Origin of the sequence: Xanthomonas sp., from assembly GCF_017163755.1 — a bacterium.
Lineage (GTDB): Bacteria > Pseudomonadota > Gammaproteobacteria > Xanthomonadales > Xanthomonadaceae > Xanthomonas_A.
Map to the genome: position 1 here is coordinate 1 of NZ_JAFIWC010000022.1, position 56,726 is coordinate 56,726.

47 protein-coding genes and 1 pseudogene (1 of these 48 running past the window's edge) are annotated in these 56,726 nt (G+C 71.3%); 28 read left to right on the plus strand and 20 right to left on the minus strand.

The genetic code is table 11. The annotated features are described in order from the left end of the window. The first annotated feature begins 170 nt into the window (after window positions 1–170). The 6 genes from JR065_RS14955 to leuB all read left to right on the plus strand — a co-directional run bounded on the left by JR065_RS14955 (window position 171) and on the right by leuB (window position 6,147). The gene (locus JR065_RS14955) at window positions 171–1,277 is read left to right on the plus strand and encodes a threonine dehydratase (RefSeq protein WP_206235085.1); all 1,107 of its coding nucleotides are present in this window, start codon (window positions 171–173) and stop codon (window positions 1,275–1,277) included. Then, a complete protein-coding gene (locus JR065_RS14960) occupies window positions 1,274–2,833 on the plus strand; it encodes a 2-isopropylmalate synthase (RefSeq protein WP_206235087.1) in 1,560 nt (519 codons plus the stop codon). Before JR065_RS14955 ends, JR065_RS14960 begins: the two co-directional genes overlap by 4 nt. Before the next feature lie 78 nt (window positions 2,834–2,911). Beyond that, window positions 2,912–4,336, plus strand: coding sequence for a 3-isopropylmalate dehydratase large subunit (gene leuC / locus JR065_RS14965; RefSeq protein WP_206235088.1), 1,425 nt, complete (start codon window positions 2,912–2,914; stop codon window positions 4,334–4,336). Further along, window positions 4,336–4,491, plus strand: coding sequence for a hypothetical protein (locus JR065_RS14970; protein ID WP_206235089.1), 156 nt, complete (start codon window positions 4,336–4,338; stop codon window positions 4,489–4,491). Before leuC ends, JR065_RS14970 begins: the two co-directional genes overlap by 1 nt. Then, complete coding sequence (leuD, locus tag JR065_RS14975) at window positions 4,491–5,069, plus strand: 3-isopropylmalate dehydratase small subunit (protein WP_206235091.1); 579 nt, start codon at window positions 4,491–4,493, stop codon at window positions 5,067–5,069. Before JR065_RS14970 ends, leuD begins: the two co-directional genes overlap by 1 nt. Beyond that, on the plus strand, window positions 5,059–6,147 hold the full coding sequence (leuB, locus tag JR065_RS14980; protein ID WP_206235092.1) for a 3-isopropylmalate dehydrogenase: 1,089 nt from the start codon (window positions 5,059–5,061) through the stop codon (window positions 6,145–6,147). Before leuD ends, leuB begins: the two co-directional genes overlap by 11 nt. Window positions 6,148–6,344: 197 nt before the next feature. Here the strand turns inward: leuB and JR065_RS14985 are convergent, their stop codons facing one another. Further along, on the minus strand, window positions 6,345–9,371 hold the full coding sequence (locus JR065_RS14985; RefSeq protein ID WP_206235094.1) for a ligand-binding sensor domain-containing diguanylate cyclase: 3,027 nt from the start codon (window positions 9,369–9,371) through the stop codon (window positions 6,345–6,347). Between the two features lie 522 nt (window positions 9,372–9,893). On the opposite strand from JR065_RS14985, the gene JR065_RS14990 reads away from it, so the two are divergent. The 3 genes from JR065_RS14990 to JR065_RS15000 all read left to right on the plus strand — a co-directional run bounded on the left by JR065_RS14990 (window position 9,894) and on the right by JR065_RS15000 (window position 12,735). Continuing rightward, on the plus strand, window positions 9,894–10,559 hold the full coding sequence (locus tag JR065_RS14990; RefSeq protein ID WP_206235095.1) for a TetR/AcrR family transcriptional regulator: 666 nt from the start codon (window positions 9,894–9,896) through the stop codon (window positions 10,557–10,559). Window positions 10,560–10,688: 129 nt separating this feature from the next. Next, complete coding sequence (locus JR065_RS14995) at window positions 10,689–11,348, plus strand: protein-L-isoaspartate O-methyltransferase family protein (protein ID WP_206235096.1); 660 nt, start codon at window positions 10,689–10,691, stop codon at window positions 11,346–11,348. A 19-nt stretch (window positions 11,349–11,367) separates the two neighbouring features. Continuing rightward, the gene (locus JR065_RS15000; protein ID WP_206235097.1) at window positions 11,368–12,735 is read left to right on the plus strand and encodes a TolC family outer membrane protein; all 1,368 of its coding nucleotides are present in this window, start codon (window positions 11,368–11,370) and stop codon (window positions 12,733–12,735) included. A 166-nt stretch (window positions 12,736–12,901) separates the two neighbouring features. On the opposite strand, the gene waaA is transcribed toward JR065_RS15000, so the two are convergent. Further along, window positions 12,902–14,230 carry a lipid IV(A) 3-deoxy-D-manno-octulosonic acid transferase gene (waaA, locus tag JR065_RS15005; protein ID WP_206235099.1) on the minus strand — a complete coding sequence of 443 codons (1,329 nt, stop codon included), beginning with the start codon at window positions 14,228–14,230 and terminating at the stop codon, window positions 12,902–12,904. A 152-nt stretch (window positions 14,231–14,382) separates the two neighbouring features. On the opposite strand from waaA, the gene JR065_RS15010 reads away from it, so the two are divergent. Next, window positions 14,383–15,333 (plus strand): LpxL/LpxP family Kdo(2)-lipid IV(A) lauroyl/palmitoleoyl acyltransferase, encoded by a 951-nt coding sequence (locus JR065_RS15010; protein WP_206235100.1) that lies wholly within the window; start codon window positions 14,383–14,385, stop codon window positions 15,331–15,333. A gap of 43 nt (window positions 15,334–15,376) precedes the next feature. Here JR065_RS15010 and JR065_RS15015 read toward each other — a convergent pair whose 3' ends face one another. From JR065_RS15015 to JR065_RS15025, 3 genes are read right to left on the minus strand one after another with little or no spacing between them, the layout of a single operon-like run. Next, complete coding sequence (locus JR065_RS15015) at window positions 15,377–16,699, minus strand: O-antigen ligase family protein (protein ID WP_206235101.1); 1,323 nt, start codon at window positions 16,697–16,699, stop codon at window positions 15,377–15,379. Further along, window positions 16,680–17,792: a glycosyltransferase gene (locus tag JR065_RS15020; RefSeq protein WP_206235102.1), complete on the minus strand. Its 1,113-nt coding sequence runs from the start codon at window positions 17,790–17,792 to the stop codon at window positions 16,680–16,682. Before JR065_RS15020 ends, JR065_RS15015 begins: the two co-directional genes overlap by 20 nt. Window positions 17,793–17,803: 11 nt before the next feature. Further along, window positions 17,804–18,001 carry a zinc-finger domain-containing protein gene (locus JR065_RS15025; protein WP_206235103.1) on the minus strand — a complete coding sequence of 66 codons (198 nt, stop codon included), beginning with the start codon at window positions 17,999–18,001 and terminating at the stop codon, window positions 17,804–17,806. A gap of 204 nt (window positions 18,002–18,205) precedes the next feature. On the opposite strand from JR065_RS15025, the gene JR065_RS15030 reads away from it, so the two are divergent. Next, complete coding sequence (locus JR065_RS15030; protein ID WP_343237278.1) at window positions 18,206–18,457, plus strand: helix-turn-helix domain-containing protein; 252 nt, start codon at window positions 18,206–18,208, stop codon at window positions 18,455–18,457. Between the two features lie 250 nt (window positions 18,458–18,707). Here the strand turns inward: JR065_RS15030 and JR065_RS15035 are convergent, their stop codons facing one another. Both JR065_RS15035 and JR065_RS15040 read right to left on the minus strand, forming a co-directional pair. Further along, complete coding sequence (locus JR065_RS15035; RefSeq protein WP_206235105.1) at window positions 18,708–20,999, minus strand: NADP-dependent malic enzyme; 2,292 nt, start codon at window positions 20,997–20,999, stop codon at window positions 18,708–18,710. Window positions 21,000–21,146: 147 nt separating this feature from the next. After that, on the minus strand, window positions 21,147–22,478 hold the full coding sequence (locus JR065_RS15040) for a dicarboxylate/amino acid:cation symporter (RefSeq protein ID WP_206235106.1): 1,332 nt from the start codon (window positions 22,476–22,478) through the stop codon (window positions 21,147–21,149). A gap of 453 nt (window positions 22,479–22,931) precedes the next feature. Here JR065_RS15040 and JR065_RS15045 point away from each other — a divergent pair, with 453 nt between their 5' ends. Beyond that, a complete protein-coding gene (locus JR065_RS15045) occupies window positions 22,932–24,095 on the plus strand; it encodes an OprO/OprP family phosphate-selective porin (RefSeq protein ID WP_206235107.1) in 1,164 nt (387 codons plus the stop codon). Window positions 24,096–24,265: 170 nt separating this feature from the next. Further along, window positions 24,266–26,914 carry a hybrid sensor histidine kinase/response regulator gene (locus JR065_RS15050; protein ID WP_206235111.1) on the plus strand — a complete coding sequence of 883 codons (2,649 nt, stop codon included), beginning with the start codon at window positions 24,266–24,268 and terminating at the stop codon, window positions 26,912–26,914. Between the two features lie 440 nt (window positions 26,915–27,354). Here JR065_RS15050 and JR065_RS15055 read toward each other — a convergent pair whose 3' ends face one another. Both JR065_RS15055 and JR065_RS15060 read right to left on the minus strand, forming a co-directional pair. Further along, complete coding sequence (locus JR065_RS15055) at window positions 27,355–27,696, minus strand: DUF5713 family protein (RefSeq protein WP_206235112.1); 342 nt, start codon at window positions 27,694–27,696, stop codon at window positions 27,355–27,357. An 88-nt stretch (window positions 27,697–27,784) separates the two neighbouring features. Continuing rightward, complete coding sequence (locus JR065_RS15060; RefSeq protein WP_206235114.1) at window positions 27,785–28,423, minus strand: LuxR C-terminal-related transcriptional regulator; 639 nt, start codon at window positions 28,421–28,423, stop codon at window positions 27,785–27,787. 116 nt (window positions 28,424–28,539) lie between these two features. Between JR065_RS15060 and JR065_RS15065 the strand changes: the two genes are divergently transcribed. Next, window positions 28,540–31,680 (plus strand): diguanylate cyclase domain-containing protein, encoded by a 3,141-nt coding sequence (locus JR065_RS15065; RefSeq protein WP_343237279.1) that lies wholly within the window; start codon window positions 28,540–28,542, stop codon window positions 31,678–31,680. Window positions 31,681–31,963: 283 nt separating this feature from the next. Here the strand turns inward: JR065_RS15065 and JR065_RS15070 are convergent, their stop codons facing one another. From JR065_RS15070 to JR065_RS15080, 3 genes are read right to left on the minus strand one after another with little or no spacing between them, the layout of a single operon-like run. Next, window positions 31,964–33,031 carry an ABC transporter substrate-binding protein gene (locus tag JR065_RS15070; protein WP_206235115.1) on the minus strand — a complete coding sequence of 356 codons (1,068 nt, stop codon included), beginning with the start codon at window positions 33,029–33,031 and terminating at the stop codon, window positions 31,964–31,966. Next, window positions 33,028–34,416 (minus strand): sensor histidine kinase, encoded by a 1,389-nt coding sequence (locus JR065_RS15075; protein ID WP_206235116.1) that lies wholly within the window; start codon window positions 34,414–34,416, stop codon window positions 33,028–33,030. Before JR065_RS15075 ends, JR065_RS15070 begins: the two co-directional genes overlap by 4 nt. Then, a complete protein-coding gene (locus tag JR065_RS15080) occupies window positions 34,409–35,107 on the minus strand; it encodes a response regulator transcription factor (protein ID WP_206235117.1) in 699 nt (232 codons plus the stop codon). Before JR065_RS15080 ends, JR065_RS15075 begins: the two co-directional genes overlap by 8 nt. Window positions 35,108–35,375: 268 nt before the next feature. Here JR065_RS15080 and JR065_RS15085 point away from each other — a divergent pair, with 268 nt between their 5' ends. The 3 genes from JR065_RS15085 (at window position 35,376) to phbB (ending at window position 38,877) form a co-directional block, all read left to right on the plus strand. Further along, window positions 35,376–36,530, plus strand: a complete 1,155-nt coding sequence (locus tag JR065_RS15085) for an OprO/OprP family phosphate-selective porin (RefSeq protein ID WP_241093659.1) — start codon at window positions 35,376–35,378, stop codon at window positions 36,528–36,530. 142 nt (window positions 36,531–36,672) lie between these two features. Beyond that, window positions 36,673–37,998: a CitMHS family transporter gene (locus JR065_RS15090; protein WP_206235120.1), complete on the plus strand. Its 1,326-nt coding sequence runs from the start codon at window positions 36,673–36,675 to the stop codon at window positions 37,996–37,998. A 138-nt stretch (window positions 37,999–38,136) separates the two neighbouring features. After that, the gene (phbB, locus tag JR065_RS15095; protein ID WP_206235121.1) at window positions 38,137–38,877 is read left to right on the plus strand and encodes an acetoacetyl-CoA reductase; all 741 of its coding nucleotides are present in this window, start codon (window positions 38,137–38,139) and stop codon (window positions 38,875–38,877) included. A 176-nt stretch (window positions 38,878–39,053) separates the two neighbouring features. Here phbB and JR065_RS15100 read toward each other — a convergent pair whose 3' ends face one another. Together JR065_RS15100 and rsgA are read right to left on the minus strand one after the other, a co-directional pair. Next, complete coding sequence (locus JR065_RS15100; protein ID WP_206235122.1) at window positions 39,054–40,319, minus strand: flavohemoglobin expression-modulating QEGLA motif protein; 1,266 nt, start codon at window positions 40,317–40,319, stop codon at window positions 39,054–39,056. A 7-nt stretch (window positions 40,320–40,326) separates the two neighbouring features. Then, window positions 40,327–41,436: a ribosome small subunit-dependent GTPase A gene (gene rsgA / locus JR065_RS15105; protein ID WP_206235123.1), complete on the minus strand. Its 1,110-nt coding sequence runs from the start codon at window positions 41,434–41,436 to the stop codon at window positions 40,327–40,329. Between the two features lie 90 nt (window positions 41,437–41,526). On the opposite strand from rsgA, the gene JR065_RS15110 reads away from it, so the two are divergent. The 4 genes from JR065_RS15110 (at window position 41,527) to JR065_RS15125 (ending at window position 44,717) form a co-directional block, all read left to right on the plus strand. After that, window positions 41,527–42,801: a pyridoxal phosphate-dependent aminotransferase gene (locus tag JR065_RS15110; RefSeq protein WP_206235124.1), complete on the plus strand. Its 1,275-nt coding sequence runs from the start codon at window positions 41,527–41,529 to the stop codon at window positions 42,799–42,801. A 96-nt stretch (window positions 42,802–42,897) separates the two neighbouring features. Then, on the plus strand, window positions 42,898–43,539 hold the full coding sequence (locus JR065_RS15115) for an SGNH/GDSL hydrolase family protein (RefSeq protein WP_206235125.1): 642 nt from the start codon (window positions 42,898–42,900) through the stop codon (window positions 43,537–43,539). A 64-nt stretch (window positions 43,540–43,603) separates the two neighbouring features. Beyond that, window positions 43,604–44,275 (plus strand): class I SAM-dependent methyltransferase, encoded by a 672-nt coding sequence (locus JR065_RS15120; RefSeq protein WP_206235126.1) that lies wholly within the window; start codon window positions 43,604–43,606, stop codon window positions 44,273–44,275. Window positions 44,276–44,375: 100 nt separating this feature from the next. Continuing rightward, window positions 44,376–44,717 (plus strand): hypothetical protein, encoded by a 342-nt coding sequence (locus JR065_RS15125; RefSeq protein WP_206235127.1) that lies wholly within the window; start codon window positions 44,376–44,378, stop codon window positions 44,715–44,717. Window positions 44,718–44,730: 13 nt separating this feature from the next. Here JR065_RS15125 and JR065_RS15130 read toward each other — a convergent pair whose 3' ends face one another. Beyond that, window positions 44,731–45,522 (minus strand): polysaccharide deacetylase family protein, encoded by a 792-nt coding sequence (locus JR065_RS15130; protein ID WP_206235128.1) that lies wholly within the window; start codon window positions 45,520–45,522, stop codon window positions 44,731–44,733. 45 nt (window positions 45,523–45,567) lie between these two features. On the opposite strand from JR065_RS15130, the gene grxD reads away from it, so the two are divergent. Beyond that, window positions 45,568–46,494, plus strand: coding sequence for a Grx4 family monothiol glutaredoxin (gene grxD, locus JR065_RS15135; protein ID WP_206235129.1), 927 nt, complete (start codon window positions 45,568–45,570; stop codon window positions 46,492–46,494). Window positions 46,495–46,585: 91 nt separating this feature from the next. Next, window positions 46,586–47,482 (plus strand): hypothetical protein, encoded by an 897-nt coding sequence (locus tag JR065_RS15140; protein ID WP_206235130.1) that lies wholly within the window; start codon window positions 46,586–46,588, stop codon window positions 47,480–47,482. 75 nt (window positions 47,483–47,557) lie between these two features. Here JR065_RS15140 and JR065_RS15145 read toward each other — a convergent pair whose 3' ends face one another. After that, window positions 47,558–48,103: a DUF924 family protein gene (locus JR065_RS15145; RefSeq protein WP_206235131.1), complete on the minus strand. Its 546-nt coding sequence runs from the start codon at window positions 48,101–48,103 to the stop codon at window positions 47,558–47,560. A gap of 162 nt (window positions 48,104–48,265) precedes the next feature. Here JR065_RS15145 and JR065_RS15150 point away from each other — a divergent pair, with 162 nt between their 5' ends. After that, window positions 48,266–49,660: an amidohydrolase gene (locus JR065_RS15150; RefSeq protein WP_206235133.1), complete on the plus strand. Its 1,395-nt coding sequence runs from the start codon at window positions 48,266–48,268 to the stop codon at window positions 49,658–49,660. Next, window positions 49,657–50,970, plus strand: coding sequence for an amidohydrolase family protein (locus JR065_RS15155; protein ID WP_206235134.1), 1,314 nt, complete (start codon window positions 49,657–49,659; stop codon window positions 50,968–50,970). The genes JR065_RS15150 and JR065_RS15155 overlap by 4 nt, the downstream gene beginning before the upstream one ends. Before the next feature lie 464 nt (window positions 50,971–51,434). On the opposite strand, the gene JR065_RS15160 is transcribed toward JR065_RS15155, so the two are convergent. Beyond that, on the minus strand, window positions 51,435–52,364 hold the full coding sequence (locus JR065_RS15160) for a hypothetical protein (protein ID WP_206235135.1): 930 nt from the start codon (window positions 52,362–52,364) through the stop codon (window positions 51,435–51,437). A gap of 125 nt (window positions 52,365–52,489) precedes the next feature. Next, window positions 52,490–52,914 (minus strand): annotated as a pseudogene (locus tag JR065_RS21890) (DUF2169 domain-containing protein). 183 nt (window positions 52,915–53,097) lie between these two features. Here JR065_RS21890 and JR065_RS15170 point away from each other — a divergent pair. The 3 genes from JR065_RS15170 to JR065_RS15180 all read left to right on the plus strand — a co-directional run bounded on the left by JR065_RS15170 (window position 53,098) and on the right by JR065_RS15180 (window position 55,197). Continuing rightward, window positions 53,098–53,724, plus strand: a complete 627-nt coding sequence (locus tag JR065_RS15170; protein WP_206235137.1) for a 2-hydroxychromene-2-carboxylate isomerase — start codon at window positions 53,098–53,100, stop codon at window positions 53,722–53,724. A gap of 76 nt (window positions 53,725–53,800) precedes the next feature. Then, window positions 53,801–54,742: a DegV family protein gene (locus JR065_RS15175; RefSeq protein ID WP_206235138.1), complete on the plus strand. Its 942-nt coding sequence runs from the start codon at window positions 53,801–53,803 to the stop codon at window positions 54,740–54,742. A 119-nt stretch (window positions 54,743–54,861) separates the two neighbouring features. Then, on the plus strand, window positions 54,862–55,197 hold the full coding sequence (locus tag JR065_RS15180) for a hypothetical protein (RefSeq protein ID WP_206235139.1): 336 nt from the start codon (window positions 54,862–54,864) through the stop codon (window positions 55,195–55,197). A gap of 161 nt (window positions 55,198–55,358) precedes the next feature. On the opposite strand, the gene JR065_RS15185 is transcribed toward JR065_RS15180, so the two are convergent. After that, window positions 55,359–56,285: an EamA family transporter gene (locus JR065_RS15185; protein ID WP_206235140.1), complete on the minus strand. Its 927-nt coding sequence runs from the start codon at window positions 56,283–56,285 to the stop codon at window positions 55,359–55,361. Then, window positions 56,282–56,726: the 3' portion of a PhzF family phenazine biosynthesis protein gene (locus JR065_RS15190; protein ID WP_206235141.1), read on the minus strand. Its footprint extends 347 nt past the window's final position; the window shows 445 of its 792 coding nt (coding positions 348–792); its start codon lies off the right edge, out of view; it ends in the stop codon at window positions 56,282–56,284. The genes JR065_RS15185 and JR065_RS15190 overlap by 4 nt, the downstream gene beginning before the upstream one ends.

The window sequence follows — 56,726 nt, forward strand, 5'->3', positions numbered from 1 at the left end:
CTGTCCGCACGCGTCCGCTCGTCTGCATGCGCGCCCGCGGAGGGGCCTTCTTCCATGGAGGTCGCTTCTTCCCGCCAACCCGCTTTTCCGGGTCCCCGGTCCCCGGTCCCTGGTCCCCAGCTCCTCACGGGTCCCTGGTCCCCGGTCCCTGGTCCCGAGCCCCCCGGCCCATGCCTGATCCCGGCCGCCCCGCCGCGCAGGAGCCCGACGTAGGCGACGTAGCCGTCAGCGTGGCCGACGTGCTGGCCGCGCAGGCGCGGTTGCGCCGCTACCTGCCGCCGACGCCGATGCACTACGCCGAGCGCTTCGGCGTCTGGCTGAAACTGGAGAACCTGCAGCGCACCGGTTCGTACAAGGTGCGCGGCGCGCTGAACGCGCTGCTGGCCGGGCTGGAGCGCGGCGACGAGCGGCCGGTGATCTGCGCCTCGGCCGGCAACCATGCCCAGGGCCTGGCCTGGGCCGCGCACCGGCTGGGCGTGCAGGCGATCACGGTGATGCCGCACAGCGCGCCGCAGACCAAGATCGCCGGCGTCGCCCACTGGGGCGCCACCGTGCGCCTGCACGGCAACAGCTACGACGAGGCGTACGGCTTCGCCCGCGAACTGGCCGAACAGAACGGCTACCGCTTCCTGTCCGCGTTCGACGATCCGGACGTGATCGCCGGCCAGGGCACGGTCGGCATCGAGATCGCCCCGCACGCGCCGGACGTGGTGATCGTGCCGATCGGCGGCGGCGGCCTGGCCGCCGGGGTGGCGCTGGCGCTGCGCTCGCAGGGCGTGCGCATCGTCGGCGCGCAGGTCGAAGGCGTGGACTCGATGGCGCGCGCGATCCGCGGCGACGTCCGCGCGCTGGACCCGGCGTCCACCCTGGCCGACGGCGTCAGGGTTAAAATTCCCGGGTTCATCACCCGCCGGCTGTGCGCCAGCCTGCTCGACGACGTGGTGATCGTGCGCGAGGCGGAACTGCGCGAAACGCTGGTCCGCCTGGCGCTGGAAGAACACGTGATCGCCGAAGGCGCCGGCGCGCTGGCGCTGGCCGCCGGCCGCCGCGTCGCCGGCAAGCGCAAGTGCGCGGTGGTGTCCGGCGGCAACATCGACGCCGGGGTGCTGGCGACGCTGTTGTCGGAGGTACGGCCGCGCGCCCCGCGCAAGCCGCGCCGCCGCAACACCGAGCGACTTCGCAACCAGCGCGCCGCCGTTCCGCCCGCCCCGCTCCGCCCTGCCGTACCGCCTCCCCATCCGCCAGCCACCGCCGCCGTAGAGGAAACCATCTGGTGAACACTTCGTCTTCTTCCCAGACCCCCCGAATCCGCATCTTCGACACCACCCTGCGCGACGGCGAGCAATCCCCCGGCTGCAGCATGACCCCGCCGCAGAAGCTGGTGATGGCGCGCGCGCTCGCCGAACTGGGCGTGGACATCATCGAGACCGGCTTCCCGGCCAGTTCGCAGTCCGACCGCGAGGCGATGGCGCTGATCGGCCGCGAGCTGCGCGAGCCGACCCTGGCGGTGCTGTCGCGCTGCCTGGCCACCGACATCGAGACCTCGGCGCGCGCGCTGGAAGCGGCCGCCAGGCCGCGCCTGCACGTGTTCCTGTCGACCAGCCCGCTGCACCGCGAGCACAAGCTGCGGATGAACCGCGAGCAGGTGCTCGAATCGGTGCGCAAGCACGTGTCGCTGGCGCGCCAGTACGTGGACGACGTGGAGTTCTCGGCCGAGGACGCCACCCGCACCGAGGAGGAGTTCCTGGCCGAGGTCGCCGCGGTGGCGATCGCCGCCGGCGCCACCACCATCAACCTGCCCGACACGGTCGGCTTCACCACGCCCGAGGAGATCCGCGGCATGTTCTCGCGGCTGATCGCCAGCGTGCCCGGCGCCGACCGGGTGGTGTTCAGCACCCACTGCCACAACGACCTGGGCCTGGCCGTGGCCAACTCGCTGGCCGCGGTCGAGGGCGGCGCGCGGCAGGTGGAATGCACCATCAACGGCATCGGCGAGCGCGCCGGCAACTGCGCGCTGGAGGAGATCGCGATGGTGCTGAAGGTGCGCAACGCGTTCTACGCGATCGACAGCGCGATCAACACCCCGCGCATCGTCGCCACCTCGCAGCTGCTGCAGCGCCTGGTCGGTATGCCGGTACAGCGCAACAAGGCGATCGTCGGCGCCAACGCCTTCGCCCACGAGTCGGGCATCCACCAGCACGGCATGCTGCGCCACCGCGGCACCTACGAGATCATGCGTCCGGAAGACGTGGGCTGGGAATCGTCGCAGATGGTGCTTGGCCGCCACAGCGGCCGCGCCGCGGTCGAGCAGCGCCTGCGCGCGCTGGGCTACGTGCTGGAGGAGGCCGAACTGAACCTGGCCTTCGCCGCGTTCAAGGAACTGTGCGAGCAGCAGCGCGTGGTCAACGACAGCGACCTGCAGGCGATGATGCAGGACGCGCCGGAGAGCCAGGGCTACCGCCTGTCGTCGATGACCGTCAGCGACCGCGGCCAGCGCGCCAGCGCGCAGGTCGAGCTGTCGGACCCGGAAGGCCAGCGGGTGAGCGAGCGCGCCGAAGGCGACGGCCCGGTCGATGCGCTATTCGCCGCGCTGGCCGCCGCCACCGGCGTGCAGCTGACCCTGGACAGCTACCAGGTGCACAGCGTGGGCATCGGCGCCGACGCGCGCGGCGAGGCCAACCTCAGCGTGCGCTACGGCGACACCGAATTCGACGGCACCGGCACCAGCCGCGACATCATCGAGGCCAGCGCGCTGGCCTGGCTGGACGTGGCCAACCGCGTGCTGCGCCAGCGCCAGGCCACGCACGCCGGCAGCGCCACTGCCGCCGCATGAGCGGTCGCTGCCCCCTCATCATGCGCGCCCGCGTCCATTTCCCGCCCTTGCCCAGCGTCTTTGCCAGGTAGTCCCGCAATGTCCTCGATTCCCCGCACCCTGTACGACAAACTGTGGGACGCGCACGTCGTCGTCCCCGAAAGCGCCACCGCCCCGGCGGTGCTGTACATCGACCTGCACCTGATCCACGAGGTGACCTCGCCGCAGGCGTTCACCGAGCTCAAGTCGCGCGGGCTGGCGCCGCGCCGGCCCGACCGCACCAAGGCGACGATGGACCACTCCACGCCGACCCTGCCGCGCGATGCGCAAGGCAAGCTGGCGTACTACACCCCGGCCTCCGAGGCGCAGGTGGACATGCTGGCGCGCAACTGCGCCGACTACGGCATCGAGCTGTTCGACATGGGCTCGGACAACCGCGGCATCGTGCACGTGATCGCGCCCGAGCAGGGCTTCACCCAGCCCGGCATGACCATCGTCTGCGGCGACAGCCACACCTCCACCCACGGCGCGTTCGGCGCGCTGGCGTTCGGCATCGGCACCAGCGAGGTCGGCCACGTGCTGGCCACGCAGTGCCTGCTGCAGCGCAAGGCCAGGACCATGGCGATCACCGTGGACGGGCCGCTGGCGCCCGGCGTCGGCGCCAAGGACGTGATCCTGCACATCATCGGCGTGATCGGGGTCAACGGCGGCACCGGCCACGTGCTCGAATACCGCGGCTCCACCATCGAGGCGATGGGCATGGAGCAGCGCATGACCCTGTGCAACATGTCGATCGAGGCCGGCGCGCGCGCCGGCATGGTCGCCCCGGACCAGGTCACCTTCGACTGGGTGGCCAAGACCCCGCGCGGCCCCAGGGGCGCGGACTTCGACGCCGCGGTGCAGCGCTGGTCGCAGCTGCGCAGCGACCCCGGCGCGCGCTTCGACGTGGACGTGCGCATCGACGCGCGCGACATCCGCCCGACCCTGACCTGGGGCACGCACCCAGGCACCGCGATCGCGGTGGACGTGCCGATTCCCGCCGCGCAGGACGCCGCCGCGCAGAAGGGCCTGGACTACATGCACTTCGAATCCGGCCACGCGCTGATCGGCACGCCGGTGGACGTGGTGTTCGTCGGTTCGTGCACCAACGGCCGGCTCAGCGACATGCGCGAAGTGGCGCAGGTGCTGCGCGGCCGCCGCGTCGCGCCGAACGTGCGCATGCTGGTGGTGCCCGGCTCGGAGATCGTCAAGCGCCAGGCCGAGGCCGAGGGCATCGACGAGGTGGTGCGCGCCGCCGGCGCCGAGTGGCGCGAGTCCGGCTGCTCGATGTGCATCGCGATGAACGGCGACCTGGTCGCGCCGGGGCAGCTGGCGGTGAGCACCAGCAACCGCAATTTCGAAGGCCGCCAGGGCCCCGGCTCGCGCACCCTGCTGGCCTCGCCGATGAGCGCGGCGTGGGCCGCGGTCAACGGCAAGGTCAGCGATCCGCGCGAGCTGTTCGCCGCCGCCCGGGAGGTCGCGTGATGGCGCTGCACGTGGCCGCGCTGGCCGCCACCCTGACCTTCGCCGCCGCGGCCGCTCGCGCGCTGGCGCAGCGCCGCACGGCGCCCCACCGCGCGCCGCCCGCCGCTGCCGCGCCCGCCGCGGCGACCGTTCCCGTTTCCCAGGAGACCCGCTGATGGCCGGATTCGCCGCCCTCACCTCGGCCAGCGTGGTGCTGCGCCAGACCAACATCGATACCGACCAGATCATCCCGGCGCGGTTCCTGTCCACCACCGAGCGCGCCGGGCTGGGCCGCAACGCGTTCAACGACTGGCGCTGGCAGGCCGACGGCACGCCCAATCCCGAGTTCGCGTTCAACCAGGCGCACAACGCCGGGCGCCAGATCCTGCTGGCCGGGCGCAACTTCGGTTGCGGTTCCTCGCGCGAACATGCGCCGTGGGCGCTGACCGACCTGGGCCTGCGCGCGATCGTCAGCAGCGAGATCGCCGACATCTTCCGCAACAACAGCCTCAAGAACGGCCTGCTGCCGATCGTGCTGGCCGAGGCCGACGTGCAGACGCTGATGCAGCGCCCGGACGACGCGCTGACCGTGGACGTGGCCGCGCGCGAACTGCGCACGCCCGACGGCCGCGTCTACCCCTTCCCGCTCGACGAGTTCTCCCAGACCTGCCTGCTCGAGGGCGTGGACGAACTGGGCTACCTGCTGCTGCGCCAACCCGAGATCGAACGCTACGAGGCCACCCATGCACGCTGACATCGTCGTCCTGCCAGGCGACGGCATCGGCCCCGAGGTCGCCGCCGCCGCGGTCTCGGTGCTGCGCACCATCGCCCGCCGCTACAACCACAGCTTCCAGTTCCACGAACACGACATCGGCGGCATCGCCATCGACCGCCACGGCGAGCCGCTGCCGGCGGCCACGCTGGCCGCCTGCCGGCAGGCCGATGCGGTGCTGCTGGGGGCGGTCGGCGGGCCGAAATGGTCCGACCCCAACGCCACCATCCGCCCCGAGCAGGGCCTGCTGGCGATCCGCCGCGGCCTGGGCCTGTTCGCCAACCTGCGCCCGGTCAAGCCGCATCCGGCGGCGCTGGACGCCTCGCCGATCAAGCCGCACCTGCTCACCGGCGTGGACATCGTGGTGGTGCGCGAGCTGACCGGCGGCATCTACTTCGGCGACAAGACCCGCAGCGCCACCGACGCCAGCGACCTGTGCCGCTACAGCGTCGAGGAGATCGAGCGGGTGCTGCGCAGCGCGTTCCGCCTGGCGCAGCAGCGCCGCAACCACGTCACCTCGGTGGACAAGGCCAACGTGCTGGAGACCTCGCGGCTGTGGCGCGACGTGGCCGCGCGGATCGGCCGCGACGAGTTCCCGGACGTGCGCCTGGAGCACCAGCTGGTCGATTCGATGGCGATGCACCTGCTGGCCAAGCCGCGCGAGTACGACGTGATCGTCACCGAGAACATGTTCGGCGACATCCTCACCGACGAGGCGTCGATGCTGGCCGGCTCGCTGGGCCTGCTGCCGTCGGCGTCGCTGGGCGAGGGCCGGATCGGCCTGTACGAACCGATCCACGGCTCGGCGCCGGACATCGCCGGCAAGGGCATCGCCAATCCCTACGCGACGATCCTCAGCGCCGCGCTGCTGCTGCGCCACTCGCTGGGCCTGAACGCCGAAGCCGAGGCGATCGAGCAGGCGGTGGATGCCGCGCTGCACGCGCAGGCGTTCACCGCCGACCTGGCCGCGCCCGGCCAGGGCATCTCCACCAACGCCGCCGCGCGCGCGGTGGTCGAGCAGATCCAGGCGCACGGCTTCGTCGAGGAACTGCGCGACTGAGCCGGCGCCGGCGGGCGTGCCTTGCGCACGCCCGGCGTGCGTCAAGCCGTGGCAGTCGGGGTTGAGGCTCCGGGCGCTCCGTCGCGGCCGATCGCCCGCAGCCGCCCGCAGCGGCTCCCGCCAGCAAGCGGCGCGGCACTGCAATGCGGCTTCCGGTCGCGCGGCCGCGCTTCCGGCCGCGATGCCGGGAAGCCGCCCTACCCGACCACCCGGTCGCGGCCTTCGCGCTTGGCCTGGTACAGGCGCTGGTCGGCCAGCGCGAGCAGTTCGCGTCGGGTCTGCAGGCCCGGCCCCAGGCAGGCCAGGCCGATGCTGGCGGTGCATTGCACGCGGCGGCCTTCGCCGTCGCTGACGTCGATCGTGGCGAAACGGCGGCGCACGCCATCCAGGCGCTCGCGCGCCTGCTCCTGGCTCAGCCCCGGCAGCACCAGCAGGAACTCCTCGCCGCCGTGGCGCGCGGCGAACGCCTGCTCGCCCAGCGTCGCGCGCAGCAGCTCGCCGATGTGGCGCAGCACCTCGTCGCCGATCTCGTGGCCGTGCACGTCGTTGATGCGCTTGAAATGGTCGATGTCCAGCAACGCCACGCACAGCGGCGTGCGCGCCGCCAACGCGCGTTCCAGCGCCGCGCTCAGGTGCGGATCGGCGGTGCGGCGATTGGGCAGGCCGGTCAGGGCATCGTGGCCGGCCTGGTGCGCGAGCCGGCGCACCAGTTCGTCGCGCTCGCGGCCGGCCAGCTTCAGCGCCAGGTTCTTGGAGCGCAGTTCGGCGGTGCGCTCGGCGATGATCGCGTTGAGCCGGCGCTGGCGCTCGCGGTAGCGCTTGTTGCGCAGGCTGTACCACCACGACAGCAGGCCGACCGCGACCGCCACCGCCAGCGCCACAAACGGGCCGCGGCGCCAGAACGGCGGCACCACGTCCAGCCCCAGCGAGGCGCGGCCGACGCGCTCGCCGCCGCTCCAGTCCACCGGCAGGGTCATCGCCTGCACCTCGAAGCGGTAGTTGCCCGGCGGCAGGTTGGTGTAGACCGCCTGGTCGCCGCTGCCGGCATCGATCCAGTCCGCATCGAAGCCGTGCAGGCGATAGCGGTAGCGCACCTTGCCCGGCGCGCGGAAGCTCAGCCCGGCGTAGCCGATGCCGAGCCGGGCGATGCCGCCGTCCACCGTGTAACGGCTGCGCAGCGGGCGCGCTTCGCCTTCGATCGCCACCTGTTCGAACACGATCGGCGGCGCGCGTTGCCGGTGCCGGCTGGGCAGGGCCGGATCGATCACCGCCAGCCCGGCCGAGGTCGGCAGCAACAGCGCGCCTTCGCCGGTCAGCCAGCCGGCCGGCGCGCTGCCGCCGTTGCCCTGGCTGCCGGGCATGCCGTCGCTGCGGTCGACCAGGTCCACCGCCAGCTGCGCGCGGCGGCCCGCGTCCAGCTGCGCGAACGACTCGCGCGCCACCCGGAACACGCCCTGGTTGCTGGACAGCCACAGGTAGCCGCGGCCGTCGTCCAGGATCCGGAACAGCTTGTCGCGCGGCAGCCCGGCGCGATGGTCGTAGACGCGGAAGCGGCCGTCCTGCAGCCGCAGCAGGCCGCGGTCGCTGGCGACCCACAACGCCGCTCCGTCCTGGAGGAAATCGAACGCGTTCTGCGCCGGGAACGCCGCGCCGGCGGCCCAGGCGCGCAACCGCCCCTGCGGCGACAGCGTGGCGATGCCGGCGCTGGTGCCGATCCACAGCGCGCCGTCGCGGTCCCGGTACAGCGCCTGGACCTGCTGCGACGGCAAGCCGTCGGCGCTGGTGTAGTGCCGCAGGCGCCCCTGCCGGTAATGCGCCAGGCCGGCGCCGCTGCCGATCCACAGGCCGCCGTCCGTATCCTGCAGCAGCGCGCGCACCGTCGCCTTGGGCAGGCCTTCGCGGGTGCCGATGCGTTGCCGCAGCCGGCCGTCCGGCGCCAGCGCCAGCACGCCCTGGTCGTAGGTGCCGACCCATACCCCGCCGCCGTTGGCCGCGGCCAGCGCCAGCACCGACGGATCGCGGCCGCCGCCCAGGCCGATCCGCGGCGTGCCGAGGCGGCCGTGCTGCCAGCGGTTCAGGCCGCCGGCATGGCCGATCCACACCACGCCGTCGTCGGTCTGCCGCACCACCCGCACGTAGTCGCCGCCCAGGCCCTCGCGCCGGGTCAGCCCGCCGGCATCGCCGTCGGCGACGCGGAACAGGCCGTCGGTGCTGCCGGCCCAGATCAGCCCTTCGTCGTCCTCCAGCAGCGCCGGGCTGACCACCCCTGAGATCGACAACACCTGATCGTCGCCGCCCTCCGGCGTGCGCCGCACCAGTTGTCCGCTGGACAGGCTCATCCACAGCTGGCCCTGGCGATCGTGCAGCACCGCATCCACGCGTTGGCCGCGGCGCAGCTGCTGCAGCGCGCCGTTCTTACGCAGCCACCACACGCCATCGTCGCCGGCCACCAGCAGGCCGCCGTCGCGGTCGTGCGCCAGGCGGTGCACCGGCGCCTGCCGCATCGCCGGCGTGCGCCCCCAGCGCCGCGCGCGCGGCTCGTGCGGGGCGAGGCGATACAGGCCCCGCGCGGTGCCCACCAGCAACGCGCCATCGGCCTGCTGCAGCAGCGCCGACACCCGCGCCTGCGGCAGCCGCACGCGGCCGGTCATCTCGGTGAGGCGGTCGTCGGCACCGATCCGGTACAGGCCGTCGTCGGCGCCGACCCACAGCGACCCGTCGCGGTCGCGCAGCAGCGCCGCCACCCGCAGCTTGCGCGCCGCGGCGCCGCCCAGATGGGTCCAGGCGCCGTCGTGGTAGCGGAACACGCCGTCGTAGGCGGTACCGAACAGCATGCCGCCGTCGTGCTCGGGCACGGCCGCGAACACGCCCGACAGCTCCATGCCCGGGGTGTTCTGCCGGTCGAACACGGTGAAGTCGCGGCCATCGAACCGCGCCACGCCTTCCCAGGTGCCGGCCCAGATCAGGCCGTCCTCGCCTTGCGCCAGCGCATGCACCAGGTTGTGCGGCAGGCCTTCGTCCATGGTCCAGCGCGCGATGGTGTGGCTGTCGACCAGGCCGCGCAGCGGCGACGGCGCGGGTGCGGCCGGCGCCGCCGCCAGCGCCGTCCACGCCGACACCGCCAGCCACGCCGCCAGCAGCGCGTGAACGACGCGCATGCGGACGTGGCAGGCGGGCACCGGGGTGCCGTCCGCACTGGATTGACGCAGTTCCCCCTGCTTCATGAATTCCGGATCACAGTCGCGGCGTTCGGCGACCCGACCCGCAAGCCGTCAATTTAGCATCGCGCCGCGCGCGCCGAATGTCAGGAAGTTCCCCACGTCCGCCAACGCCTGCGACCTTCCGCCGCATCCGCAATCCACACGCCATGCGCCATGCGCTCGCATCCGTGCACGCGCCGCTGTGCGCGCAACCGGCCGTCGGCAGGAGCATGCATGCGGCGGTCACCGTATCGGCGAAGCGCGCAGATGCGTAGTCGAGCAGGTCGCCATGGCAGCGCTGCATCTGCCGTCGCGCCGTAGCGGCGGGTACCGCCCGAGTCGCGTCCCGCATGGCGGCCCGGCGGCGGCTTGCGCAGGCCGGGCGCAGGTCGCCTCCGGGTCGACGCCACCGCCACGCCCGGTGCGCCACAGGCCTCTGCCGGGTCCCGGCTGAACGGCCAGGCCTGCCCACCGCCGAACATCCGCACAATAATGAACCTGACGGTATAGTATATATATCGAACCGACTGGTCTAGTATTGCCGCCATGGTCAGCAAAGCGTCTTCCGTCTCCCCGCCCAAACCCGCATCGCGCACCGCCGGACCCGGGCGGCCCAAGGACTTGGGCAAACGCGCGGCGATCCTCGACGCGGCGCGGCAGATGTTCACCGAGCTCGGCTTCGCCGGGGTCAGCATGGACGGCATCGCCGCGCGTGCAGGCGTCTCCAAGCTCACCGTGTACAGCCACTACGGCGACAAGGAGACCCTGTTCGCCGAGGCGGTGCGTGCGCAATGCCTCGAGTTGATGCCCGACGACCTGTTCGGCCACGAGCTCAAGGGCCCGCTGCGTGCGCAGCTGATCGAGATCGGGCAGGCGTTCTTCGCGCTGATCAGCAGCGAATCGGCGATCGCCACCCACCGCATGATGCTGACCCCGGGCACCGGCGATGCGCACGTGCGCGAGATGTTCTGGAACGCCGGTCCCAAGCGCACCCAGGACGTGCTGGCGCAGATGCTCCAGGTGCACGTCGCCGCCGGGCGCCTGGACATCCCCGACCTGCACCTGGCCGCGTCGCAGTTCTTCTGCCTGATGAAGGGCGAGCTGCACCCGCTGATGATGTGCGGCATCCGCTGCAAGCCCACCCCCGCCGACATCGATGCGCACATCCAGAGCAGCGTCGACTTCTTCCTGCGCGCCTATGCCCCGCGCTGACGTGCATGCCGCCGGTGGGGCCGATGACTTCCGGCACTGCGCGCCCGGGCGTCCGGGCGGCGATGCTTCGGCGTACGCGCTACCCTTCCACCCGGTAAAATGCCCGGCCCACCGCGTTGGATGCCCCTGATGACGATCGACTACTCCCTGGCCCGCGAAAAGATGGTTGAACAGCAGGTGCGTCCCTGGGACGTGCTCGACCTGCGCGTGCTCGACATCCTGGCGCGGCTGCCGCGCGAGGTCTTCGTACCCGAGAGCCATCGCGCCGTGGCCTATGCCGACCTGGAAATCCCGCTGGGCCACGGCCAGTACATGATGAAGCCGGTGATCGAAGGCCGCATGCTGCAGGCGCTGGAGCTGCAGTCGGGCGAGGACGTGCTGGAGATCGGCACCGGCAGCGGCTTCGTCAGCGCCTGCCTGGGCGAGCTCGGCCGCGAAGTGGTCAGCCTGGAGATCGACCCGGCGCTGGCCGCCGCCGCGCGCGCCAACCTGGACGCCGCCGGCCTGGGCAGCAACGTGCGCATCGACGTCGCCGACGCCTTCGCCTGGAGCAGCGACCGGCGCTTCGACGCGGTCTGCGTCACCGCCGCCGTCACCGAGATTCCCCCGCAATTCCTGGCCTGGCTGCGCCCCGGCGGCCGCCTGTTCGCGGTCCGCGGCAGCGCGCCGGTGATGGAAGCGGTGCTGGTCCGCGCCGACGCCGGCGGCCCGCGCACCGAGTCCCTGTTCGAGACCGACCTGGCCTACTACCTGCGCGGCGCCGCGCCGGTTCCCAAGTTCACATTCTGATCCATCCAAGGAAGCCGCAATGATCCGCCGAACCCTCGTCCTGGCGCTGGCCGCCGCGCTGTCTCCGATGGCCGCCAATGCCGCGGACCTGCTGCAAGTCTATGAAATGGCCCGCAACAGCGATCCGCAGCTGGCGACGGCAGAGTCCACCCGGCTGTTCAACCGCGAAGGCGAGGTGCAGGCGCGCGCGGCGCTGTTGCCGCAGTTGAACGGCAGCGCCTCGCTGCAGCGCTCGCATAGCGACCGCGAACTGGGCGGCGGCACCTCCGTCGACGGCACCGGCAAGAGCCGCAGCTATGCGATCCAGGGCCAGCAGACCCTGGTCAACTTCGCCCAGTTCGCGACGCTGCGGGCGCAGAAGGCCAACGCCCTGGCTGCCGACTACACCCTGGATTCGGCCAACGACGACCTGATCGTGCGCACCTCGGCGGCCTACTTCAACGTGCTGGTGGCGATCGAATCGCTGGTCGCGGCCGAGACCAACGAAGCGGCGGCGAAGAAGCAGTTCGACTACGCCGACAAGCGCCTGGAGGTCGGCCTGGCGCCGATCACCGACGTGCACGAAGCGCGCGCCGAGTACGACCAGGCGCGCGCGGACACCATCACCGCGCGCAACACGCTGGAGGACTACTACCAGGCGCTGACCGAGATCACCGGCCAGCCGGTGCGCGACCTGCGCGGCCTGCCGGAGGATTTCCGCCCGCAGCTGCCCGCCGACCGCAGCAACGTCGACACGCTGATCGCCTCGGCGGTCGACCGCAATCCGGCGCTGAAGGCCTACCAGTACCAGGTGCAGGCGGCGGAGAACAACGTCTCGGCCGCACGCGCCGGGCATCTGCCCACGCTGAACCTGGCCGCCAGCGTCGGCCGCGACGCCACCTGGGGCGACGGCCTGTCCAGCAGCAACTCGCCGCGCGCGGACAGCAACACGGTCGGGGTCACTCTGAACATCCCGATCTTCTCCGGCGGCGCGACCCAGTCGGCGGTGCGCCAGGCGCTGGCGCAGCGCGATATCGCCCAGGACACCTACGAGCAGCAGAAGCGCGCGCTGGACCGCAACACCCGCAACGCCTACCAGACCGTGGTGGCGGGCATCAGCGAGATCGAGGCGCGGCGCCTGGCGGTGGTGTCGGCGCAGGCCGCCTACGACGCCTCGCAGGTCGGCCTGGAAGTGGGCACGCGCACCGTGCTGGACGTGGTGCAGAACCAGCGCACCCTGTACCAGGCGCAGCTGGCCTACGCGCAGGCGCGCTACAACTTCCTGCAGAACCGCCTGCTGCTGAGCCAGGCGCTGGGCGCGCTGGACGTGGCCGAGGTGCAGTCGATCAATGCGCTGCTCACCCAGAGCGCCGAAGCCAAGCTCAACACCGGCAGCACCACGCAGTAACCCGATACCGCGGCGACGCGGCGCATGGACGGCGGGCCTTCGGGTCCGCCGTCTTCGTTTGTCGGGTTGGGGTTTCCGGTCTGCCGCGCTGGCTTCGCGCAGTCTGCGCCGTGGTCCGGCCCGTGGCCGTGCGCCGCGGACGCCGCCGCGTGCGCCGCCGGTCCGGCTAGGGCGAGTCCGCGGCCGTCACGCAGGGTTCGGCGAGCGGCGGCAGGTCCGGCCCGATCAGCGCCAGCGCACGCTGCAGCGCGCCGCGGCCGTTGGCCACCAGCGCGCAGCCGGCTTCGGCCATGCGCTTGCGCTCCACCGGGTCCTGCAGCAGGGCCTGCAGCGCGCTCGCCACCGCGGGCGCGTCCTCGCAGATGGTCACCGCGCCGGCCTCGCGCATGCGCCGCGAAATCTCGGCGAAGTTGTGCAGGTGCGGACCGGTCACCGCCGGCGTGCCCACCGCCGCCGGCTCCAGCAGGTTGTGCCCGCCGATCGGCTGCAGGCTGCCGCCGACGAAGGCGACCTGCGCGCAGGCGTAGAACGCCATCAGTTCGCCCAGCGTGTCGACCACGAACACCCCGTGCTCGGCCCCGGGCCATTGCTGCTGGCGGCGCGTGGCCACCTGCCAGCCCTGGTCGCGCGCCAGCGCCTCGACCTTGCCGAAGCGTTCGGGGTGGCGCGGCGCCCACAGCAGCAGCAGGTCGGGCCATTGCCGCCGCAGCTGCCGGTGCAGCTCGATCACCGCCGCCTCTTCGCCCTCGTGGGTGCTGGCCGCGATCCACACCGGCCGCGCGGCCGGCACCTGCTGGCGGAACGCGGCGACGAACTGCGCCAGCTGCGCCGGCACGGCGATGTCGAACTTCAGGTTGCCCAGCGCGGTCACCTGGTCCGGGCGCGCGCCCAGTTCGATGAAACGCTCCGCGTCCTCCTGCGATTGCGCCGCCACGCAGGTGACCGTGCGCAATGCGCGGCCGATCAGTACGCGCAACAGCCGGTAGCCGCGCAGCGAGCGCGCCGACAGCCGCGCATTGAGCACGTACACCGGAATCCGCCGGTCGCGGCAGCCGAACAGCATGTTCGGCCACAGTTCGGTCTCCAGGATCAGCGCCAGGCTGGGCTGGAAGTGGCCGAGGAAGCGGCCCACGCTGCCGGGCACGTCGTACGGCAGGTAGACATGGTCCACGGCGTCGCCCCACAGCGCCTGCACCCGCTCCGACCCGGTCGGGGTGATGGTGGTGATCACCCAGCGGATGTCCGGGCGCTGCGCGCGCAGCGCGTTGACCACCGGCGCGGCGGCGTTGACCTCGCCCACCGACACCGCATGCAGCCACACCCGTGGCCTGCCGCGGGTCTGCGGATATGACGCGTAGCGCTCGTCCCAGCGCTGGAAATACTGGCGCACGCGGAAACCGCGCCAGATCAGGTGGTAGACGGTGACCGGCAGCAGCAGGTAGAGCACGGCCGAGTACAGGCCGCGCAGCAGCCGCTCGATGAAATCGTTGCGCATCGGCCAAGCATAGCCGCTGCGACCCGCCGGGAGCAGGAGCCGGCGGGTCGCGCCGGCACCGGATGGCGGCGAATGCAAGCCGCATGCGGCTTTCTCCTGACTCTGCGGCCCCGTTGCCTGACCCTCATCCCGGCAGCCGTTAAACTTGGCGCATGCCTCCCGCCTCTTCCTCCGCTTCGGAACTGCCGCCGCCGCCGCGCTCGCCGCGCTACTGGTCGATGTGGCTGCTGCTCGCGGTCGCGGTCGCGGCCGCGCGCCTGCCCTGGCTGCTGCAGCGCGCGCTCGGCCGCGGCGTCGGCTGGCTGGCGCTGCGCCTGGCCGGCACCCGCCGCCGCGCCGCGGCGGTGAACCTGAAACTGTGTTTCCCCGAGCAGGACGAGGCCTGGCACGCGCGCATGCTGCGCGACAGCTTCGACGCGCTGGGCGTGGGCCTGTTCGAATTCGCGCGCGCCTGGTGGGGCGGCATCGCGCCGATCCTCGCCCGCACCCGCATCGAGGGACTGGAGCACCTGCACGCGCTGCGGGCGCAGGGCCGTGGCGTGCTGCTGGTGTCCGGCCACTTCATGACCCTGGAGATCTGCGGCCGCCTGCTGTGCCAGCACGTGCCGCTGGCCGGCATGTACCGCCGCCACCGCAACCCGGTGTTCGAATGGGCGGTCAAGCGCGGCCGCCTGCGCTACGCCATCGCGATGTTCGCCAACGAGGACCTGCGCGCCAGCGTGCGCCACCTCAAGCGCGGGGGGTTCCTGTGGTACGCCCCGGACCAGGACATGCGCGGCAAGGACACGGTGTTCGTGCCGTTCTTCGGCATGCCCGCGGCGACGATCACCGCCACCCACCAGCTGGCGCGGCTGACCGGCTGCGCGGTGGTACCGTTCTTCCATCGCCGCGAGGGCGGCCGCTACGTGCTGCGCATCGCCCCGCCGCTGGAGGACTTCCCGTCCGCGGACATGGTCGCCGACACCGCGCGGGTCAACGCCGCGATCGAGGACATGGTGCGCGAGGCGCCGTCGCAGTACCTGTGGATCCACCGCCGCTTCAAGCGCCAGCCGGGCGGGCGCAGCCGCTTCTACGAACGCGAGCCGGCCGCGCCCGGCGAGTGACCGCGCCACCGCGCACCGCTTCGCCCGGCCCGGCGCGCGCCGCCTATTGCCGTTCCTCGGCCAGCAGCGCGCCGACGTACAGCGCCGCCAGCATCAGCGTCAGCGCGCCCCAGAACGACGAATAGAACGCCAGGTGGGTGTTGAACGGGAACACCGTCGCGGCCAGCGCCAGCATCGCCGGCCGCGCCTGTTCGCGCGCCGGCGGCGACGCATAGCGCCAGGCGCGCCAGGCCTGCGCGGCGCCGGCCAGCCATAGCAGCAGGCCGATCGCGCCGGTTTCGCTGAGCAGTTCGAGCACGATCTGGTGCGCGTGCAGTGCCGGTCCCTGGCCCCATTCGGGCGGACGCGCCGGCGCCGGGTCGCAGTGCGGATACGCCTCGCGGAAACCGCGCACGCCGACGCCGTTGATCGGGTGCTCGCGCACCATGCACCATGCCGCCGCCCAGATCTGCCGGCGCCCGGTCAGCGCGGCGTTGACCCCGTCGGGCTGGGCGCTGAACGCCAGGCTGGTCAGCTGCAGGCGCTCGCGCACCTGCGGCGACACCGTCCCCAGCAGGCCCAGCGCCAGCACTCCGAGCAGGCCGACGCCGAGCAGGCGCTTGCCGCCGAGCAGCCGCCATCCGGACAGCAGCAGCACCAGCGCATAGGTGACCCAGGAGGCGCGCGAGCCGGCCAGCACCAGCACCACGCCCACCGCCGCGGCGGCGAGCAGCCAGCCCCACGCGCCGCCGCGGCGGGCGGCGGCGAACAGCGCGAACGGCGACAGGCTGGCCAGCACTTGGCCGAACTTGAGGTTGCACGGCCCGAACACGCCGCTGAGACGGTCGGCGGCGGCGATCTCCGCCGGCGTGCACAGCCCGTGCTGGCTGAGCGCCCACTTCAGCTGGTCCATCGACCAGAACAGCGCGCTGCTGCCGAACAGCGCCTGCCCCAGCGCGTCCGCGGTCCAGACCACGACGATGATCGCCAGGCCGCCGAAGGTGATGCGCCGGCCGCGCGCGGTGGCCACCGCCATCGCCACCAGCCACAGGAACGGCAGGAAGCGCAGGTCCGCCGCCGACTCGCGCAGCGCCAGCGGCACGTCCACCGCGCCCAGCGCCGACAGCGGCTGCGGCACCCAATAGGCCAGGAACAGCAACGTGGTCAGCGCCCACGCCGGGCCGCTGAGCAGTTGCGTGCCGCCGCGGAAGCGGCGGTGCAGCAGCAGCGCCAGCGTGCCCAGCGCGCCGAGCGCCAGCACCCCGGCGGCCAGTCCCGGCGCCGGCCACAGCGCCACGAACAGCAGCACCCAGCCCGGCGCCCAGCACCCGACCCGCGCGGGCGGCACAGGCGCGGTGGCCGCGGGATCAGCGCCGGAGTTCGTCATAGACCGCCAGGGTTGCCTGCTGCATCGCGCGCAGCGTGTAGGGAATCGTAGCCGGGGGCGGCGGCGGTTGCGCCAGCAGCCGGCGTGCCGCCGCGTGCAGCGCCGCCGCATCGAACGCCGGCACCGCGCCGCCGGGCTGCAGCTGCGCCAGCAGTTCGCCGGCCCCGCCATGCGCCCAGCCGAGCACCGGCCGCCCCACCGCCAGCGCCTCGACCACGGTGCGCCCGAACGCCTCCGGCTTGCGCGACAGCTGCAGCACCAGCGCGCTGGCGGCATAGGCTTCGGCGATGCGCGCGGTCGGCGCGGTGAAGGCGACCGCGCCGCCGATGCCGAGCGCGGTCGCCTCGGCTTCCAGCTCGCGCACATAGACCTCGCGCCCGGCCTCGCGCGCGCCCGGCAGCCACAGGCGCAGGTCGAGGCCGTCGGCGCGCAGCGCGGCCAGCAGCGCCAACGCATCGGCATGGCCCTTCAGCCGGGTGCCGCGCCCGGGCAGCAGCAGCAGCGGCGCATCGCTGGCCAGCGCCGGCGCCTGTGCCGCCGCCCAGGCGCGCGCCTGCGGGTCCGGCATCGCGCGGCGCGGGAACCGCGCCGGATCCAGGCCGCGCGGGATCACCCGCAGGCGCGCCGGATCGGTGCGCGGGTAGTGCTGCAGCACGTAGCCGCGCACGGTGTCGGAGACGCAGATGACCCGTTCGCCACGGGTCATCACCGCGCTGTAGCGGCTGGGCGAATTGAGCCCGTGCACGGTGGTGACGAAGCGCGGCCGTTGCGCCGCCGGCAGACCGCGCAGCGCGTGCCAGCCCAACCAGGCCGGCAACCGCGAGCGCGCATGCACGATGTCCACCGCTTCGCGCTGGAACAGGCGGCGCAGCGCCGGCACGTGGCGCAGAGTCAGCAGCGACTTGCGGCCGATATCCAGGCACAGGTGCTCGGCGCCGGCCTGCTCCAGCGCCGGCAGCAGCCGCCCGCCGGCCGACACCACCAGCGCGCGGTGGCCGGCGGCGACCAGCGCCTCGGCGATCTCCAGCGTGGACCGTTCGACGCCGCCGGATTCCAGCGCCGGCAACAACTGCACCACGGTCAGGCGGTGCACGACCCGCCGGGTCAGTCGGCCAGCGCGAAGACCGCGCCGCAATACGGGCACTGTGCCTCGTGGTCGGACGCTTCCTCGATCGGCAGGTAGACCCGCGGGTGCGAGTTCCACAACGCCATCTCCGGGGTCGGGCAGCTCAGCGGCAGGTCGGCGCGGTGCACGGTGTAGCGCTTCTCGGCGTTGGCGGGCGCGGTGGCGATATGGCTCATGGCGGTGGGGGCGTGATGCGGCAAAAGAGGACGCGCCGATTCTAGCAGCCTGCCCCCCGACCGGGCGGATATGTCATCGGCGGCAAAAATATGCGATGGTCCTGCAATGTCTACCCGGCTCGGCTTGATGGCGGGCGGTAGCCCTACTATGCTGGCGGTGCGCGGCGCAACCATGCCGCTCTGAGGTGTCCCGTGGATATAGGTGTGCGATTGATGCAGGCGCGGCGCAATGCCGGTTTCACGTTGCGCGAACTGGCCGCCTTGCTTGGCGTGGCGCATAGCACCCTGGGTCACTGGGAGAACAACCGTTCCGTTCCCAATGCCCGTCATTTGCTGAAGATCGCCGAACTTACCGGCGTCGATGCCTACGTGCTGCTGACCGGCAAGCCGTCCAAGCTGAACCAGGGCGAGAACGAGCCGTTGCCGCTGCCGCTGACCGGCAAGCGCCTGGCCTGACCCTGCTGTGCAGCCGTGCCCCACTGCGCCGGCTGGCGCGGGGGAGTGCGTGTGTGTGAGGTGATGCCCGCGCGGCATGACGCCGCTCGCCCGAACCACCCCGCCGCTCGCCCCAACCACCCCGGTTCGACCTGACCGCGCCGAGTTTCGGCGCCGGGACCGCGCTGGGCTGCTGCCGGTCCTCGCGCCACCCGGCGCTGCGCAATGCCAACGCACTGCGACAGCGCCGTCCGGCGCGCGGCACCTTCCTCTAGTCGGCCTTTTCCGCGTCCAGCTGCTTGCGGATCTGCGCATCCACCGCGGCGATCGCGGTCATGTTCATCACCCGCCGCGGGCTGGCGCTGGTGGTGAGGATGTGCACCGGCTTGGAGATGCCCATCAGGATCGGTCCGATCGCCACGCCCTCGGTGAACACCCGCACCAGGTTGTAGGCGATGTTGGCCGCTTCCAGGTTCGGCAGCACGAACAGGTTGGCGCGGCCCTTCAGCGTGCTGTTGGGCAGCAGCTTCTGCCGCAGCACCTCGTCCCAGGCGGTGTCGCCCTGCATCTCGCCATCCACGTTCAGGCGCGGATTGCGCTTGAGCAGCAGCTCGCGCACCCGGCGCATCTTCAGCGCATCGCACGAGTCGTGGCTGCCGAAGTTGGAATGCGACAGCAGCGCGATGTTCGGCTCGATACCGAACAGCTTCATCCGGAACGCCGCCTGCAGCGTGGCCTCGGCGATCTGCTCGGCGGTCGGGTCGTCCTGCACGTGGGTGTCGAGGAAGAAGAACACGCCCTGCTGGTTGATCACCCCGGTCATCGCCGAGGTCGAGCTGACCCGTGGCTCCAGCGGGATCACGCTGCGCACGTAGCCCAGCTTCTTGTGGAAGCGGCCGACCACGCCGCTGAGCATGGCGTCGGCTTCGCCGCGCGCGACCATCACCGCGGCGATCAGCGTCGGCCGCGAGCGCATCAGGTTCTTGGCCGCCGCCACGGTGACGCCGCGGCGCCCGGTCAGCGCGTGGTAGTACTGCCAGTAGTCGTTGAAGCGCGGATCGTCGTTGATGTTGGTGATCTCGAAGTCCACGCCGGCCTTCATGCGCAGGCCCAGGCGCTGGATGCGCGCCTCGATCACGTCCGGGCGGCCGATCAGGATCGGCGACGCCAGGCCTTCGTCGATCACGGTCTGCACCGCGCCCAGCACCACTTCCTCCTCGCCCTCGGCGTAGACCACGCGCTGCTTGTCGGCGCGCGCGCGGTCGTACACCGGCTTCATCATCAGGCTGGTGCGGTAGACGAACTGGCCGAGTTTCTCGCGGTAGGCGCGCATGTCGGCGATCGGCCGCGTGGCCACCCCCGAGTCCATCGCCGCCTGCGCCACCGCCGAGGACAGGTCCACCAGCAGGCGCCGGTCGAACGGGCGCGGGATCAGGTATTCCGGGCCGAAGCTGGGCATCTCGCCGCCGTAGGCCGCGCCGAGGTCGGACGCCTCGCGCCGGGCCATCGCCGCGATCGCCTTGACGCAGGCGATCTTCATTTCCTCGTTGATGCCGGTGGCGCCCACGTCCAGCGCGCCGCGGAACAGGTACGGGAAGCACAGCGCGTTGTTGACCTGGTTCGGATAGTCCGAGCGGCCGGTGCCGATGATGCAGTCCGGGCGCACGCGCTTGGCGTCCTCGGGCAGGATCTCCGGATACGGGTTGGCCAGCGCCATGATCACCGGCTGCGGCGCCATCGTCGCCACCATCTCCGGCTTGAGGATGCCGCCAGCCGACAGGCCGAGGAAAATGTCGGCGCCCTCGACGATCTCGGCCAGCGTGCGCTTGTCGGTGTCGCGCGCATAGCGCTGCTTGTCCGGGTCCAGGTCGGTGCGGCCGCTGTGGATCACGCCGTCGCGGTCGAAGGCCAGGATGTTCTCCGGCTTGAGCCCGAGCGAGACCAGCATGTTGACGCAGGAGATGCCGGCCGCGCCCATGCCGGTGGTGGCCAGCCTGACCTCGCCGATCTTCTTGCCGGTGATCTCCAGCGCGTTGAGGATCGCCGCACCGACGATGATCGCGGTGCCGTGCTGGTCGTCGTGGAACACCGGGATGTTCATCCGATCGCGCAGCTTGCGCTCGACTACGAAGCACTCCGGCGCCTTGATGTCTTCCAGGTTGATGCCGCCGAACGTGGGCTCGAGACTGGCGATGATGTCGACCAGCTTGTCCGGATCGTTCTCGTTGATTTCGATGTCGAACACGTCGATGCCGGCGAACTTCTGGAACAGCACGCCCTTGCCTTCCATCACCGGCTTGGACGCCAGCGGGCCGATGTTGCCCAGGCCCAGCACCGCGGTGCCGTTGGTGATCACCGCCACCAGATTGCCGCGCGCGGTCAGCTCGCTGGCCAGGTTCGGGTCTTCGACGATGGCCTCGCAGGCATGCGCCACGCCCGGCGAATACGCCAGCGACAGGTCGCGCTGGGTCAGCATCGGCTTGGTCGCGGCCACCTTGATCTTGCCCGGCGGCTGCTGGCGGTGATAGTCGAGGGCGGCCTGCTTGAAATCTTCGTTTGACATCGAGGCTTCTGTAGTCGGGAGGCGCGAGGGAACCGGGATTCTAACCCCTGGACCGCGGCCGGGCCTGTCTTGCGGCTGTCGCCGCGGAGTGCGTGAACGCGCGAACACGACGCGCCGGCAAGGCCGGCGCGTCGCGTGGCGGCAGGATCAGCGGGTGACGGCGGACTCGATCGCCACCGGGGGCAGCGCCTCCTCGCCGCCGTCCAGGGCAATGCGCAGGCGGTCGCGGTCCAGCGCGTTCTCCCAGCGCGACACCACCACCGTGGCCACCGCGTTGCCGATGAAGTTGGTCAGCGAGCGGCATTCGCTCATGAAGCGGTCCACGCCGAGGATCAGCGCCATGCCCGCCACCGGCACCTCCGGCACCACCGCCAGCGTCGCCGCCAGGGTGATGAAGCCGGCGCCGGTCACGCCGGCCGCGCCCTTGGAGCTGAGCATCGCCACCAGCAGCAGCGCGATCTGGTGGCCCAGGGTCAGCTCGGTGTTGGTGGCCTGGGCGATGAACAGCGCGGCCAGGGTCATGTAGATGTTGGTGCCGTCCAGGTTGAACGAATAGCCGGTCGGGACCACCAGGCCCACCACCGACTTCTCGCAGCCGGCCTTCTCCATCTTCTCCATCAGCGACGGCAGCGCCGATTCGGACGAGGAGGTGCCGAGCACCAGCAGCAGCTCGGCCTTCAGGTAGCGGATCAGCTTGAGGATCGAGAAGCCGCACAGGCGCGACACCGCGCCCAGGATCACCAGCACGAACAGCAGCGCGGTGACGTAGAACGAACCCACCAGCCAGGCCAGGTTGATCAGCGATTCCACGCCGTACTTGCCGATGGTGAAGGCGATCGCGCCGAACGCGCCGATCGGCGCGGCCCGCATCAGGAGGTGCACCAGCTTGAACACCGGCGCGGTCAGCGACTCCAGCAGGTTCAGCACCGGCTTGCCGCGGTCGCCGGCCAGCGCCAGCGCCACGCCGAACAGCACCGCCACGAACAGCACCTGCAGGATGTTGTCGCCGACGAACGGGCTGAGCAGGGTCTTGGGGATGATGTCCATCAAAAAGCCGACCAGGGTCAGCTCGTGCGACTTCTCCACGTAGCTGTGCACCGCGCTCTGGTCCAGGTCGGCCGGGTTGATGTTCATGCCGGCGCCGGGCTGCACCACGTGCGCGACGACCATGCCGACGACCAGCGCCAGCGTGGAGAAGAACAGGAAGTACACCATCGCCTTGGCGAACACCCGGCCCACCGTCTTCAGGTGGGTCATGCCGGCGATGCCGGTGACGATGGTCAGGAAGATCACCGGCGCGATGATCATCTTCACCAGCTTGATGAACGCATCGCCCAGCGGCTTGAGGCTTTCGGCAAAGGCCGGCTCGAAGTGGCCGAGCACCGCGCCAAGCACGATGGCGACCACCACCTGGAAATACAGCTGCCGGTAGAACGGCACGTGGCGCGCGACGGGGCTGACGGGAGTAGGAATATGCATGGAGAGCGGCTCCGGGGACGAGACGGCCGGGGCCTGTTGCAGGCCCCGGGATGGCGCCTTTTGTACTCTGCGTCCCGTTCTAAGCAGATAACCTATTGGTACTAGTCCCCTGTCACCGGTGCCTGTTGCGCAGTTACAGTGTGCCGGCACGTCCACGAGGGAGTGGTACGCGGCGCCGGCCGGTCGCGGGGAGGGCCTTGCGACACCGCCGTTGCGTACCGTCCGCAAACAGAGATGTCCGGCGCATTCAGGGAAGCGGCCCGCGCCACGCTTAAAGATGCGCCGGATCCGCCCGCTATTGTTACAGGCGGGATCGTTTGACGGCGATGCGCCTGCGACCACGCCCGTTTTTCGGCGTGGACCTGGAACGGACGATGTAGTGCCCGCGCCTGCCTTGACCCATGCACGCCCAAGGCCACGCGGTTTATTCCCTATCAAGAAGATACCGACACCATGCGCCATACCCTTCTCTTCGCCGCGCTGTGCCTGACCGCCGCGCCCGCCGCCGCTGCCGGCTTCGACGACTGGCCGACCAAGGTCGCCTTCGACGACGGCACCGAACTGGCCCTCACCGGCAACTACGGCTACGACTGGAACAACTTCTCCGACGATCCGCGCCTGGAGGACGACGACGATTTCCGCCGCAAGGAATTCGGCGCCACGCTGAAGAAGAAGGGCGTGTACGACGCGATGGTGTACTTCGACTTCCAGTCCAAGCTGTGGCTGGACGTGTTCTTCCGCTTCGAGACCAAGGCGCTGTTCGGCGCCGACTACGGCAAGGTGCGGCTGGGCTACATCAAGGTTCCGGTGGGCCTGGAAGGCGTGACCAGTTCGCGCGCCGACAGCTTCCTGGAGACCGCGCTGCCGATCCAGGCGATCTACCAGGGCCGCCGCACCGGCGTGGAATGGACCTTCGAGCGTCCGCAGTACCTGTTGCAGGCCGGCGCGTACGGCGGCAAGGACCTGCAGGGCGACAACCCCGGCACCACCCAGGCGGTGCGCGGCGTGTGGACCCCGGTCAAGGCCGAGGGCGACGTGCTGCACCTGGGCATCGCCACCTCGGTGGAGAACCCGCGCGGCTACCACAACGGCCTGGACGTGAGCTTCAGCCCGCGCACGCGCCTGCGCGCGCGTCCGGAAGCCGGCCTCACCGACGTGCGCCTGATCGATTCGGGCACCCTGGTCAACGTCGACAAGGTGGTGCGTACCGGCCTGGAAGGCATCTGGATCAAGGGCCCGTTCTCGGTGCAGGCCGAAGCGCTGCGCGCCGACGTCAGCCGCGAAAACGGCCTGCCGGACTACACCGCCGACGGCCAGTACATCTTCGGCAGCTGGGTGGTGACCGGCGAGTCGCGTCCGTACAGCGCCGGCAACGTGGCCAACGTCAAGCCGGCCAACGCCTACGGTGCGGTCGAGCTGCTGGCCCGCTACAGCCGCCTGGACCTGGACGACGGCAGCATCCAGGGCGGCAACGAGCGCAACTGGACCCTGGGCGCCAACTGGTACCTGACCAGCCACTTCAAGTTCCAGGCCAACTACGTGCGCGCCGATGCCGAGCGCGGCGGCGTGCGCACCAAGCCCAAGGCGGTGGAACTGCGCGCCCAGGTCCAGTTCTGATCCAGCGCCGACGCCGCGCCGCCCCGACACATCGTCGTGGCGGCGCTGCGATGCACGCGATCCGCGCGGCAGCCAAGGGCCTGCTGGCGCCATCGGAACCGGCCGCGTGCCGTGTCCAATGGCGCCAGCAGGCCCTAAGCTGATCCGCTACCGTCCGGACCGCCTGCCGCATGCATCCCGCCTCGCGCTTTCGCCGCCTCGCCCTGCTCCTGATCGTCGTGCTCGGCGGCATGGCCCTGGCGATGCTGTCGGCCGGCCGCATCGCCGAGCAACGCGCGCTGCGCGCCGAGAGCCGGCAGCTGCGCCAGCAACTGGACCTGTACGCACAGACGCTGCAGCAGCGCATCGACCGCTATCGCACGCTGCCGCAGGTGCTGGCGCTGGATCCGGAGCTGCGCGCCGCGCTGACCCGGCCGCTGGACGCGGCCGACCACCAGCGGCTGAATCTCAAGCTGGAACGGGCCAACGACGTCACCCGCTCCTCGACCCTGACCCTGATCGACCGCCGCGGCGTCGCCCTGGCCGCCAGCAACTGGCGCCTGGCCAGCAGCAACGTCGGCGCCGACTACAGTTTCCGCCCGTACGTGAAACAGGCGCTGGCGCAGGGCAGCGGCCGCTTCTACGGCATCGGCATGACCACCGGCGTGCCCGGCTATTTCCTGTCGCAGGCGATCGTCGACGAACGCGGCCAGCCGCTCGGCGTGATCGTGATCAAGATCGAACTGGCGGCGCTGGAACGCGAGTGGCTGCGCGTGCCCGACGTGGTGCTGGTCAGCGATCGCCATGGCGTGGTGTTCCTGTCCAGCCGCGACGCCTGGCGCTACCGGCAGCTGCAGCCGCTCAGCGCGCACGAGCGCGCCGAACTGCTGGCCACGCGCCAGTACGCCAGCCAGACCCTGCTGCCGGCGCAACGCCGCACCGTGGAGACGCTGGAGGACGGCGGCGAGGTGATGCGCGTGGCGGCGCCGGCGCACCCGGCGCCGTTGCTGTGGCAGAGCGCGGCGCTGCCGGAGAGCGGCTGGCGGCTGCACCTGCTGCACGACGTCGGCGGCAGCCGCGCGGCCGGGCGCGCCGCGGCGCTGGCGGCGGCCGGCATCTGGCTGGCGCTGGTGTTCCTGGCGCTGCTGTTCCAGCAACGCCGGCGCCTGGCGCAGCTGCGCCAGCGCAGCCGCGACGAGCTGGAATCGCTGCTGCAGCACCACGCGCAGGAACTGCGCAGCGCGCAGGACGGCATCGTGCAGGCGGCGCAGCAGGCCGACACCGGCCTCAGCCGCAGCCTGGAACACCTGCCGCAAGGGGTGGTGATCATCGACGCGCAGCTGCGGCTGGTGGCGTGGAATTCGCGCTACCTGGAGATCTTCCGCTTCCCGCCCGAGCTGATCCGCGTCGGCCGCCCGATCGAGGACGTGTTCCGCTACAACGCGCGCCGCGGCCTGCTCGGCCCCGGCCCGGTGGAAGCGGCGATCCAGCGCCGCCTGGAGCATCTGCGCAGCGGCCGCCCGCACATGCGCGAGAGCGAGAAGGACGACGGCACGGTGCTGGAGATCCGCGGCAATCCGCTGCCCGACGGCGGCTTCGTCACCAGCTACGCCGACATCACCAGCTACAAGAACGCCGCGCGCGAATTGCGCTCGCTGGCCGACGCGCTCGAGCACCGCGTCGCCGAACGCACCCGCGACCTGGCCGATGCCAAGCGCGAGGCCGAGAACGCCAACCGCTACAAGACCCGCTTCGTCGCCTCGGCGGTGCACGACCTGCTGCAGCCGCTCAATGCCGCGCGCATGTTCGTCTCGGCGCTGCGCGGCAAGCTGGCCGAGCCCGACGCGCGCCAGATCGCCGACCACGTCGACAACGCGCTCGCCGCGCAGGACGCGATCCTCAACAGCCTGCTGGACATCTCGCGGCTGGAATCGGGCACGCTGAAGACGCAGGTGTGCGACTTCCCGCTCGGCCCGCTGCTGCAGACCCTGGCGCACGAGTTCGGCATCGTCGCCGAGGACCGCGGCCTGCGCCTGGACCACGTGGCCACGCGCGCGGCGGTGCGCAGCGACGAGACCCTGCTGCGGCGCATCCTGCAGAACTTCCTGTCCAACGCGGTGCGCTACACCGCGCGCGGCCACGTGCTGATCGGCTGCCGCCGCGACGGCGACCACCTGCGCATCGAGGTGCACGACCAGGGCCCGGGCATTCCCGAGGCGTTGCAGCAGGAGATCTTCGAGGAGTTCCGCCGCCTCGACGATGGCGTGACCCAGGACCGCGGCGCCGGGCTGGGCCTGGCGATCGTCGAGCGCATCGGCCGCCTGCTCGGCCATCGCATCGGCCTGCGCTCGCGGCTCGGCCGCGGCAGCGTGTTCGCGGTGACGGTGCCGCTGGGCGACGCCGACGCGGCGGCGCAGGTGCGCGCGCCGACCGCGGTGGCCAGCGACAACGGCGACGACCCGATCCTGCACGGCTGCCGGGTGTGGTGCATCGACGACGACCCGCGCGTGTGCGACGCCAGCCGCGCGTTGCTCGAACGCTGGGCGTGCCGGGTGGAGTTCGCCGCCGGCCCCGACGAGGCGCTGGCCGCCGCGCAACCCGGCCAGGCGCCGGAGATGGTGCTGCTGGACGTGCGCATGGGCCAGCGCGACGGCCCGTCGCTGTACCCGCTGCTGTGCGCGCGCTGGGGCTACGAACCGCGGGTGATCCTGGTCACCGCCGAGCGCGACGACGCGCTGCGGCAGCAGGCGCAGGATGCCGGCTGGGGCTTCCTGTCCAAGCCGGTACGCGCGCCGGCCTTGCGCGCGCTGATGACGCAGATGCTGCTGCGCCGCGGTTGAGCTTCTCTTGCCCTGAGAAGGGAATAGCTGGCGGCTCTAGCCCCTCTCCCATCGGGAGAGGGGTTGGGGTGAGGGTCCGAGCGTCGCGCGGGGGTCGGGTGCGCGAGGCTTCGCCGCACCCTCATCCGGCCCTTCGGGCCACCTTCTCCCGATGGGAGAAGGGAACGGCCCGGCGCGCTTTAGCCCCTCTCCCACCGGGAGAGGGGTTGGGGTGAGGGTCCGGACGAATCACGCCGGTTTGGGTGCGCGAGGCTTCGCCCGTACCCTCATCCGGCCCTGCGGGCCACCTTCTCCCGATGGGAGAAGGGAACAGCCTGGCGGCGCTAGCCCCTCTCCCACCGGGAGAGGGGTTGGGGTGAGGGTCCGGGCGTCGCGCGGGGTTCGGGCGCGCGAGGCTTCGCCCCGTACCCCATCAGGCCGGCGGCACCCGACCGCCCCGCTCACCACTCGCGCGGCGCGATCAGTTCCTCGCCGTCGGCGTCTTCGAAGCCGTAGACCTTGGCGATGTGCAGGAAGTCCACGCCGATGTTGTCGCGCGCGGCGGTCTCGATCTCGCTGTCGTGCGCCTCGAATTCCAGCGCCAGCGCGTTGAACTCTTCGGTGGCCGCATGGGTCAGCCGGTACAGCGCGTCCAGGCTGTCCGGGGCCTGCTCCTCGATCGTCTCGCACAGCCGGCGCAGGATCTTCTGGCCCTTGCCGACCAGGAAGGAAGGGAAATAGTCGTCGTCAAGCATTTCCTGCAAGAACGGGTAGTGGGTGATCTGCTCGTTGCGGATGGGCATGGTCCGGGGGTCCTTTCCGCCCGCAGGAAGCGCGGGCATAGGTGCATAGCATCGCGTATCCGCGCGCTGCGGAAAATGGCGCCGGCGCTCAGGCCTCGCCTTCCGGCTCCAGCGCCTTGACCAGCACCGCGGCCTGCGTGCGACTGTGACATTCGAGTTTCTTCAGGATGGCGGTCACGTGAACCTTCACGGTGTTCTCGGCCAGGCCCAGCTCGTAGGCGATCTGCTTGTTGAGCAGGCCGTCGGCCAGGCACAGCAGCACGCGGAACTGCTGCGGGGTCAGCTGCGCCAGCCGCGCCGCCAGCTGCGCGTCGGCTTCCGAACGCGCCGCGGTCAGCGGCGGGAACCAAGTGCCGCCATCGAGCACCGCCGCCACCGCGATGCCGATGGTCTCGGCCGGCGAGGACTTGGGAATGAAACCGGCCGCGCCGAACTGCTGCGCGCGGCGGATCACCCGCGGATGGTCGTTGGAGGAGATCACCACCACCGGCACGTCCGGGCGTTCGCCGCGCACGTGCAGCAGCGCCGAGAAGCCGCGCGCGCCCGGCATCGCCAGGTCCAGCAGGACCAGGTCGGCGTCGGGCTGCGCGGCCAGCGCCGCGTCCAGCGTGGCGGCGCTGGACGCCTCGGTCACCCTCGCGCGCGGCAGCGCCTGGCGCAGCGCGTGCAGCACCGCGGCGCGGAACAGGGGGTGGTCGTCGGCGACGAGGATCGTGGGCGCATCCATGGCTACAGTCTGGCATGCGCGGGCCGGCGCTGCGCCGGCGATCCTCTGCCGCGGCGCACCCGCGCGCGCCGAGCGCCGCCATTAAAGCGATGCCGTTGCGCGGCCGATAGCGGGATGTGACCTCGATCCTGTCGACTCTCCTGGATGGCTGGCGGCCTGCTGGGCGCCTGTGCGCGGTGCTGGCGCTGCTGGCGCCGGGCATCGCCGTGGCCGCGCCGCCGTCACCATCGCCGCAGGCGGACACCGCGCTGCCGCGCAGCCTGGAGCATTTCGGCCTGGACGCGGGCCTGTCGCAGCTGTCGATCAGCGCGATGCAGAGCGACGACCAGGGCTTTCTGTGGGTGGCCACCCAGGACGGCCTGAACCGCTTCGACGGGCATCATTTCCGCGTCTATCGCCACGAACTGAACCCGGACGAGCGGCAGAGCCTGGCCAGCAGCAGCATCGACAGCCTGGCGTTCGAGGCGCGCGGCTCGCGGCTGTGGCTGGGCACCGACGACGCCGGCCTGGAGGTGATCGAGCTGGCCAGCTGGCGGCGGCACCGGCTGGGCGTGGCCGACGGGCTCTCGCACGACCGGGTGAGCCACATCCTGGTCGACCCGCGCGGCGGCGCATGGCTGGGAACCGAGCGCGGCATCGACCGCGTCGACGCCGCCGTGCGCCGGGTGACGCCGCTGGGCGGCGATGCGCCGGTGGTGGGCATGGCGTGGCTGCCTGGCGGCCGCGGCGCGGTGGCGCTGGACCGCCGCTGCCGGCTGTGGAAGCTCGGCGCCACCGGACGCCAGGCCCTGGCTGCGCCGCCGGGCATCGACGAATGCGTGGCGCTGCAGTCCGGGCCGGAAGGCCTGTGGCTGGCGTCCGCCGGCGCCGGCCTGTTCCGGCTGGACGCGCACGGCCGGGTGCTCGGACGCTGGACGACGCGCCAGCTGCTGGCCGGCGACCACGACCTGAGCGCGCTGATCCGCCTGGCCGACGGACGGATCCTGTCCGGCTTCGTCGACGGCACGGTGACCCAGTTGGAACCGGGCGGCGCGGCGCCGCAGCGGCTGAGCTTCGACCACCCGCCGCGCAGCGGCATCCTGCGCTTCCACCAGGACGGCAACGGCCCGTGGTGGATCGGCACCTATACCTCCGGGCTGTACCGGGTGCGCCCGCTGTCGTCGGTGATCCGCAACGGCGACAAGGCGCTGAGCGACATCGGCCACTGGCCCAGTTCCAGCGTGCGCAGCCTGTGGGGCGACGGCGAGCGCCTGCTGGTCGGCACCGACCAGGGGCTGTTGCTGCGCGAGCGCGAACGCGCGCCGTGGCGCCTGCCCGCGGCGCTGGCCACGCGCGCGGTGCGCGCCATCGGCGGCGACCGCGACGGCTGGTGGCTGGGCACCCGGCACGGGGTCTGGCACCTGGCCGGCAACGGCGCGCTGACCCGGCTCGAGGGCCTGCCCGACGAGCACGTGGACGACCTGCTGGTCGAGGGCGACACCGTGTGGGTGGCCACGCGCAAGGGCCTGGCGCGGGTGGTGGACGGGCGCGTGCGCGAGGACCGGCGGCTGGCGCCGCTGGCCGGGCGCCTGCTGACCCGGGTGTACCGCGACTCGGCCGGCACGCTGTGGGTCGGCTGCAACGACTGCGGGCTGTGGCGCATTCGCGGCGACCGCCCCGCTGAGCCCTACCGGCCCGGCGGCGCCGGGCTGTACAAGTCGGTGTGGTCGCTGTACGAGAAGGACCGCACGCTGTGGGTGGGCACGTTCTCCGGCGGCCTGTACCAGGTCGATCTCAGGCGCGACGTGTCGCTGCGCTACACCGACCGCGAAGGCCTGGGCAGCAACGTCGTCTACACCATCCTGCCCGATCCGCTGGGGCGGCTGTGGCTGAGCACCAACAACGGCCTGAGCGTGCTCGACCCGGCCACGCGCATCGTGCAGAACCTGGGCCGCCGCGACGGCCTGCACAACCAGGAATTCAACAGCGGCCGCGGCTACCGCGACGCCCAGGGCCTGCTGTACTTCGGCGGCACCCAGGGCGTGGACGTGATCGATCCGACCCGCCTGCCGCTGCGCAGCGCGCCGGCACGCGCGGTGCTGACCGAGCTGCGCGTGCTCGACGCCGGCGAACGCCCGCGCGACGCGCCGCCGCAAACGGACGTGGTCTACACCCGGGACATCGCGCTGGACTACCGCGACAACGTGTTCACCGTGGGCATGACCGCGATCGACTTCACCGCCCCCGGCGCGGCGCGGCTGCGCTACCGCATGGACGGCCTGCAGAAGGGCTGGATCTATCCGCAGAGCGCGCACAGCGAGTTCTCGGTCAGCCACCTGCCGCCGGACCGCTACACGCTGCAGGTGCAGGCGGCGGGCCGCGACGGCCAGTTCGGCGCCTCGCGCACGCTGGCGATCGTGATCCGCCCGCCGCCGTGGCGGCATCCGTTCGCCTACGCCGGCTACGCGCTGCTGGGCCTGCTGGCGCTGGGCCTGGCGATCCACCGCGTGCGCCGCACGGTCAACCGCGAACGCGAGATGGTGGAACTGCTCAACCTCACCGTGGCCGAGCGTACCGCCCAGCTCGAACGCGCCAACCAGCGCCTGCTGCTCAGCAACGCGCAGCTGGAGGCGGCCACGCGCCTGGACCCGCTGACCCGCGTCGCCAACCGCCGCGAACTGCAGGACTGGCTGGCGCGCGAGTGCCCGCGGCTGCTCGCGCAGCTGGACGGCGGCGGCCACGAGGCGCTGTACTTCTTCATGATCGACGTGGACAACTTCAAGCGCATCAACGACGACTATGGCCACCAGGCCGGCGACAAGGCGCTGATGCAGTTCGCCGACAGCCTGCGCGCGCTGAGCGGCGAAGACGACCTGCTGGTGCGCTGGGGCGGGGAGGAGTTCCTGCTGGTGACACGGCTGGCCAGCGCTGAGGCCGCCGAGGCGCTGGCCGAACGGCTGCGCGCGTCGGTGGCCGCGCGGCGCCTGGCGCTGGACGCGCGCGAGCCGGCGCCGACCTGCTCGATCGGGTTCACGCCGTGGCCGTTCGCCGCCGCGTGGCCGACGCTCGGCGACTGGGAACAGAGCGTCGGCCTGGCCGACCGCTGCCTGTACGCGGCCAAGGCCGCCGGCAAGGACGCCTGGGTGGGGCTGGCGGCCGGCCCGGCGCCGGACCGGCCGCGGCTGCACGCGCTGCTGGCCGGCGGCGACCCGCAGCGGCTCGGCGACAGCGTGCGCATCCTGCATTCCACCGCGCAGCCGCCGCGCTTCCCGCGCTGAACCGCTGGTGCCGCGCTGCGGGGTGCGCGCGCAGCGCCTGCGCCAGGGCCTGTTGACGCTATCGGGATAGGCCACGCCGTGCTTGGGGGCGTGCGGGGCGAGCAAGAGCGAGGGAGCGTATGCCGCTAAGCGACCGAACGATGACGCCGCCCGTGCGCGCCCAAGCGCGGTCCTGCGGGTTGCCGTGTGCGGCTTGGACAGGCGGCCAGCCTGCCGCGGCGCACGCACGACCGCCTGGACCCGGATATGGCAACGTGGCCTGTCCCGATAGCGTCAACAGGCCCTAAGGTGCCCGCTTCATGCTGCTGCGCCACGCCTCGAGGAACTGGCGGCGCTTGAGTGCGTCCAGGTAGACCAGCAGCCCCGGCCCGAGCGCGATCGGGCGGAACGAGGTGGTGGCCACGCCGCCGTAGCGGCCGTGCACCGGCAGGATCGGTTTGAGCCGCGCCTCGCGCGACAGCACCTGCTGCCCGCGCGGCGACAGCAGGTAGTCCAGGAAGCGGCGCGCTTCGGCGGCATGCGGCGTATCGCGCGGGATCACCGCGGTGCGCAGCGCCACCAGCGTGTAGTCCTCCGGCTGCACGATCGCCAGCGGCGCGCCGGCGTCGATGCGCGCCTGCGCGTAGGACCCCAGCACGTTGTACGCCAGCAGCAGCTCGCCGCGGCTGACCCGGTCGAGCAGCACGCCGGTGCGCTCCTCCAGCTGCACGTGGTTGTCGCCGAGCGCGGCCAGCAGCGCGCCGGCCATGCTGCCGAGCTGGCCGTCCTGGGTCGCGAACAGGTAGCCCACGCCGCTGCGCTCCACGTCGTAGGTCCCGACCCGGCCGCGCAGCGGCGCGCCCGGCGCGCGCAGCAGTTCCAGCAGCTGGCCGCGGGTGCGCGGCACCTGCGCCGCCGGCAACCGCGCCTTGTTGTAGACGATCGCCACCGGCTCGTAGCTGATGCCGAACACCTCGTGGCGCCATTGCGCCCATGCAGGCAGCGCCTCGGTCTGCGGCGAACGGTGTGCCAGCGCGTGGCCGTCGTTCACCAGCTTGGTCTGCAGGTCCATGCTGGCGCTGATCAGCATGTCGGCGCGCTGGCTGCCGGGGCGCGGATGCACGTAGCGTTCGTACATGTCCCAGGCGATCACGTCCTCGTAGATCACTTCGGTGCGCGGATACAGCCGCTGGTAATCGGCGACGACGGCGGCGAACACCTCGCTGTCGGTGGAGCCCTGGATGCGCAGCTGCGCGGTGGCCGCGCCCTTGGCCGGGAAACGCTGCACGTCGCCCGGCGCGGCGCAGGCGCCGCCGGCCACGCCGCAGGCCAGCAGCAGGACGAAACGGCGCAACGTGGCGAATGCGTTCATGGGTGCAGCCTAGGCAGACGCAGGGTGGCGATCAACCCGCCGCCGACGCGGTTGGACAGATCGATGCGGCCGCCGTGGCTGTCCACCACGCGCTTGACGATGGCCAGGCCGAGCCCGGCGCCGCCCGGCGCGGCGCCCTCGCCGCGCGCGAAGCGTTCGAACACGCGTTCGGCATCGGCAGCGGCGATGCCCGGGCCGTGGTCGGCGACGGTGACCACGCATTCGCGCGCCTCGCAGGTCAGCGCCACCTGCAGCGGCGCCTGGCCGCCGTACTTGCAGGCGTTGTCGATCAGGTTCTTGATCGCCTCGCGCAGCAGCAGCGCATCGCCGCGCACCAGGGCCGGTTCGCCGGCGATGGCCAGTTGCACGCGCGGGCGCGGCTCGGACTGCGGCAGCGCCTCGTGCAGCGCCTGGTGCACGGTCTCGGCCAGGTCGACGGTGGCGTAGCGTTGCAGGTTGGCGCGGTGGATCACGCTGGCATCGCTGAGCAGCTGGTTGAGCAGCCGGCTCATGTGGGTGGCGTTGCGCTCGATCGTATCCAGGCTGCGGCGCATGTCGCGCGGGTCCTCGTCGTCCAGCGCCAGCTGCGCCTGCGCGCGCAGCGCCGCCAGCGGCGTGCGCATCTGGTGCGCGGCCTCGGCCATGAACGCGCGCAGGGTTTCGTTGCTGCCGGCCAGGCGCGCCATGAAGCGGTTCAGCGCCGACACCATCTGGTCCAGTTCCTGCGGCGCGGCCACCGCCAGCGGCTTCAGGTCCGACGGCTCGCGCCGCGACAGGTCGCGCTCGATCTTGTGCAGCGGGCGCAGCGCCCTGTACACGCCCAGCCATACCAGCGCCAGCGACAGCAGCGACAGCACCGCGATGGCGACCAGCGCGTGCAGCACCACGTCGCGCGCCAGCGCCGCGCGCGCGCGCCGGGTCTGCCCGACCTGCACCCACACCTCGCCCTGCGCCGAGGCCGACGACACCCGCCGCGCCACCACCGCAAAGCGCACGCGCTCGCCGCTGTAGACCGCGTCGAACAGCGCCGGGCCGGCGTCGGCCGCCGGCAGCGCCGCCGCCCGCGGCAGGTCGTCATAGCCGGTGATGGTGGCGCCGCGCGCGTCGAACACGCGGTAGAACACCCGGTCCTCCGGCGCCATCGCCAGCAGGTCCAGCGATGCGTACGGCAGGTCCACCTGCCACTGCCCGCCGACCAGCGCCACGCTGTCGACAATCGACAGCGCCGAGGACACCAGCAGGTGATCGTAGGAGCGGTTGGCCGCGCGCTGGCCGTAGTCGCGCGCGAGGAAGAACAGCGCCACCGCGCCGAGCAGCGACAACGCGCCCAGGTACAGCAGCAGCGTGCGCCGGATCGACGGCGCCGGCAGCGCGGCGTCAGTCATCGGCCGCATCCGCCGGCGCCGCGGCATCGGCCGGCTCCAGCTTGTAGCCGACCCCGCGCACGGTGACGATGCGCAGCGGCGCGGCGGCCAGCTTCCTGCGCAGGCGGCCGACGTACAGCTCGATCGCGTTCGGGCCGGCCTCGTCGTCGAAGCCGAACAGGCCGTTGCCGATCTCGTCCTTGCCCACCACCTGGCCGAGCCGGCCGATCAGGATCTCCAGCAGGCGGTATTCGCGGTTGGGCAGCTCGATCGCCGTGCCGTGGAGCGTGACCCGGTGCGCGGCGTTGTCGAAGGCGAAGCCGCCCAGCTGCACCACCTCGCTGGCATTGCCGCGGTTGCGCCGCAACAGCACGCGGCAGCGCGCCTCGAACTCGCGGAAGTCGAACGGCTTGCCGAGATAGTCGTCGGCGCCCACGTCCAGCGCCTGCACGCGGTCCTCGATGCCGTCGCGCGCGGTCAGCATCAGCACCGGCGTGGTGTCGCCGCGCTCGCGCAGCCCGGCCAGCACGCGCAACCCGTCGAGCCCGGGCAGGCCGATGTCCAGCACCACCAGGTCGAAGCTCTGGTAGCGCAGCACGCTGGCCGCGCCGAGCCCATCGCTCTGCCAGTCCACCGCATGGCCGCTGCGGCGCATGCGCCGCACGATCGCATCGGCCAGATCGGCGTTGTCCTCGACTAGCAAAAGGCGCATTCGGGCCGGGAATCGGGAATGGATAATCGGGAATGGTAAGAGCAATTGCCGAAGCCTAGCGCATCCGGAGAGCAATGCCGTTCCTAGTCCCCATTCCCGATTTCCCATTCCCACCGACAGGTCGATGACAGCTTCGCGCGCCTAGGCTGCAGCCATGCTGGCCGCGGCCCTCCAGGCAACGGCTGCCGATCCATCGACGCGCTACGCGCACCTGGGAGGGTACGTGGACCTGAAGCAACTGAGCCTGTGCGGCGCCTGCTCCTGCGTTTTGCTGTGCTTGCCCGCGCTGGCGCGGGCCGCCGACGGCGACGGCGAAGGGCCGGTCAGCGCCGAGATCGGCGGCCGCCTGCACTGGGACTTCGCCCAGTTCGACAATGACCACCGCGGCACGCCCAATCCCGACGACACCGAGATCCGCCGGCTGTGGATCGACGTGTCCGGCAGGTTCTTCGGCTTCGGCTACAAGGTCGAAGGCGATTTCGCCGGGCTGCAGGACGATTTCAACGGCAAGGGCATCGAGGCCAAGGACGTCTACCTGACCCGCAGGTTCGGCGCCGGCACGCTGAGCGTGGGCCAGTTCAAGCAGTACTTTTCGCTGGACGACCGCACCGGTTCCAACTACGGCCAGTTCCTGGAGCGCGGCGCAGCGGCCAGCACACTGGCGCCGCTGTACCGCAAGGCGGTGTCGTGGCAGGCGGCCGGCAAGGACTACACCTGGGCGGCGAGCATCTACAGCCTGGAGAGCATCGACGTGTCCAACGTCGAGGGCCGCGCCTTCGGCGGCCGCGGCACCTGGGCCCCGGGCGCGCGCGACGGCGACGTGCTGCACCTGGGCCTGTCGCTGGCGCACGAGCGCTACGACCACCCCGGCGCCGGCGGCGCGCCGGCGCTGCGCATCCGCCCGCGTCCGGCCGGGCACCTGTCCGACGAGAGCCGGCTGACCCTGGCCGACTTCGGCAGCGGCCGCGACACCGACGTGGACAAGTGGTCGCTGGAATACGCGCAGGTGCGCGGCCCGCTGTCGTGGCAGGGCGAGTTCAGCGGCGGGCTGTTCGACGACGGCGCGCAGCGCGCGCAGGTACTGGCCGCCTACGGTTTCGTCAGCTGGTTCGTCACCGGCGAATCGCGCGGCTACGACGGCAAGACCGGGCGCTTCGCCCGCATCAGGCAGGTCAACCGCCCGCGCGGCGCGTTCGAACTGGCGCTGCGCTATGACCGCATGTGGGGCGAGCAGCACCGCTACGGCCAGCCCGACCTGATCGACGCGTCGACCGAATCGTGGACGCTGGGCGGCAACTGGTACCTCAAGCCGAACCTGCGCCTGATGCTCGACCTGATCGACAGCCGCAACCGCGACCACCTGGCGGGGACCACGCTCGACCATACCCGGGCGATCACTGGTCGCTTCCAGTACGACTTCTGATCCTGCGGGACTCGGGACTCGGGACTCGAGACCCGAAGAACGGAAGTCGGTAACGCTTCAAATCGCGATGCCGCGCTTTTCCGAGTCCCGAGTCCCCAGTCCCGAGTCCCGCCCCCCTTCCGCACCACCAAGGAACACCCCCATGCTGACCGCGCTCGGCTTCGGAATGGTCATCACCTTCATGTACCTGATCATGAGCAAGCGGCTGTCGCCGCTGGTCGCGCTGATCATCGTGCCGATCGCCTTCGCGCTGGCCGGCGGCTTCGGCACCGGCATCAACGAGATGATGCTCGACGGCATCAAGAAGATCGCGCCCACCGGGGTGATGCTGATGTTCGCCATCCTGTACTTCGGGGTGATGATCGATGCCGGGCTGTTCGACCCGCTGGTGCGGCGCATCCTGCGCATCGTCAAGGGCGACCCGCTGAAGATCGTGATGGGCACGGCGATCCTGGCGCTGCTGATCTCGCTCGACGGCGACGGCTCCACCACCTACATGATCACCGTCTCGTCGATGCTGCCGCTGTACCGGCGCCTGGGCATGAACGCGCTGAACATGACCTGCGTGACCATCCTCGCCGGCGGGGTGATGAACCTGACCCCGTGGGGCGGCCCGACCGCGCGCGCGGCCACCGCGCTGCACGTGGATCCGGCCGACGTGTTCGTGCCGCTGGTGCCGGCGATGGGCCTGGCGATCGCCGGCGTGCTGGCGCTGGCGTGGTGGCTGGGACTGAAGGAACGCCGCCGCCTGGGCGTGGTGGCGCTGCCGGGCGAGGCATGGCTGGACAGCAGCGTGGCCGACGACGGCGATGCGCTGCCGACGGTGGAGGACGCCGAGGACATCAAGCGGCCGAAACTGCTGTGGGTGAACCTGGCCCTGACCCTGGCGCTGATGACCGCGCTGGTGATCGGCGTGCTGCCGATGCCGGTGCTGTTCATGATCGGCTTCGCGCTGGCGCTGCTGATCAACTACCCGAACCTGGCCGAGCAGCGCCGCCGCCTGGTCAACCATGCCGGCAACGTGCTGTCGGTGGTGTCGCTGATCTTCGCCGCCGGCGTGTTCACCGGCATCCTGTCCAACACCGGCATGGTCGAGGCGATGTCGCGCAGCTTCCTGGCGGTGATCCCCGACGCGTGGGGACCGTACCTGGCGGTGATCACCGCACTGGCCAGCATGCCGTTCACCTTCTTCATGTCCAACGACGCGTTCTACTTCGGCGTGCTGCCGATCCTGTCGCAGGCCGCCGGCCAGTACGGCATCACCCCGGTGGAGATGGCACGCGCCTCGCTGGCCGGGCAACCGGTGCACCTGCTCAGCCCGCTGGTGCCGTCGACCTATCTGCTGGTGGGCCTGGCCAAGGTCGACTTCGCCGACCACCAGCGCTTCACCCTGAAATGGGCGGTGCTGATCTCGCTGTTGTTGATGGGCGGCGGATTGCTGTTCGGATTGTTTCCGTTCGCGGCTTGAGGAATCGGGACCAGGGACCGGGGACCAGGGACCCGAAGAACGGAAGTCGGTAAGGCTTCAGATCGCGATATCGCGCTTTTCCGGGTCCCCGGTCCCCGGTCCCTGGTCCCGTCTCCACCACACCCACAGAGGCTCCAGATGACCCTAAGAATCGCCTACGTCACCAGCGGCATGGGCAGCATCGGTACCGCGATCTGCCAGAAGCTGGCGCGCAACGGCCACACCGTGGTGGCCGGCTGCGGGCCCAACTCGCCGCGCAAGTCGTCCTGGCTGCGCGAGCAGCGCGAGCTGGGCTTCGACTTCATCGCCTCGGAGGGCAACGCCACCGACTGGGACTCCACCGTCGCCGCGTTCGCCAAGGTCAAGGCCGAGGTCGGCGAGATCGACGTGCTGGTCAACAATGCCGGCGGCAGCCGCGACACGCTGTTCCGGCAGATGAGCCGCGACGACTGGCAGGCGGTGATCGCCAGCAACCTCAACTCGCTGTTCAACATCACCAAGCAGGTGGTCGACGGCATGACCGCGCGCGGCTGGGGCCGCATCGTCAACATCGGCTCGGTCAGCGCGCAGAAGGGCCAGATCGGGCAGATCAACTACGCCACCGCCAAGGCGGCGATGCACGGCTTCAGCCGTGCGCTGGCGCAGGAAGTCGCCTCGCGCGGCGTCACCGTCAACACCGTCTCCCCCGGCTACATCGCCAGCGCGTCGATCAGCAGCTTCCCCCCCGACGTGCTCGACCGCCTGGCGACCTCGGTGCCGGTGCGCCGGCTCGGCAAGCCGGAGGACGTGGCCGCGCTGTGCGGCTGGCTGGCCTCCGACGAGGCCGCCTACGTCACCGGTGCCGACTACGCGGTCAACGGCGGGCTGCACATGGCGTGAGCGGTGCGCCGCGCCAGCGCCGGGGCTCGCCATCGCGCGGCCGAGTGTGCGCCTCGCACAGCGGCGCTGCGGCGCTCGCCGCCGTGCGAGGGGCTCGAAGCGGTGTGCCATAGACCACCGAAGACGATTTCGCGCAGCTCGGCGCAGCGCGCTGCGCGCATGCATGCCTGCGCCGCTCAGCCCTCGCCGGCCCGTGTCTGCAGCTGGTCCATGCGGATGCGGTTGGCGAACAGCGAGAACGCCAGCATCCCGGCCAGGCCGCTGGCGCGCGCGACCCAGCGCGGCAGCCAGCGCGGCGGCGCCAGCACCCCGGCTTCGAACAAGGGCGCGAACGCCGCGACGTCCTCCAGCGCCATCTTGCCGGCGAACAACCAGCGGCACAGCGGCAACCGGTCGCGCTGCAGCGCGTGGCGGAAGAAGGTATGCACCGAGACCAGCCCGCGCAGGTACACGGTGTCCTTGGTGAACGCCGCGCCGCCTTCGGTGGGCACGCCGCGGAACACCCGCTGCGCCGACGAGAAGCTCTCCTGCGCGTTCTGCCCGGCGGCGCCGAAATAGCGGAACACCTCGATGAAGTCGGCGCCATCCCGCGCCAGCGCGATCGCCTCGATGCGCAGGCTGATCCGCTTCATCCGTTCGATGTCGATGCTGCCGGTGATCTGCTCGGCGAACGTCGCCAGCCCCTCCTGGGTCGCGGTCACCCGCGGCGAGGACAGCGCCAGGCTCGGCAGGTGGACCTGCTCGCGCCCGTTGAGCGCGGTCAGCGAATGCACCAGCGCCTCGTGGTGGAACAGCTGCGCACGGTCGTAGTCGCTGAACAGCGCGCCGGCACGCAAGCGGATGCGGTGCGCGCCGGCCGCGGCCTTGGCCAGCAGTTGCGGATCCAGCTCCACGCTGATCACCCGCGACTGGAAGAATTCGTCCAGGTCGCGCTGCAGCTGCAGGCGCAGCGCGGTCGCCGACACCGGCACCTGCTCCTCCGGCGCCAGCAGTTCGCGGTCCAGCTCCTGCGCGATCTGGATGAAATGGCGCGCCGCCTCGCGCGTGCTCGGCCCCTGCCCCGGCATCGGATCGTCGGGCAGGCCGAACAGCTGCGCCGAGTAGCCGTCCACCGCCGCGGTTCCGAGCGATTCGAGCAGCGCGGCGGCCAGGTCCCAGCTGCGCACCGATGCCTGCAGGTACGCGCCGAGCGGATGCGCCGCATCGGCCGCCTGCGCGATCGCGGCCAGCTCGCGCCGGGTCGTGGCGAAATCCAGGCGCGGATACTCCACCTGCGGCAGGATCGGGTTGCCGCGCGCCACGCTGTCCAGGAACGGCGCCTGCGCCGCCGCCGGCCAGCTGGCCAGCGCGAGCAGGCGGATGCCGCGTACCGCCTTCACCAGCCGCGCATCGAGCGCGGCGTGGTGGCGGATCTCGGCCGCCACGGGCGCGGTCGCCGGCATCCTGGCCTCAGCGGCGTCCGTCGCGCGGCGCGGGCCGCTTGCCCGCGCCCTTGCCGGCGGGACGGCCGGTCCTGGCCGCGGCCGCGTTCTGCGCCTGCCGCTGCGCCAGCTTGCCGGCCGCGCCGGCCACCTCGTCGCGCAGCTTGAGGTAGTTGGCCAGCCGCGCCGGATCCAGCTCGTCGCGCTCGATCGCCGCCTGCACCGCACAGCCCGGTTCGGCCAGGTGCGCGCAGTCGTTGAAGCGGCATTGCGCGGCCAGCGCCTCGATGTCGGCGAAGCCGCCTTCGGCCAGGTCTTCCTCGCCGGTGGGCTTGAGCTCGCGCATGCCCGGGGTGTCGATCAGGCACGCGCCGGTGGGCAGCGGGATCAGCGCCCGGTGGGTGGTGGTGTGGCGGCCGCGCGAGTCGTTCTCGCGCACCGCGGCAGTGCGCATCTTCTGCAACCCGAGCAGGGTGTTGGTCAGCGTGGACTTGCCGGCGCCGGAGGAGCCGACCAGCACCGCGGTGCGGCCGGCGCCCAGCCACGGCTGCAGCACCGACACGCTCTGCGGGTCCTTGGCGTTGACCGTGCGCAGGGCGATGTTCTGCGCCGCCAGCTCGACCAGCACCGCCACCGCGTCCGGCGCGTAGTCGGTGAGGTCGGCCTTGGTCAGCACCACCACCGGCTCGGCGCCGCCGCCGCCGACCAGCAGCAGGTAGCGCTCGATGCGCCGCGGGTTGAAGTCGGCATCCAGCCCGCAGACGATGAACACCGTATCGATGTTGGCCGCGATCACCTGCTGGTGGTAGTGCTCGCCGGCCGCGCCGCGCTTGATGGAGGTGCGCCTCGGCAGCAGCGCGACGATGCGCGTGCCCTCCAGCAGCACCCAGTCGCCGACCGCCGCGCGCTCGTGGCTGGGGAAGCGCGGCCGCTGCCACTCCGGCAGCGATTCGACCTTGAACCCGGTATCGGCCGCGTCGGCGACCACGTAGCCGGTCCGATGCTGCTCGCTGACCCGCGCCGGCCGCGCCTGCGGATGCGCGTCCATCGCGGCCAGCCAGGCCGGCTCTTCCGGCATGCCGGGCCAGGGCCAGCCGATGGGGCGCAATGCGTCGAAGTCGATCTGGGGTTGGCTCATGTACCGATTCTAGACGGTGCCGGCCCGGTCCGGCCTTGACCGGCGCATTTCCGCTACCATGGGGCTTCCACGCCCCCACCGGCCAATGCGATGCCCACCCCGCCGATTAAGCCGCTCGTGATCCGCGAGCGCCTGTCCGAAGTCCGCTACGAGATCCGCGGCGAACTGGCGCGGCGAGCCCGGGAGCTGGAGGCGCAGGGCCGCAAGCTGATCAAGCTCAACATCGGCAACCCCGGCGCGTTCGGGTTCCGCGCGCCGCAGCACCTGCAGCGCGCGATCGCCGACGACATGGGCCGCACCGATCCCTACACCCACCAGCAGGGCCTGCCGGAAGCGCGCGAGGCCATCGCCGCCGCCTACAGCAAGCGCGGCGCGCCCGACGCGCACCCGGAGCGCATCTTCATCGGCAACGGGGTCAGCGAGCTGATCGACCTGTCGCTGCGCGCGCTGCTCAATCCCGGCGACGAGGTGCTGGTGCCGTCGCCCGACTACCCGCTGTGGTCGGCCGCCACCATCCTCAACGACGGCCGCCCGGTGTACTACCGCTGCGCGCCGGAGAACGGCTTCCAGCCCGACCCGGTGGAGATCGAGACGCTGGTGTCCTCGCGCACCCGCGCCATCGTGCTGATCAACCCCAACAACCCCAGCGGCGCCAGCTATTCGCGCGAACTGCTCGAGCGTATCGTCGCCATCGCGGTCAAGCACAACCTGCTGCTGATGGTCGACGAGATCTACGACCAGGTGCTGTACGACGGCGCCGCGTTCGTGCCGGTCGCGCCGCTGGCCGGCGAGCATCCGTGCCTGACCTTCGGCGGCCTGAGCAAGGTGCACCGCGCCTGCGGCTGGCGCGTGGGCTGGGCGCTGCTGTCCGGCGCCGCCGAGCGCGTCACCGAGTTCCGCAACGCGATGGACCTGCTCGGCGCGCTGCGCCTGTGCGCCAACGTGCCCGGCCAGTACGCGATCGACGCGGCGGTCAACGGCCCGGACACCATCTCGCCGCTGTGCGCGCCGGGCGGGCGCCTGTACGAGACCCGCCGCGCGGTGATCGAGGCCTGCGCCGCCAGCGAGCACCTGTCGCTGGTGCAGCCGGCCGGCGCGCTGTACGCGTTCCCGGCGGTGGTCGGCGCCGCGGCGCGCGGCTTCGACGACCACGACTTCGCGCTGGAGCTGATGAACGACGAAGGCGTGCTGGTGGTGCCGGGCTCCAGCTTCAACGTGCCCTACCGCCACCACTTCCGCGTGACCCTGCTGCCGGAGGCGGCGGTGATGCGCGAGGTGTTCGCGCGCATCGACCGGGTGCTGGCGCGCCGCGCCGAGGCTGCGACCAAGGTCGTGCCGCTGAAGCCGCGCAGCGCGGTGGCTTGAGGGCCGGGACGCGGGAATGGGGAACCGGGAATGGGCAACGCGTGAGCCGGGCCTGCGAGTCCCTGTGATCCGGCTGTCCGCGCCGGTGCCGCACCGATGAGCCACGCCAGCTCCGCCATGTTCCAGCATGCCCCGCTGCGCTACCTGGCGCTGGGCGATTCGTACACGATCGGCGAAGGCGTCGCGGCCAGCGCGCGCTGGCCGATGCAACTGGCCGCGGCGCTGCGCGAGGACGGCATCGCCGTCGCCGACCCGCAGATCGTCGCCACCACCGGCTGGACCACCGACGAGCTGGCGGCCGGCATCGACGCCGCCGCGCCGCAGGGTCCGTTCGCGCTGGTGACGCTGCTGATCGGGGTCAACAACCAGTACCGCGGCCGCGACCTGGACGACTACCGCAAGCAATTCGCCGCGCTGCTGGAACGCGCGATCGGCCATGCCGACGGCCAGCCACGGCGCGTGCTGGCGGTATCGGTCCCGGACTGGGGCGTCACCGCGTTCGCGCGCAGCCCCGAACGCGACCCGCAACGGATCGGCATGCAGATCGACGCCTTCAACGCCGCCGCGCAGGCGATCTGCCGCGACCGCGGCGTGCGTTTCGTCGACATCACCGCGGCCAGCCGCGACCGCGGCGGCGAGGCGGCGATGCTGGCCGCCGACGGGCTGCATCCGTCGGCGGCGATGTACGCGCGCTGGACCGCGCTGCTGTTGCCCGCCGCGCGCGATGCGTTAGCCTAGGCGCCGCACGACGCCACGCCCGCCACGCCAAGGACCGACATTGCGCGACGCCACCATCCAACCCATGAGCCGCCCGCAGGCGCTGGCCATCGCCCGCGCGTTCCTGCCCGCGCACCCGCTGGGCAACCGCTACGACTACTACTACACCCGCACCAAGCTGCGCACCGACCCGCTGTACCCGGGCGTGCTGGCCGCGCTGCGCGGCAGCGACGCGCCGGTGATGGACCTGGGCTGCGGCCTGGGCCTGCTGGCGCATGCGCTGCGCGCCGACGGCCAGGCGCAGGCCTACCACGGCGTGGACATCGACGCGGCCAAGATCCGCCGCGCGATCCACATCGCGCAGCGCAGCGGCCTGCACGCGACCCGCTTCGACGTGGTCGACCTGGGCCAGTCCTGGCCCGAGCACCATGGCAGCGTCGCCATCCTCGACGTGCTGCAGTACCTGGACGGCGACATGCAGGCCAGCCTGATCCGCAGCGTGGCGACGATGCTCTCGCCCGGCGCCAAGCTGGTGATCCGCAGCGGCCTGGGCGACGACAGCGGCCGCGGCCGCACCAGCCGCGTCACCGACGTGCTCGCGCACCTGGCCGGCTGGATGCAGGAAGTGCCCAAGTGCTACCCCACCCGCGACAGCCTGGAGCGGCAGCTCGCCGACGCCGGGCTGCAGGCCACGTTCGCGCCGCTGTACGGCAACACGCCGTTCAACAACTGGCTGATCGTCGCCACCCGGCGCTGAGCGCACCACCGCGGCGGCGCCGACGCGCCGCGACCTTCGCCGCCTTCGCCCACAGTGGCGCGCCGCCGCGCGCCATCTCCCGTCCCATCGGAATCGCAACATGCACATCGCTTCGGAAAAAAAGTACTCGGGCCTGGGCATCGGCGCGTTCGCGGTCAGCCTGATCGCCGGCGCGTTCATGCTCGCCCTGATCGTGCTGTCGGCGTTCCTGGTCAACTACGTGCCGGGCAGCCTCGACGAAGAAGCGCCCAGCGCGATGCTGATCGGGCTGCTGATGTTCGCGGCCATCATCGGCGAACTGGCCGCCGCGGCGATGGGCGTCGGCAGCCTGTTCCAGCGCGACCGCAAGAAGCTGTACGGCGTGCTCGGGCTGGTGTTCTCGGTGAGCGGCCTGCTCGGCATCCTGGCGCTGATCGCGTTCGGCCTGAGCCGCGGCGCGTAGCGCCGCCGCCGGGTCAGTCCGGCAGCGTCGCGGTCAGGCCGCGCGCCTGCATCGCGTCCAGCACGCCGGCCAGGATCGCCGGGTTGTGCCCGTGCGCGGCGCCCTCGTGCAGCAGCACGATCGCCCCGGGGCGCAGGTCGCGCGCGATGCGCGCCACGGTCGCCTCCGGATCGCAGGCCACGCCGTCGAAGCCGCGCGCGCTCCATGCCACCCGGGTCAGGCGGTGCGCGCGCAGCGGCGCGGCGACGAAGGGATTGGTCATGCCCACCACCGAGCGGTACCAGCGCGGCGCGGTGCCGGCGACCGCGGCCAGCGCCTGCTGCGCCTGGCCGATCTCGCGCGCCATGCGCCTGGGCCCCAGCGCCCAGAACCAGGCCTGCGGATGGGTGTGGCTGTGGTTGCCGACGCCATGGCCGCGGCGCACGATCTCGCGCACCAGCTCCGGCCGCGCCGCGGCGCGTTCGCCGACCAGGAAGAAGGTGGCGCGCGCGCCATGGCGCTCGAGCAGCGCCAGCATCGCCGCGGTGTCGTCGGAGGGGCCGTCGTCGATGGTCAGCCATACCTGCGGCGCGGTACCGGGCAAGCGGTCGAGCACTGGCGCGTACAGCCGCGCGCGCGGCAGGAACACCGGCAGCACGAACGCCGCATGCGAGGCCAGCAGCGCCGGCAGCCCGATCCGCCAGCCCCAGGCCCACCAGGCCAGCGCCACCAGCGCCTGCGAGGCCAGCGCCCAGCCCAGCCAGCGGTGGGGGTGTCGGGGGATGCGATGCAGCGTTTCCACGGCGGTCATGCCCCATGATGCCATGCGGCGTAGAATGGGCGGTCCGACCAAGCGACCCCGACCCCAGCCATGTCCCTCGATCCTGCCCTGCGTTCCCGCATCGAATCGCTGCTCGGCGCCAACCGCGTCGTGCTGTTCATGAAAGGCCAGCCGACCATGCCGCAGTGCGGCTTCTCCGCCAAGGCGGTGGGTGCGCTGAACGACCTGGGCGTGGAATACGCGCACGTCAACGTGCTCGCCGACCAGGACATCCGCGAAGGCATCAAGGCTTACGGCGACTGGCCGACGATCCCGCAGCTGTACGTGGACGGCGAACTGGTCGGCGGCAGCGACATCATCCTGCAGATGGCCGGCAGCGGCGAGCTGAGCGAACTGCTCGGCGTGCAGCCGCCGGACCGCACCCCGCCGTCGATCACCATCACCGATGCCGCGGCGCAGATGCTGCGCGGCGCGCTGGCCGACGCCCCGGGCGCGACCCTGGCGCTGGCGATCGACGCGCAGTTCCAGCCCAACTTCCAGCTCGCCCCGACCGACGCCAACGCGATCGCCGCCGAGTCCAACGGCCTGCGCGTGCAGTTCGACCTGGCCAGCGCGCGCCGCGCCGAGGGCATCACCATCGACTGGGTCGACGACATCCGCGGCCGCGGCCTGGCGATCGACAACCCGAACGCGCCCAAGCCGGTGCAGGACCTGAGCGTGCGCGATGCCGACGACCAGGCCCGCGCCGGCAGCGTGACCCTGGTGGACGTGCGTCCGCCGGAGGAACGCGCCATCGCCTCGGTGAACGTGCCGTTCCGGACCCTGGACGGCGACGAGCGCGCGCAGCTGGAGGCGCTGCCGAAGGACACCGCGCTGGCGTTCCTGTGCCATCGCGGCGGGCGCAGCGCGCAGGCGGCCGAGCAGTTCCGCGCGCTGGGCTTCACCCGCGTCTACAACGTGGTCGGCGGCATCGACGCGTGGGCCGACGAAGTGGACAGCGGCGTGGCGAAGTACTGAGCCGAGCGCTGGCAGCGGCAAGGCATGCGGGCGGGCGATCCGGACGGGTCGCCCGCCTTTTCTTTGGTTGTTTCCCGGGGAGCGAGAACACATGGCACGCGGGCTGAAACGATGGACGCTGGTCCTGCTGGGCATGACCGCCGGCGCGGCAGTGTGGGCCGCCACTGCACAACCGTCGCCGCCGCAGGCAGTGGTCTACGTGGCCCCGGTGGAGGACGGCTCGCCGGTGATGGCCTACGTGCCGGTGCGCAATGCACCGTCGGACGAAACCCAGTTGGCCGGCTGGCGCCTGCTGAACAAGCCGATGCAGGTCTTCGCCGACGGCCGGCGCGAAGGCGCGGCGACGCCGCTGGCGTTCTCGGTCGACGACGACACCATGTGCGGCGGCGACCTGCGCCTGCGCGTGAAACCCGCCGGAGGCGCCGCGCTGGCCGACGACGCGCTGCTGGCCTCGTTCGACCTCAACCCCGGCGACCGCTTCAACCGCCATGCCGCCGACGCCGCCCAGCGCCGCGACCTGCTGCAGGTGCTCGGCCGCGACGCCACGCTGCGCAAGCAGCTGCCGGCGGCCGCGCTGAAGCGCCTGCTGGCGCGCCTGGCCACCACGCCGGACAACGACGAACAGCGCCTGGCGGTGTTCCGCGATGCGCAGCGTCCCGGCCGCGACGTGGCGCTGCTGACCGCCCACGCCAGCGAGGACGACCCGGCAGCCGCCGGCGACGGATCCTCGACCACGCTGACCAGCGTGCTGGCGGTGTTCGAGCGCGGCGAGGACGGCTGGCGCGCGGCGCGGGTGGTCGCGCACCACAGCTGCGACGACTGCGAGGGGCGCCAGGACAGCTACGACCTGCTGCAGTTCGCCGACGTCGACGCCGACGGCAACGTCGATTTCCTGATCAGTCACTTCGGCTACGAGAGCTACGGCTACTCGCTGCTGCACCGGGTCGGCGGCGCCTGGCGCACCGACGAACTGCCCGGCGGCTGCTGAGCGCCGCCGCGCGCCGGCGCGTGCGCCCGGCAGCGGCCGGCGGCAGGGCCGGCGAACGCCGGTCGGGAGCGTCCGTCAGCCGGCGAAGCCGCCCTCGTCCAGGTAGCGCCGTTCCTCGGCCGTCGTGGGCCGTCCCAGCACCGCGTTGCGGTGCGGGAAGCGCCCGAAACGGCGGATGAGGTCCTCGTGCAGCAGCGCCCAGCGCAGGCTCTCCGCATCGCCCAGCGCGCCGAACAGCTCGACCGAACGGCGCTGCAGCGCCGCGTCCTCGGCGTGCTCGAACGGCAGATAGAAGAACATCCGTAGCGCCGGGTCCACCTGCCGGTCGTAGCCGGCGTCCAGCGCCTGCGTGGCACGGTGCACCGCCAGGCCGTCGGTGGCGTAGGCGTGGGCGCTGCCGCGGAATGCGTTGCGCGGCACCTGGTCCAGCAGCAGCACCAGCGCCAGCGCGCTGTCGGCGCGGTCCATCCAGTCGGCGTGCTCGCCGCGCGCCGCGGCATGATGGACCTCCAGGAAGTGCTGGCGCACGTTCGCGTCGAACGACTCGTTGGCGGCGAACCAGCGCTCGGCGCCGGCGGCTTGCCAGAAGGTGAGCAGTTCCTGGTGCAGGGCGGTCTTCATCGGCGATCCCGTGGTGGCATGGCTGCACGCTATACCGCTTGCGCCGTCAGCGTGCGGTGCACGCCGCCGCCGCCGGACCATGACCTGTGGACCATTGCGCCGGTGCCCCGTTCGCGTTTACGGTCGGCGCTGCAAGCGCCACACCACACCGGGGAAAAACCAATGCGTCATCTGCTGCTCGCCTATCTGGGCGTGTCGCTGTGCGGCCCTGCCGCCGCCGCGTCGCGCTTCGTCGAAGATCCGTATCCCAGCACCTACCGCGCGCTGCCGTCCACGCCGCTGCTGATCGAGCACGCCACCGTGCTCACCGGCACCGGCGAGCGCCTGGACGACGCCGACGTGCTGCTACAGGACGGCCGCGTGCAGGCGGTGGGCCGCGCGCTGTCCGCGCCGGCCGGCGCCACCCGCGTCGACGGCCGCGGCAAGTGGGTCACCCCGGGCATCATCGACGTGCACTCGCACCTGGGCGTCTACCCCAGCCCCGGGGTCAGCGCGCACAGCGACGGCAACGAGATGACCGCGCCGGTCACCCCGAACGTATGGGCCGAGCATTCGGTGTGGCCGCAGGACCCGGGCTTCGGCACCGCGCTGGCCGGCGGCGTCACCGCGCTGCAGGTGCTGCCCGGCTCGGCCAACCTGGTCGGCGGCCGCGGCGTCACCCTGAAGAACGTGCCCGCCACCACCTACCAGGCGATGAAGTTCCCCGGCGCGCCGTGGGGGCTGAAGATGGCCTGCGGCGAGAACCCCAAGCGCGTCTACGGGCAGAAGGGCGGCCCGGCCACGCGCATGGGCAACGTCGCCGGCTACCGCGCCGCGTTCATCGACGCCAGCGAATACCTGAAGAAGAACGCGCCGAAGAAGTCGCAGGAGAAGCGCCGCTGGTGGAGCCGCGGCGGCGACAACGACAGCTCCGGCGACAGCGGCGGCAAGCGCGACCTGAAGCTGGACACGCTGGCCGGCGCCATCCAGGGCGACATCCGCGTGCACATCCACTGCTACCGCGCCGACGAGATGGCCACGATGCTCGACCTGGCCAAGGAATTCGGCTTCAAGGTCGCCGCCTTCCACCACGGCGTGGAGGCCTACAAGCTGGCCGACCGCCTGGCGCAGGATGGCGTGTGCGGCGCGCTGTGGGCCGACTGGTGGGGCTTCAAGATGGAGGCCTTCGACGGCATCCAGGAGAACATCGCCCTGGTCGACCGCCCGGCCAACGGCTGCGCGATCGTGCATTCGGATTCGGAGGAAGGCATCCAGCGGCTCAACCAGGAAGCGGCCAAGGCCGTCGCCGCCGGGCGCCGTGCCGGCATCGACGTCCCGCCCGAGCGCGCGATCCGCTGGGTGACCAGCAACGCCGCCAAGGCGCTGGGCATCGACCAGCAGACCGGTACGCTGGAAGCGGGCAAGATGGCCGACGTGGTGCTGTGGAACGGCAACCCGTTCAGCTCCTACGCGCTGGCCGAGAAGGTCTACATCGACGGCGCCCAGGTCTACGACCGCGCCGACCGCCGCCTGCAACCCCGATCCGACTTCATGCTCGGCCAGGAGGCTGCGCCATGAGCCGCGCCGTCCGTTCGCGCAGCTGCACGCGCCCCTCCGCGCGCGCGCCGCTCGCCCGGCGCCTGCTCCTGGCCGCGTGCCTGGCGCTGGGCGCCACCCCGGCGTTGGCCCAGGACGTGCTGATCCGCGGCGCCACCGTGCATACCGCTGGCGCACGCGGCACGCTGCGCGACGCCGATGTGCTGGTCCAAGGCGGCACCATCCGCGCGGTCGGCCCCGGCCTGGCCGCGCCGGCCGGGGTGGCCGTGGTCGAGGCGCGCGGCCGGCCGCTGACCCCGGCGCTGTTCGGCGGCATCACCGAGATCGGCATCGAGGAGGTTTCCGGCGAATCGTCCACCGTGGACAGCGCGCTGACCCTGCCGCAGGACCAGCCGATGCGTCCGGAGTTCGACGTGAGCCTGGCCTACAACCCCGAATCGGTGCTGATTCCGGTCGCGCGCGTGGAAGGCATCGGCTTCACCGCGCTCGGCGCCAGCACCGGCGGCGCGTTCATCGCCGGCCAGGGCGGGGTGATGCGCCTGGACGGCAGCGCCGACCCGATCGGCCCGCGCGCGCTGTACGTGCACCTGGGCAGCGAAGCCAGCGACCTCAGCGGCAAGTCGCGCGCCGCGCAGTGGATGCTGCTCGACCAGCTGGTGGACGAAGCGCGCGGCCGCATGCCGGCCGATTCGCCGCACGCGCTGCTGACCCCGGCCGGACGCGCGGTGCTGGCGCGCTACCTGGCCGGCCAGGGCCGCATCGTGGTGTCGGTGAACCGCGCCGCCGACATCCGCCAGCTGCTGCGTTGGGCGCAGCGCGAGAAGGTGCGCATCGCCATCGCCGGCGGCGCCGAAGCCTGGAAGCTCGCCCCGCAGCTGGCCGCCGCGCAGGTGCCGGTGTTCGTCAATGCGCTGGACGACCTGCCGGGCAGCTTCGACCAGATCGGCGCCACCCTGGAGAACGCCGCGCGCCTGCATGCCGCCGGCGTGGCGGTGAGCTTCACCCAGGGCGGCGACGGCTCGCACAACGCGCGCAAGCAGCGCCAGCTGGCCGGCAATGCGGTCGCCCATGGCCTGCCCTGGGACGACGCCCTGGCCGGCCTGACCCGCGTACCGGCCGAAGCGCTGGGCGTGGGCGAGCGCCTGGGCAGCATCGCCCCGGGCAGGCTCGCCGACCTGGTGCTGTGGGAGGGCGATCCGCTGGACGTGGGCCACTACGCCGAGCAGATCTGGCTGGGCGGCCGCGCAGTGCCGATGCGCTCGCGGCAGACCGAACTACGCGACCGCTACCTGCGCCAGGCCGGGCCGATGCCGCGCGCGTACACGCAATAGTTTTTCGAAACACGTCGATCCGCACCACGAAGGCGCTGCCGCAGTCCGGCAGCGCCTTCGTGCTGGAGCGCCTCCGTCGCGACGCGCGCCGGAACGGTGACCGGGCCCCGACACTTCGCGCCACGCGCGCAAGGCGCAAGCGACGCGGTAGCGGCGGCGTCCGGCGCCTCGGACCGTCGCTCGCGGCAGCCGCCGTGGCTGTGCGTCCTGCGCTGAGTTGGCGTCGATGGTCGCGCTGATCCTGGCCCAGCCGTTGCCGCGCACCGCTTCGAACCCGACTTCCACCGCATGCAGGTACAGCGCGTCGTGTAGCCGTCCTGCGCGCGGTTGGCCTGCAGCCAGTCGTGGGCGAGCTTGACGTCGAGGACGCTGACTTCTTCGGCGTGTGGGTCTACCAGGAACGAAAGTTCGGCGTTCAATTCAGAACAACGCCGAAGGGCTATCCCCGAGCAGGGGCGATAATTTCACCCTCGCTTACGCGAAATTTTCTTCATGTTGTCAGGGCAAATGATTTCCTCCCAGTGAGCCCCGTCAAATCGCAGTATCTGATCGTTGCCAATGGACCATAGATAATTGCCACACGTCCGAAGGCGATAACCCTCCACTTTTTTCACGCCGGGGATGGCCAGTTTTTTCACCCGATCGTCCTCTATGACGCCTATTCCATCGAATCCGGCAACATAAAGTACATCTTTAAAGGAAACAGCCCCCCATAGCTCCTCGATTTCATCATTCCGGATAACTTTCCAACAATCCTTGGATCCGACCAACACCACCCCATCTTCGCCACAGGCGATGTACTTGTCCTGATCGAACGTCCCCACTTCATTCAGATCGACGTTCGTCGGACTGTCGCATCGTCTCCAGAGCGAGCCATCAAAAAACCATATCTCGCCGGCACTGCCAACGGCATGAATGTCACTTCTGGAATGGCCCGCCATGGATTCCAGGCTTATGCCATCTTTCTTCCCGGTATAGAGCAGCCCCTGGTCCATGTGCGCCCATATTCCATTGCTTCGACGATACACCTGCCGGTTATAGCCACAGGCGTACAGTTCCCCGTCGATAACGGTGATCTTGTTCATATGACCTAATTTCTTGCCGCCGGTCCCTGCGTCAGCGATCAACTCAGAGGAGTTCTCCCCCTGGGTGATCTCAACCACTTCTCCGCGCTTTCCGAGAATCCACCATGCTCGATATTCGCCATGCATCAAATAGGTGATTGAGCGGCTGTCAAAGTCGAATTTTTGCTGCCCCCATTGTCCGTCGCGGGTCGTATAGAGCGTGGTGTACTCCGTGTCCTTGCCCTTGAGTGCATATGGAAAGGCTACTACGCCCAGGAGTCCCTTGGTGGGAGTGAATCCATCAATGAAATAATGCCTGGATGATGCCATGGTTGCTCCTTGTCCAAATGTGACTTTGGCAATTGTTGAGAAGTTTCCCGAGTCCCTCTTCCGGCGCTGTCAGCACGTAGGTTCGTGGCATCGCTGATATTGGGGTTTTCGAAGGAACCGTCGATCTATCGGTCCGCTGGCGATAAGCATCCAACTGGGACCGTGTACATTTCGGGTCGCATCGTAATGCATATTGCGTCGTGCGGACGGGAGACGCGCCAGGTCAACTGCACCTGGAGCGCGTCTGTGTCGATCAACAAGGTGTCGATCACCGCCTGCACCATCTCATGACCGCCTTTTTTCAGAAGAAAGAAGGTCACCGGCACGTCCATTTCGGGGATGCGAAAGCCCGCGCGCTCCTAGGCGTGAGGTTGAGCAGCAGCACATCCTCGCCGCCACGCAGGCAAGGAATCTGCTGATCGTCAGGCGCAGCCTGAAAGTAGCGGTTGTCGAAATCCTGCGGCAGAAACGGGAAGCAGCGGCCAACCAGGCATCGTCGCAAGTACCGGCGAAGCGAGCGCATTGCGGCCAGTTGCGGCCAGTTGTGCATCGCCCATCAGTTCCACCGCCCTGGCGAGACGCGCGCTTGGGCGTTGTCTATGCCAGCGTCCACCGCCGCCGTCGCCGCGCGCGACGTATCCGCGATCGAATCGCGATGCAGCATGTCCGGCACGGGCGACACGGCGGCGAGGCCGCGGGTAAGCTGGCGCGATTTCCGCTGTGGGAGCGTACGATGACGCTGCGCTGGTACTTCGATTTCATCTCGCCGTTCTCCTACCTGCACTGGCAGAAACTGCAGCGCCTGCCGCAGGCCGCGCGGATCGTGCCGGTGCCGATCGTGTTCGGCGCGGTGCTGCAGCAGCTGGGCACGCGCGGGCCGGCGGAGATCCCGCACAAGCGGGTGTTCACCTACCAGCACGTGCAATGGCAGGCGCAGCAGGAGCAGGTGACGCTGCGCTTCCCGCCCGCGCACCCGTTCAACCCGCTGCCGGCGGCGCGGCTGTGCATCGCCGCCGGCACCACGCCCGCGGCGATCGAAGCGATCTTCAACTGGCTGTGGCGCGACGGCCGTGCCGGCGACGACGCGGCGGCCCTGGCGCCGGTCGCGCAGGCGCTTGGTGTGCACGACGCCGCCGCGGCGCTGGCCGATCCGCAGGTCAAGGCGCAGTTGCGCGCCAATACCGAGCAGGCGCTGGCCGCCGGCGTGTTCGGCGTGCCGACGCTGCAGATCGATGCGGCGCTGTTCTGGGGCAACGACGCGCACGGCCTGATGCAGGCGGTGCTGGACGACCCGCGGATGCTGCAACGCGGCGAGATGCAACGGCTGGCGGCGCTGCCGGAAGGCGTGCGCCGCAGCTGACCGGCGGTCGTGCCGCACCCGCGCTTGTGCGCTAGGCTAGCGGACTAGATCGACTCGCAACGCCGGAGGGGGCCAGATGCGTATCGGGATCGTGGTGGATTCTGCCTGCGACGTGCCGCAGGACTTCATCGAGCGCCACAACATCGTGCTGCTGCCGATCAGCGTGCGCATCGGCGACGCCTTGCTGGCCGACCACCGCAACGAGCAGGCCACGCTGAGCTTCCTGCACGCCCACGTGGCCGAGCATGGCGCCGAGGCGGAGACGATCCCGTTCACCGTGGCGCAGATCCGCGAGCTGTTCCTGAGCCGGCTGGTGATCGACTACGACCACGTGTTCTGCATGACCATCACCAAGACCCGCAGCCCGATCCACGAGCATGCGATGCAGGCCAGCTTCGCCATCCTCAACGACTACAAGCCGATCCGCCAGGCCGCCGGGCACGCCTCGCCGTTCGCGCTGCGGGTGATCGATACGCAGAACCTGTTCGCCGCGCAGGCGGTGACCGCGGTGGAAGCGGTCCGCCTGCGCGCGGCCGGCGCCAGCGTGCAGGCCATCCGCGAGCGGCTGGAAGCGCTGGCCGGCAACGTGCACGGCTACATGATCACCCGCGACCTGTACTACATGCGCGCACGCGCGCGCAGCAAGGGCGATCGCAGCGTGGGGCTGCTGAGCGCGGCGCTGGGCACCGCGCTGGACATCAAGCCGGTGCTGCACGGCTACCGCGGCGAAACCGCGCCGGTGGCCAAGATCAAGGGGTTCGACGCCGCGGTGCAGCGGCTGTTCGCGTTCACCGGCAAGCGCGTGGCCGCCGGGCTGATGGCGCCGACGCTGTGCCTGAGCTACGGCGGCGAACTGGCCGACCTGCGCGCCCTGCCCGGCTATGCCGAGCTGCGCCAGGTCTGTCAGGCGCATGGCGTGGAAGTGTTCGAGAGCGTGATGAGCCTGACCGGCATGGTCAACGTCGGCAAGGGCGCGATCACCCTGGGCTTCGCCGACGGACCGCACGATTTCGCCTAGGCGCCGGCGACCCGTTTGCGCCTCGCGCCACGCCAGCGGCGGCAAGCGCTGGCGCACGTAGACGAACCGCTCACGACGCGGCCTGCTAGGCTGCGCCGCATCCGACCGGAGAACTCCCGATGCCCCAGTATTCGATCAGCCTGCCCGACCCGTTGCGCGCACGCGGCAGCGAGCCGTCGCTGAGCTTCAACGCGCACGGCGCCGACGCGTTCGCCGAACAGTTGCAGGCCGCGCTGAGCGCGCCGGCGTTCTTCGAGCGCTGGCGCGCGCTGCAGCCGGACCCGGACGAAGTGGACCCGGCGCTGGGTATCACCGATCCTGGCGCGACCGTGTCCGGCAAGCAGAGCGACCTGCGCATCGACCTGCTCGCCACCACCAGCATTCCCGGCGACATCCTCAAGCAGCGCATGCGCCTGCTCGCCGGCAGCGGCTGGGAACTGCGCAACGTGCGCTGAGCGCATCGCCGCCGCGCCGCCGCGGCAGCGGGTGGATCGGTACGGCAATTCGGCGATGCCACCTGTAGGAGCCACTTCAGTCGCGACGGGCCTTGCCGGTGAAATCCATCGCGACTGCCGCTTCCGCAGCGTTGCGCGACTGCATGCCGGGGATTCGAGATCTAAGGCGCCGCGCCCGCCACCGCGCCTGCCGCGCGGCGCGGCCAGCGCCATTTCAGGTTCACCGCCAGCGTGCCCAGCACGATCAGCGCCAGGCCCAGCCATTGCACCGGCACCAGCCGGTGGCCGTACAGCAGGTAGTCCAGCAGCAGGGTGACCAGCGGATACACGAACGCCAGGATCGCGATCGTCGCCACGTGCAGGTGCCGGTACGAGGAATAGAACAGCACGTAGACGATGCCGCTGTGGATCACGCCCAGCCCGACCAGCCACAGCCAGTGCGTGCCCGGGTGCAACGCGGCGCTGCTGGAAAAGCCGGCCAGCAACAGCGTGCCGACCCAGCATTGCACCGTCACCACCGCCAGCGGCCGCTCGCGGCTGATGCGCCGCGACAGCAGCAGCGACGCGCCGCACAGCAGCGCCGCCAGCAGGGTCAGCGCGATGCCGAACAGGTAGCCGCGATCGGCCGTATGCCAGAGCCGGACCGGGTCGGCCGAGCACGCCACGCCGGCGAAGGCGAGCAGGGTCCAGCCCAGGTCGGCGCGGCGCGTGCGCTCGCCCTGCAGCATCGCGGCCAGGATCAGCATCACGAACGGGAACACGTGGTAGACCATCGTCGCCACGCCGATTGACGAGCGTGCCATGCCGGCGAACAGCGCCACCCAGTTCAGCACCAGCAGCACGCCGCTGAGCGCGGCGTCGCGCAGCAGCGCGCGCTCGCGCCACAGCCCGCGCAGCTGCCCGCCGAGCAAGCCGCAGACGGTCAGGAACAGCGCGCCGAACAGGCAGCGGTAGAACACCGCGGTCACCGGATCCTGCCCGCTTTCGTGCACGAACACGCCGACCGAGCCGATCAGCACTTCGGCCAGCAGCAGCTGCCACAGCGCCCGCCGCGCGGCGCCTGCAGGAACGGCGGCGGCCGCGCTCACAGCGCGATCGTCCCGTGCAGGTACTGCACCGCGCTGCCGCGGACGTAGACATGCTGCGCCTGGACCCGGCAGCCGAGCTCGCCGCCGCGCGCCGAGGCCTGCAGCGCGGTCAGCTGCGACTTGCCCAGCGCCTGCGCCCACAGCGGCGCCAGCGCGGCATGGATCGAGCCGGTCACCGGGTCCTCGGCACCGCCGTTGGCCGGCCAGAAATAGCGCGACACGAAATCGTGGGCGGCGCCGGGCGCGGTGACCGCGACATCGCGCGGCGCCAACGCCAGCATTCGCGCCAGGTCCGGCACCACCTCGCGCACCTGGCGTTCGGTGGCGTACACCGCGATGTAGGCCTGCGGGTTGACATGGACCGCCTGCGGCGCGATGGACAAGGCGTCGTACAGGGCCTGCGGCACCGCTGCCAGCGGCGCCGGCGCCTGGTTGGGAAAG

Bases quoted from the DNA above. Each gene is read 5' to 3' on its own strand.
- JR065_RS14955 (WP_206235085.1), top strand. From the start codon at position 171: ATGCCTGATCCCGGCCGCCCCGCCGCGCAGGAGCCCGACGTAGGCGAC.
- leuC (WP_206235088.1), top strand. From the start codon at position 2,912: ATGTCCTCGATTCCCCGCACCCTGTACGACAAACTGTGGGACGCGCAC.
- JR065_RS14970 (WP_206235089.1), top strand. From the start codon at position 4,336: ATGGCGCTGCACGTGGCCGCGCTGGCCGCCACCCTGACCTTCGCCGCC.
- leuD (WP_206235091.1), top strand. From the start codon at position 4,491: ATGGCCGGATTCGCCGCCCTCACCTCGGCCAGCGTGGTGCTGCGCCAG.
- leuB (WP_206235092.1), top strand. From the start codon at position 5,059: ATGCACGCTGACATCGTCGTCCTGCCAGGCGACGGCATCGGCCCCGAG.
- JR065_RS14985 (WP_206235094.1), bottom strand. From the start codon at position 9,371: ATGAAGCAGGGGGAACTGCGTCAATCCAGTGCGGACGGCACCCCGGTG.
- JR065_RS14990 (WP_206235095.1), top strand. From the start codon at position 9,894: ATGGTCAGCAAAGCGTCTTCCGTCTCCCCGCCCAAACCCGCATCGCGC.
- JR065_RS14995 (WP_206235096.1), top strand. From the start codon at position 10,689: ATGACGATCGACTACTCCCTGGCCCGCGAAAAGATGGTTGAACAGCAG.
- JR065_RS15000 (WP_206235097.1), top strand. From the start codon at position 11,368: ATGATCCGCCGAACCCTCGTCCTGGCGCTGGCCGCCGCGCTGTCTCCG.
- waaA (WP_206235099.1), bottom strand. From the start codon at position 14,230: ATGCGCAACGATTTCATCGAGCGGCTGCTGCGCGGCCTGTACTCGGCC.
- JR065_RS15010 (WP_206235100.1), top strand. From the start codon at position 14,383: ATGCCTCCCGCCTCTTCCTCCGCTTCGGAACTGCCGCCGCCGCCGCGC.
- JR065_RS15015 (WP_206235101.1), bottom strand. From the start codon at position 16,699: ATGACGAACTCCGGCGCTGATCCCGCGGCCACCGCGCCTGTGCCGCCC.
- JR065_RS15025 (WP_206235103.1), bottom strand. From the start codon at position 18,001: ATGAGCCATATCGCCACCGCGCCCGCCAACGCCGAGAAGCGCTACACC.
- JR065_RS15035 (WP_206235105.1), bottom strand. From the start codon at position 20,999: ATGTCAAACGAAGATTTCAAGCAGGCCGCCCTCGACTATCACCGCCAG.
- JR065_RS15040 (WP_206235106.1), bottom strand. From the start codon at position 22,478: ATGCATATTCCTACTCCCGTCAGCCCCGTCGCGCGCCACGTGCCGTTC.
- JR065_RS15045 (WP_206235107.1), top strand. From the start codon at position 22,932: ATGCGCCATACCCTTCTCTTCGCCGCGCTGTGCCTGACCGCCGCGCCC.
- JR065_RS15050 (WP_206235111.1), top strand. From the start codon at position 24,266: ATGCATCCCGCCTCGCGCTTTCGCCGCCTCGCCCTGCTCCTGATCGTC.
- JR065_RS15055 (WP_206235112.1), bottom strand. From the start codon at position 27,696: ATGCCCATCCGCAACGAGCAGATCACCCACTACCCGTTCTTGCAGGAA.
- JR065_RS15060 (WP_206235114.1), bottom strand. From the start codon at position 28,423: ATGGATGCGCCCACGATCCTCGTCGCCGACGACCACCCCCTGTTCCGC.
- JR065_RS15070 (WP_206235115.1), bottom strand. From the start codon at position 33,031: ATGAACGCATTCGCCACGTTGCGCCGTTTCGTCCTGCTGCTGGCCTGC.
- JR065_RS15075 (WP_206235116.1), bottom strand. From the start codon at position 34,416: ATGACTGACGCCGCGCTGCCGGCGCCGTCGATCCGGCGCACGCTGCTG.
- JR065_RS15080 (WP_206235117.1), bottom strand. From the start codon at position 35,107: ATGCGCCTTTTGCTAGTCGAGGACAACGCCGATCTGGCCGATGCGATC.
- JR065_RS15090 (WP_206235120.1), top strand. From the start codon at position 36,673: ATGCTGACCGCGCTCGGCTTCGGAATGGTCATCACCTTCATGTACCTG.
- phbB (WP_206235121.1), top strand. From the start codon at position 38,137: ATGACCCTAAGAATCGCCTACGTCACCAGCGGCATGGGCAGCATCGGT.
- JR065_RS15100 (WP_206235122.1), bottom strand. From the start codon at position 40,319: ATGCCGGCGACCGCGCCCGTGGCGGCCGAGATCCGCCACCACGCCGCG.
- rsgA (WP_206235123.1), bottom strand. From the start codon at position 41,436: ATGAGCCAACCCCAGATCGACTTCGACGCATTGCGCCCCATCGGCTGG.
- JR065_RS15110 (WP_206235124.1), top strand. From the start codon at position 41,527: ATGCCCACCCCGCCGATTAAGCCGCTCGTGATCCGCGAGCGCCTGTCC.
- JR065_RS15115 (WP_206235125.1), top strand. From the start codon at position 42,898: ATGAGCCACGCCAGCTCCGCCATGTTCCAGCATGCCCCGCTGCGCTAC.
- JR065_RS15120 (WP_206235126.1), top strand. From the start codon at position 43,604: ATGAGCCGCCCGCAGGCGCTGGCCATCGCCCGCGCGTTCCTGCCCGCG.
- JR065_RS15125 (WP_206235127.1), top strand. From the start codon at position 44,376: ATGCACATCGCTTCGGAAAAAAAGTACTCGGGCCTGGGCATCGGCGCG.
- JR065_RS15130 (WP_206235128.1), bottom strand. From the start codon at position 45,522: ATGGCATCATGGGGCATGACCGCCGTGGAAACGCTGCATCGCATCCCC.
- grxD (WP_206235129.1), top strand. From the start codon at position 45,568: ATGTCCCTCGATCCTGCCCTGCGTTCCCGCATCGAATCGCTGCTCGGC.
- JR065_RS15140 (WP_206235130.1), top strand. From the start codon at position 46,586: ATGGCACGCGGGCTGAAACGATGGACGCTGGTCCTGCTGGGCATGACC.
- JR065_RS15145 (WP_206235131.1), bottom strand. From the start codon at position 48,103: ATGAAGACCGCCCTGCACCAGGAACTGCTCACCTTCTGGCAAGCCGCC.
- JR065_RS15150 (WP_206235133.1), top strand. From the start codon at position 48,266: ATGCGTCATCTGCTGCTCGCCTATCTGGGCGTGTCGCTGTGCGGCCCT.
- JR065_RS15155 (WP_206235134.1), top strand. From the start codon at position 49,657: ATGAGCCGCGCCGTCCGTTCGCGCAGCTGCACGCGCCCCTCCGCGCGC.
- JR065_RS15160 (WP_206235135.1), bottom strand. From the start codon at position 52,364: ATGGCATCATCCAGGCATTATTTCATTGATGGATTCACTCCCACCAAG.
- JR065_RS15170 (WP_206235137.1), top strand. From the start codon at position 53,098: ATGACGCTGCGCTGGTACTTCGATTTCATCTCGCCGTTCTCCTACCTG.
- JR065_RS15175 (WP_206235138.1), top strand. From the start codon at position 53,801: ATGCGTATCGGGATCGTGGTGGATTCTGCCTGCGACGTGCCGCAGGAC.
- JR065_RS15180 (WP_206235139.1), top strand. From the start codon at position 54,862: ATGCCCCAGTATTCGATCAGCCTGCCCGACCCGTTGCGCGCACGCGGC.